General features: G+C 61.7%; 44 protein-coding genes and 1 pseudogene (1 of these 45 only partly in view). 22 read left to right on the forward strand and 23 right to left on the reverse strand.

The genetic code is table 11. The annotated features are described in order from the left end of the window. Together nosP and nahK are read left to right on the forward strand one after the other, a co-directional pair. Positions 1-510 carry the final stretch of a nitric oxide-sensing protein NosP gene (nosP, locus tag H621_RS0120545; protein ID WP_028945176.1) on the forward strand. Its footprint begins 654 nt before the window's first position, so the window shows 510 of its 1,164 coding nt (coding positions 655-1,164); its start codon lies off the left edge, out of view; the stop codon is at positions 508-510. Beyond that, complete coding sequence (nahK, locus tag H621_RS0120550) at positions 440-3,010, forward strand: hybrid sensor histidine kinase/response regulator NahK/ErcS' (RefSeq protein ID WP_084168010.1); 2,571 nt, start codon at positions 440-442, stop codon at positions 3,008-3,010. Before nosP ends, nahK begins: the two co-directional genes overlap by 71 nt. Here nahK and H621_RS0120555 read toward each other — a convergent pair. Beyond that, a complete protein-coding gene (locus H621_RS0120555) occupies positions 2,988-3,995 on the reverse strand; it encodes an aldo/keto reductase (protein ID WP_028945178.1) in 1,008 nt (335 codons plus the stop codon). The genes nahK and H621_RS0120555 overlap by 23 nt on opposite strands. 200 nt (positions 3,996-4,195) lie before the next feature. Next, positions 4,196-5,527 (reverse strand): MFS transporter, encoded by a 1,332-nt coding sequence (locus tag H621_RS0120560; protein WP_028945179.1) that lies wholly within the window; start codon positions 5,525-5,527, stop codon positions 4,196-4,198. Positions 5,528-5,686: 159 nt separating this feature from the next. Here H621_RS0120560 and H621_RS0120565 point away from each other — a divergent pair, with 159 nt between their 5' ends. Further along, positions 5,687-6,787: a sugar diacid recognition domain-containing protein gene (locus H621_RS0120565; RefSeq protein ID WP_028945180.1), complete on the forward strand. Its 1,101-nt coding sequence runs from the start codon at positions 5,687-5,689 to the stop codon at positions 6,785-6,787. 104 nt (positions 6,788-6,891) lie between these two features. After that, entirely contained in the window at positions 6,892-8,037 is a 1,146-nt protein-coding gene (locus H621_RS0120570; RefSeq protein ID WP_028945181.1) for a glycerate kinase, read from the forward strand. Here H621_RS0120570 and H621_RS0120575 read toward each other — a convergent pair. The 4 genes from H621_RS0120575 to H621_RS0120590 form a co-directional block, all read right to left on the reverse strand. Next, positions 8,028-8,522 (reverse strand): copper chaperone PCu(A)C, encoded by a 495-nt coding sequence (locus H621_RS0120575; protein WP_036990191.1) that lies wholly within the window; start codon positions 8,520-8,522, stop codon positions 8,028-8,030. The two genes, H621_RS0120570 and H621_RS0120575, sit on opposite strands and share 10 nt — an antisense overlap. Positions 8,523-8,558: 36 nt before the next feature. After that, positions 8,559-9,542 carry an SCO family protein gene (locus H621_RS0120580; protein WP_028945183.1) on the reverse strand — a complete coding sequence of 328 codons (984 nt, stop codon included), beginning with the start codon at positions 9,540-9,542 and terminating at the stop codon, positions 8,559-8,561. A gap of 54 nt (positions 9,543-9,596) precedes the next feature. Continuing rightward, positions 9,597-12,905 (reverse strand): Ig-like domain-containing protein, encoded by a 3,309-nt coding sequence (locus H621_RS0120585; RefSeq protein ID WP_245219115.1) that lies wholly within the window; start codon positions 12,903-12,905, stop codon positions 9,597-9,599. A 359-nt stretch (positions 12,906-13,264) separates the two neighbouring features. Beyond that, positions 13,265-14,227 carry a site-specific integrase gene (locus H621_RS0120590; RefSeq protein WP_028945185.1) on the reverse strand — a complete coding sequence of 321 codons (963 nt, stop codon included), beginning with the start codon at positions 14,225-14,227 and terminating at the stop codon, positions 13,265-13,267. A 336-nt stretch (positions 14,228-14,563) separates the two neighbouring features. On the opposite strand from H621_RS0120590, the gene H621_RS0120595 reads away from it, so the two are divergent. Beyond that, the gene (locus H621_RS0120595; RefSeq protein ID WP_028945186.1) at positions 14,564-15,538 is read left to right on the forward strand and encodes a DNA-binding protein; all 975 of its coding nucleotides are present in this window, start codon (positions 14,564-14,566) and stop codon (positions 15,536-15,538) included. On the opposite strand, the gene H621_RS0120600 is transcribed toward H621_RS0120595, so the two are convergent. Further along, complete coding sequence (locus H621_RS0120600; protein WP_036990193.1) at positions 15,523-16,044, reverse strand: GNAT family N-acetyltransferase; 522 nt, start codon at positions 16,042-16,044, stop codon at positions 15,523-15,525. The two genes, H621_RS0120595 and H621_RS0120600, sit on opposite strands and share 16 nt — an antisense overlap. 273 nt (positions 16,045-16,317) lie before the next feature. Here H621_RS0120600 and H621_RS0120605 point away from each other — a divergent pair, with 273 nt between their 5' ends. The 8 genes from H621_RS0120605 (at position 16,318) to H621_RS0120640 (ending at position 25,394) form a co-directional block, all read left to right on the forward strand. After that, on the forward strand, positions 16,318-17,637 hold the full coding sequence (locus H621_RS0120605) for a flavin-containing monooxygenase (RefSeq protein ID WP_028945188.1): 1,320 nt from the start codon (positions 16,318-16,320) through the stop codon (positions 17,635-17,637). Continuing rightward, positions 17,637-18,047, forward strand: a complete 411-nt coding sequence (locus tag H621_RS0120610) for a RidA family protein (RefSeq protein WP_003201555.1) — start codon at positions 17,637-17,639, stop codon at positions 18,045-18,047. The genes H621_RS0120605 and H621_RS0120610 overlap by 1 nt, the downstream gene beginning before the upstream one ends. Before the next feature lie 10 nt (positions 18,048-18,057). Continuing rightward, positions 18,058-18,732 (forward strand): DUF1028 domain-containing protein, encoded by a 675-nt coding sequence (locus H621_RS0120615; protein ID WP_028945189.1) that lies wholly within the window; start codon positions 18,058-18,060, stop codon positions 18,730-18,732. Next, positions 18,725-19,885 (forward strand): acetylornithine deacetylase, encoded by a 1,161-nt coding sequence (gene argE, locus H621_RS0120620; RefSeq protein ID WP_028945190.1) that lies wholly within the window; start codon positions 18,725-18,727, stop codon positions 19,883-19,885. Before H621_RS0120615 ends, argE begins: the two co-directional genes overlap by 8 nt. Positions 19,886-19,919: 34 nt before the next feature. Continuing rightward, the gene (locus tag H621_RS0120625) at positions 19,920-21,413 is read left to right on the forward strand and encodes an aldehyde dehydrogenase (protein ID WP_028945191.1); all 1,494 of its coding nucleotides are present in this window, start codon (positions 19,920-19,922) and stop codon (positions 21,411-21,413) included. A gap of 69 nt (positions 21,414-21,482) precedes the next feature. Continuing rightward, the gene (locus H621_RS0120630; RefSeq protein ID WP_028945192.1) at positions 21,483-22,922 is read left to right on the forward strand and encodes an APC family permease; all 1,440 of its coding nucleotides are present in this window, start codon (positions 21,483-21,485) and stop codon (positions 22,920-22,922) included. Then, a complete protein-coding gene (locus H621_RS0120635) occupies positions 22,919-24,301 on the forward strand; it encodes an aspartate aminotransferase family protein (protein ID WP_028945193.1) in 1,383 nt (460 codons plus the stop codon). The genes H621_RS0120630 and H621_RS0120635 overlap by 4 nt, the downstream gene beginning before the upstream one ends. 52 nt (positions 24,302-24,353) lie before the next feature. Continuing rightward, the gene (locus tag H621_RS0120640; RefSeq protein WP_028945194.1) at positions 24,354-25,394 is read left to right on the forward strand and encodes an ABC transporter substrate-binding protein; all 1,041 of its coding nucleotides are present in this window, start codon (positions 24,354-24,356) and stop codon (positions 25,392-25,394) included. A 48-nt stretch (positions 25,395-25,442) separates the two neighbouring features. Here the strand turns inward: H621_RS0120640 and H621_RS0120645 are convergent, their stop codons facing one another. From H621_RS0120645 to H621_RS27405, 11 genes are all read right to left on the reverse strand, one after another. Next, complete coding sequence (locus tag H621_RS0120645) at positions 25,443-26,216, reverse strand: DUF3313 domain-containing protein (RefSeq protein WP_028945195.1); 774 nt, start codon at positions 26,214-26,216, stop codon at positions 25,443-25,445. A gap of 82 nt (positions 26,217-26,298) precedes the next feature. Continuing rightward, complete coding sequence (locus H621_RS27385; protein ID WP_036990198.1) at positions 26,299-28,668, reverse strand: efflux RND transporter permease subunit; 2,370 nt, start codon at positions 28,666-28,668, stop codon at positions 26,299-26,301. After that, complete coding sequence (locus H621_RS27390; RefSeq protein WP_036990200.1) at positions 28,665-29,795, reverse strand: WD40/YVTN/BNR-like repeat-containing protein; 1,131 nt, start codon at positions 29,793-29,795, stop codon at positions 28,665-28,667. The genes H621_RS27385 and H621_RS27390 overlap by 4 nt, the downstream gene beginning before the upstream one ends. A gap of 74 nt (positions 29,796-29,869) precedes the next feature. Continuing rightward, on the reverse strand, positions 29,870-31,222 hold the full coding sequence (locus tag H621_RS0120660; protein WP_028945196.1) for a DUF1329 domain-containing protein: 1,353 nt from the start codon (positions 31,220-31,222) through the stop codon (positions 29,870-29,872). A 16-nt stretch (positions 31,223-31,238) separates the two neighbouring features. Next, positions 31,239-33,110: a DUF1302 domain-containing protein gene (locus H621_RS0120665; RefSeq protein WP_028945197.1), complete on the reverse strand. Its 1,872-nt coding sequence runs from the start codon at positions 33,108-33,110 to the stop codon at positions 31,239-31,241. A 199-nt stretch (positions 33,111-33,309) separates the two neighbouring features. After that, entirely contained in the window at positions 33,310-34,314 is a 1,005-nt protein-coding gene (locus tag H621_RS27395) for an AraC family transcriptional regulator (RefSeq protein ID WP_036990202.1), read from the reverse strand. 95 nt (positions 34,315-34,409) lie between these two features. Next, positions 34,410-35,891, reverse strand: coding sequence for a DUF1254 domain-containing protein (locus H621_RS0120675; RefSeq protein WP_028945198.1), 1,482 nt, complete (start codon positions 35,889-35,891; stop codon positions 34,410-34,412). Continuing rightward, a complete protein-coding gene (locus H621_RS0120680) occupies positions 35,884-37,320 on the reverse strand; it encodes a DUF1254 domain-containing protein (RefSeq protein ID WP_209420957.1) in 1,437 nt (478 codons plus the stop codon). Before H621_RS0120680 ends, H621_RS0120675 begins: the two co-directional genes overlap by 8 nt. Before the next feature lie 81 nt (positions 37,321-37,401). Beyond that, positions 37,402-38,934 carry an arylsulfatase gene (locus H621_RS0120685; protein ID WP_051270648.1) on the reverse strand — a complete coding sequence of 511 codons (1,533 nt, stop codon included), beginning with the start codon at positions 38,932-38,934 and terminating at the stop codon, positions 37,402-37,404. A gap of 31 nt (positions 38,935-38,965) precedes the next feature. Then, a complete protein-coding gene (locus tag H621_RS27400; protein ID WP_051270650.1) occupies positions 38,966-40,066 on the reverse strand; it encodes an MBL fold metallo-hydrolase in 1,101 nt (366 codons plus the stop codon). Next, a complete protein-coding gene (locus H621_RS27405; RefSeq protein ID WP_084168013.1) occupies positions 40,063-40,899 on the reverse strand; it encodes an SDR family NAD(P)-dependent oxidoreductase in 837 nt (278 codons plus the stop codon). The genes H621_RS27400 and H621_RS27405 overlap by 4 nt, the downstream gene beginning before the upstream one ends. A gap of 121 nt (positions 40,900-41,020) precedes the next feature. Between H621_RS27405 and H621_RS0120700 the strand changes: the two genes are divergently transcribed. The 6 genes from H621_RS0120700 (at position 41,021) to H621_RS0120725 (ending at position 48,493) form a co-directional block, all read left to right on the forward strand. Further along, entirely contained in the window at positions 41,021-42,031 is a 1,011-nt protein-coding gene (locus tag H621_RS0120700; protein ID WP_028945201.1) for a helix-turn-helix transcriptional regulator, read from the forward strand. 55 nt (positions 42,032-42,086) lie between these two features. After that, positions 42,087-43,778 carry an aspartate-alanine antiporter gene (aspT, locus tag H621_RS0120705; protein ID WP_028945202.1) on the forward strand — a complete coding sequence of 564 codons (1,692 nt, stop codon included), beginning with the start codon at positions 42,087-42,089 and terminating at the stop codon, positions 43,776-43,778. A gap of 275 nt (positions 43,779-44,053) precedes the next feature. Beyond that, positions 44,054-45,136 carry a KamA family radical SAM protein gene (locus H621_RS0120710; RefSeq protein WP_245219107.1) on the forward strand — a complete coding sequence of 361 codons (1,083 nt, stop codon included), beginning with the start codon at positions 44,054-44,056 and terminating at the stop codon, positions 45,134-45,136. 30 nt (positions 45,137-45,166) lie between these two features. Beyond that, positions 45,167-46,534: an ATP-grasp domain-containing protein gene (locus tag H621_RS0120715; RefSeq protein ID WP_028945204.1), complete on the forward strand. Its 1,368-nt coding sequence runs from the start codon at positions 45,167-45,169 to the stop codon at positions 46,532-46,534. 4 nt (positions 46,535-46,538) lie between these two features. Further along, positions 46,539-47,264 carry a 2OG-Fe dioxygenase family protein gene (locus H621_RS0120720; protein ID WP_028945205.1) on the forward strand — a complete coding sequence of 242 codons (726 nt, stop codon included), beginning with the start codon at positions 46,539-46,541 and terminating at the stop codon, positions 47,262-47,264. After that, a complete protein-coding gene (locus tag H621_RS0120725) occupies positions 47,261-48,493 on the forward strand; it encodes an MFS transporter (RefSeq protein WP_028945206.1) in 1,233 nt (410 codons plus the stop codon). Before H621_RS0120720 ends, H621_RS0120725 begins: the two co-directional genes overlap by 4 nt. Positions 48,494-48,610: 117 nt before the next feature. Here H621_RS0120725 and H621_RS0120730 read toward each other — a convergent pair whose 3' ends face one another. The 5 genes from H621_RS0120730 to H621_RS0120750 all read right to left on the reverse strand — a co-directional run bounded on the left by H621_RS0120730 (position 48,611) and on the right by H621_RS0120750 (position 53,925). Next, complete coding sequence (locus tag H621_RS0120730) at positions 48,611-49,873, reverse strand: OprD family porin (protein ID WP_028945207.1); 1,263 nt, start codon at positions 49,871-49,873, stop codon at positions 48,611-48,613. Beyond that, entirely contained in the window at positions 49,873-50,622 is a 750-nt protein-coding gene (locus H621_RS0120735) for a nitroreductase (RefSeq protein ID WP_028945208.1), read from the reverse strand. Before H621_RS0120735 ends, H621_RS0120730 begins: the two co-directional genes overlap by 1 nt. A gap of 30 nt (positions 50,623-50,652) precedes the next feature. Next, positions 50,653-51,996, reverse strand: a complete 1,344-nt coding sequence (locus tag H621_RS0120740) for an MFS transporter (protein ID WP_028945209.1) — start codon at positions 51,994-51,996, stop codon at positions 50,653-50,655. Between the two features lie 223 nt (positions 51,997-52,219). Beyond that, positions 52,220-53,245 carry an AraC family transcriptional regulator gene (locus tag H621_RS27410; protein WP_036990204.1) on the reverse strand — a complete coding sequence of 342 codons (1,026 nt, stop codon included), beginning with the start codon at positions 53,243-53,245 and terminating at the stop codon, positions 52,220-52,222. Between the two features lie 122 nt (positions 53,246-53,367). Continuing rightward, a complete protein-coding gene (locus H621_RS0120750; protein WP_028945210.1) occupies positions 53,368-53,925 on the reverse strand; it encodes a hypothetical protein in 558 nt (185 codons plus the stop codon). Positions 53,926-54,498: 573 nt separating this feature from the next. Between H621_RS0120750 and H621_RS27415 the strand changes: the two genes are divergently transcribed. The 3 genes and pseudogenes from H621_RS27415 to H621_RS29025 all read left to right on the forward strand — a co-directional run bounded on the left by H621_RS27415 (position 54,499) and on the right by H621_RS29025 (position 57,601). Continuing rightward, positions 54,499-54,855 (forward strand): hypothetical protein, encoded by a 357-nt coding sequence (locus tag H621_RS27415; protein ID WP_245219108.1) that lies wholly within the window; start codon positions 54,499-54,501, stop codon positions 54,853-54,855. Between the two features lie 1,075 nt (positions 54,856-55,930). Next, a complete protein-coding gene (locus tag H621_RS0120760) occupies positions 55,931-57,211 on the forward strand; it encodes a tyrosine-type recombinase/integrase (protein WP_028945211.1) in 1,281 nt (426 codons plus the stop codon). Positions 57,212-57,285: 74 nt separating this feature from the next. Beyond that, a pseudogene (locus tag H621_RS29025) lies at positions 57,286-57,601 on the forward strand (hypothetical protein). Positions 57,602-57,671 lie beyond the last annotated feature (70 nt).

Consider the following 57,671-nt stretch of genomic DNA (forward strand, 5'->3'; position numbering starts at 1 on the left):
ACCCGCGCCGATCGCCAGTTGCGCCGCGTGCATGAACTCAACGCCGAGCCTGCGGCCGAGGAGTACGCCCGGCTGATCGGCATACCGGTGAGTGAGCTGGATCACCGGATCTTCGCCGCTCACCCCTTGGCAGTGCGGCTCAACCAGCGTTACTACGTGCGGGCGATCCAGCAGGTGCATGACGATCTCAGCTTGAGTTTCTACTGCGCCGTGGAGAACGGCATCGTGCTCACTGCCATGCGTCCAGGGCCGATGCTGGCGAACTTGCACAACCTTTTCGACGGCCTGCAGCAACGCCTGGGGCCTTTGCTGGTGACCATCGGTTGCGACTGCTTTCTGCGTCGCCTGGAGCTTGACGGCAGCGACAACCTGGCCGCCGTCGGTACCTATTTGCGCAGCCAGCAGGTGCTGGGTTTCAACTCCTATGGGGAACAGTTCAATGGCACGCACATCAACCAGACCTTCACCGGCGTTGCCATCGGACGGCCCCGCCAGCGTCTCGAACCTTGAGCTCGAAGCGCTGCGCCACGCCAATCAAAAGCTTGAACGCATCAACGCGGCTCTGATCGAACGCCTGGAGTCCGGGGCGCGTCCCGATGATGCCTATGCCGCGTTCCAGCATTCGGTGGTGCTGGCCGAACAGGTCCGCGAGCGCACCGATGCGCTTAACCAGACCCTGGTCGAGCTCAAGGCCAGCAACCACTTGCTCAGCGACGCCCGCTTGCGCGCCGAGACCGCGCACCAGCACCTGGTCGATGCTATCGAGAGCATCTCCGATGCCTTTGTATTGTTCGACCCGGGCTTGCGCATTGTGCTGTTCAACAGCCGTTTCAAGGCATTCTGGGCCAACAGCCGGATTCGCATCATCAGCGGCATGCGCCTGGCCGAGGTCAAGCGCCTGATGCAAAGCACCGGGCTGTTCAATGAAGAGCAACGCGGCGCCAGTGACGATCACTGGGTCTACCGCTTGCACAACGGTCGCTGGTTGCAGGTCAGCGAACGGCCGACCCGTGACGGCGGGCGGGTCATGCTGTTCACCGACATCACCGAACTCAAGCACAGCGAAACCCGCCGCCGCGAGCAGGCGGTGGCGCAAAAGTCGCACTTGTTGCAACGGGCCGTCGACAACCTGTCCCAGGGCGTGGCCATGGTCAATGCCGAGGGCGTGCTGGAGTTGTGGAACCGGCGGTTTCTCGAACTCAGCGGCCTGGCGCCGATTGCGGCACACCGACCCTTCGCCGAAGTGATTGCCGACAGCGAACTGGCCTTGTTGACGCCCGAGAGTCGCGATGACAACGGTCGCGCTATCCACGAGCGGGAGCAGCGCCTGTATGACGGGCGGATGCTGGAGATTCGCACGCATCCGCTGCCCACCGGCGGCTTCGTCAACACCTTCACCGACATCACCGAGCGCTACCTGCATGCCGAGGCACTGAGCGAGAGCGAGCGCTGGATACGCCTGATCACCGACCATGTGCCGGCGCTGATCGCCTACCTCAATGCCGAACTGGTCTACGAGTTCACCAACCAGGTGTACGAGCAATGGTACTGCTGGCCGCGCGGGGTGATGCTGGGGCAGAACCTGCGCGAGGTACACAGCCCCGCGCATTACCTGCGCCTGGAAGGCTACATTGCCAGGGCGCTGGGCGGGGAAAGCGTGACATTCGAGTGCGCCGAGACCCACGTCAACGGCCAGGAGCGCTATATGCTGCGCTCCTATGTACCCAACCGTGCCGCCAGCGGCGAAGTCGTGGGGATCTTCGTGCTCATCCGCGACATCACCGAGCGCCGGCGCACCGCCGAAGCCCTGCACCAGGCCTACCAGAACCTTGAGGTGCGGGTGCGTGAACGTACCGCCGAACTGACTCGCGCCAAGCAGGAGGCCGAGCAGGCCAACCTGTCCAAGACCAAGTTTCTCGCCGCCGTCAGCCATGACCTGCTGCAACCGCTGAATGCTGCGCGGTTGTTCACCAGTGCCTTGCTCGAACAGCAGAGTGCCAATCCTGCCCTGGTGCGTAGTGTCAGCCACTCCCTGGACGATGTGGAAAGCCTGCTCGGTACCTTGGTCGATATCTCCAAACTGGATGCGGGGGTGATCAAGGCGGACCTGGCCACCTTCGCACTGGGCGACTTGCTCGACAATCTGGCCACCGAATTTGCCCACGCCGCCAGCAATGAGGGGCTGCGCCTGGCCTATCGCCCCTGCAGCCTGTTTGTGCGCAGCGATGTCCAGTTGCTGGCGCGGATCTTGCGCAACCTGTTGAGCAATGCCATCCGCTATACCCCGAGCGGCCGCGTGTTGCTCGGATGCCGGCGTCGCAGGGGGAGCGTATGGATAGAGGTCTGGGACACTGGCATTGGCATTGCCGAAGACAAACGTGAAGAGATCTTCCAGGAGTTCAAGCGTGGTGATGTGCAGCGGCCGGATCAGGACCGCGGCCTGGGGCTGGGGCTGGCCATTGTCGAGAAAATTGCCGGCATTCTCAGCCACCGCCTGCAATTGCGCTCGGTGCCGGGCAAAGGCTCGGTGTTTGCCCTGGAGGTGCCGTGCAGTCGCCAGGTAAGCCGTTCAATTCACACGGCGCCACGGGTAGAGCCGCTGGGTGAGCGACTGGTGGGGGCGCGGATCTGGGTGCTGGATAACGACAAGGCCATCTGCACGGCCATGGCCACGCTGCTGGAGCAATGGGGCTGTGAAGTGGTCGTCGCCCTGAGCGAGCAGGACCTGGCCCGGCAAGTGGCGATCAATACGGCCGTGGCCGATGTGCTGATTGCCGACTACCACCTGGACGGCGGGCGCACGGGTATCGATGCGGTGGCGGCGATCAATGCCCAGCGTCGAACGCCGCTGCCGGCATTGATGATCACAGCCAACTACAGCAACGAACTCAAGCAGCAGGTGCGCGAGCGGGGCCACACGTTGCTGCACAAACCTGTGCGTCCAATGAAGCTCAAGGCGGCCATCAGCCACCTGATCGGCGGTGAAGTCAACGTGGCAGGCGCCCGCTGACAAAGTGGGCGACATCGTTGTAGCCGTGGGTGGAAGCGTGGCCGGGGGGCACTAGCGCGTCGACGAAGGCTTCGTCTTCGGCGCTGATCTTCACCTGCAGTGCACCGCTGTAGGTGTCCCACTGGGCCTGGGTGCGCGGGCCGACGATAGCCGAGCTGACCAGTTGGTTGTTGAGGACCCAGGCAATCGCGAACTCGACCATGCCCACACCTTTTTCCTGGGTGTAGGCGTGGATCTTCTGGGCGATGGCCAGCGACTCGGGGCGCCATTCGGTTTCCAGGATGCGTTTGTCCTGGCGCCCGGCGCGGCTGTTGGCGTCAGGGGCTGCGTCGGGTGCGTACTTGCCGCTGAGGACACCGCGGGCCAGGGGGCTGAAGGGCACGACGCCCAGGCCGTGATACGCCGCGGCCTGCAACTGCTCGGTTTCGGCCTGACGGTTGACGATGTTGTACAGCGGCTGGCTGACCACGGGCTTGGCGACGCCCAGGTGCTCGGCCACATTGCAGATCTCGGCAATGCGCCAGCCGCGGAAATTGGACACGCCCCAGTGGCGAATCTTGCCCTGGCGCAGCAGCTCACCCATGGCGGTGACGGTAACCTCGAGCGGCGTGCCGTGGTCTTCGCGGTGCAGGTAGTAGATATCCAGGTAGTCGGCGCCCAGACGGGTCAGGCTGGCCTCGATGGCATTGAAGATATGCTTGCGGTTCAGGCCGCTGCGGTTGGGGATGCCCTCGGCGGCGCCGAAGCCGACCTTGCTGGCCAGCACCCAGTCGTGGCGGTTGCGAGCGATGGCCTCACCGACGATTTCCTCGCTGCGCCCGGCGTTGTAGACGTCGGCGGTGTCGATGAAGTTGATGCCCTGATCCCAGGCCTTGGCGATGATGCGCAGCGAATCTTCAGGGCGGGTCTGTTCGCCGAACATCATGCTGCCCAGGGTCAGGGCAGACACCTGCAGGCCGCTGCGGCCCAGTGGACGGTAGATCATGATCGTGTATCCCGTGGCGGTTTGGATCCGGTCTGTTCTACACAGGATTGAGGGGGTTATCCATCCCGGCGTTTCGCTCCCACCTGGCGACTGCAGTGCAGTCGATCGCAGCTTCGTTCGTCGGCAGCGGCAACAGGTTGCCCGTGTAGCCGCTGGCGACAGCCTGCGATCGACCGCGCAGCGGTCGTGGTTCAAGGCAGTTACCGTTGCTCGGCCAGGGCTGGGGAGGTGCGTGTGCGCGACACGCGCAGCGCCACCAGGCTACCCACCACGATCAACCCCGCCAGCGAGTACAACGCTGCATCGGTCGAGCCCGTCTGGTCCTTGATGAAGCCCACCAGGTAAGGACTCAGGAACCCCGCCATCTGCCCCACCGAGTTGATGATGGCCAGGCCTGCCACCGCTGTACCGGCGCTGAGCAGGGCGGTCGGCATCGGCCAGAACATCGGCAGGCCGGTGAGGGCGCCCATGGTGGCGATGCTCAAGCCGAGGATGGCGATCACCGGACTATGAGCGAAGTTGACGGCAATCAGCAAACCCAGGGCGCCCATCAGCATGGGGACCACCAAGTGCCAGCGGCGCTCGTTGCGCAGGTCTGCCGAACGGCCCACCAGCAGCATGAACACGCCGGCCAGCAGGTACGGAATGGCGCTCAACCAGCCGATCAGCAGGGCATCGCTGAAGCCCAGGCTCTTGATGATCGAGGGTAGCCAGAAGTTGATCGCATACACGCCGCTCTGGATGCAGAAGTACACGAAGCCGAAGGTCCAGATCATCGGATTGGTGAACACCGACAGCAGGGTGTCGCTGGTGGTCACGGGCTTGCTGGCCGCATCGATCGCCAGGTCGTGCTTGATGATCTCGCGCTCGGCCGGGCTCAGCCATTTGGCTGTGGCGTAGCCGTCGCTGAGCAGGAATACCGCCATGAAACCCAGCAGCACGGTCGGCAGGCCCTGGATCAGGAACATCCACTGCCAGCCGGCCAGGCCATGTTGGCCGGCGGCGAAGTGGTTGAGGATCCAGCCGGAGAACGGTCCGCCCAACAGGCCCGAAACCGGGATCGCCGACATGAACAGCGCCATGATCCGCCCGCGACGGGTAGCCGGGAACCAGCGCGAGAGGTACAGCACGATGCCGGGGAAGAAGCCCGCTTCGGCCGCACCGGTAAACAGGCGCAGCACGTAGAACTCCATGGGCGTGGTGACGAACAGCAGGCAGGTCGACAACGTCCCCCAGGCGATCATCATCAACGCAATCCAGCGCCGCGGGCCGAAGCGGTTGAGCGCCAGGTTGCTGGGCAGGCCACAGAGGACGTAGCCGATGAAGAAGATCCCGGCGCCGAGGCCGTAGATGGTTTCACTGAACTTCAGTGCGTCGAGCATCTGCAACTTGGCAAAGCCAACGTTGACCCGGTCCAGGTAGTTGAACAGGTAGCAGATGAAGATGAAGGGGATCAGCCGCAAGGTGATGCGCCGATACAGCGCGTTGCGGGTGTCGTCTTGGCCTTGGTCAGGGGCAGGGCTGTATGACATGATTTGCTCTCTGTTGTTATGTTTATCACAGCAACCTTCGTCGAGGCGGCTTGCGATGAGTCTCGGTGAGCGGACCGTGGCTGTCTTTGTGCTTTTGCACAGCATTTTCAGCGGCCTGCTGTGCCGCGGACCAATCATTGCGACAACAAGGATCCTCCCATGTTCGAGCTGGACCATGACCTGGCGCAAGATATCGTCGATCGGGCGATGGCCATTCTGCCCTGCAACGTCAACGTCATGGACAGCCAGGGCCTGATCCTGGGCAGTGGCGAACCGGAGCGTATCAATACCCGCCACGAAGGGGCGCAGCTGGTATTGGCCAATGGTCGGATTGTCGAGCTCGATGCCGAGGCCGCCAAGTGCCTCAAGGGCGTACAGCCGGGCGTCAACCTGCCGCTGCTGCTCGACGGCCGATTGATCGGCGTGCTGGGCCTGACCGGCGACCCCCAGCAACTGCGCACCTATGCCGAACTGGTGCGCATGACTGCAGAAATGCTCCTCGCCCAACGTTATCTGCAAGTCGAGCAGCAGTGGCGGCGGCAACGCTGCGATGACCTGCTGGCCTTGCTCCTGGGCGGTACCGGCGATTCGCCACGGCTGGTGGATGAAGCCCGGCAACTGGGGCTCAAGCCACAGTTGCCGCGCATTCCCTGCCTGTTCGAGCTGGCTGCCGGTCCGGGCGCCGAGACCTTGGCCAGTTGGTTGATGAGCCGTTACCCAGACAGCTGGTGCGTCAGCCCCGCCCGACAGTCGTTGCTCTGGTGTCGGCCCGCCAGCGTGGCCCTGGATGAGGCGCGGTTGCTGGAAAAGCTGCAGCGTCACGGCTGGGAGGTGCAGCGCCTGGCCTGCGGCGGTGCTGCACAAAGCCCGGAACAGCTGCGCCGAGGCTATCGACGGGTGCGCGACCTGCAAGCTTATGGGCGCGAGGTATTGCCCACCGAACGCATTCTCACGCTTTCGCGTTATCGCCTGCCGGCGCTGTTGTGGCGCCATCGCAACGACGACACCCTGGATGAATTGCTCGAGCCGCTGCAGCGCATTCGCGCCAAGGACAGCAGCGGCCAGTTGCTGGCAACCCTGCGCGCCTGGTGCAACCACGACGGCCAGAGCCAGGCGTGTGCCGATGCCCTGGGTATTCACCGTAACAGTTTGCGCTATCGCCTGGAGCGCATTGCCGAATTGAGCGAGGTCGATCCGCTGCGTCTCGAAGGGCTGCTCAGTCTGTACCTGGGCCTGCAATTGCTGCCCGCCGACAGCTGATTGGGCAAAGTGACCAAAGCCCGGGCACTGCCTTTGTGCATCCGACCGAGGCTCTCGCGTTACCCAGCTGTCAGCATGCAGCGATCTGGAGCAGGAGAATCACAATGAAAATCGTCATCGCCCCCGACTCGTTCAAGGACAGCCTCAGCGCCGAAGGGGTGGCCGATGCCATTGCCCTGGGCCTGGCGCAGGTTTGGCCCGATGCGCACTTGGTGAAATGCCCGATGGCCGACGGGGGTGAAGGCACGATGGAGGCGATCGTGGCGGCATGCGCCGGCGAGTTGCGCAGCCTGCAGGTACGGGGGCCGTTGGCCGAGCCTGTGCATGCTGGTTGGGGCTGGTTGGCGGACTCTCGCACTGCAATTATCGAGATGGCCCAGGCCAGCGGCCTGCAGTTATTGGGCCTGGCGCAGCGCGATGCCTGCCGCAGCAGCACTTACGGCACCGGTCAGTTGATTGGCGCCGCCCTCGACGCCGGCGCCCGGCGCATCATCCTGGCCATCGGCGGCAGTGCCACCAACGATGCGGGCAGCGGCATGCTGCGTGCGCTTGGGGTACGAATGTTCGATGCCCAGGGAGCGGAGCTCGTCGAGGGCGGCCTGGCGCTGGCCCGCCTGGCCCGCCTGGATGCCAGCGGTCTTGATCCGCGCCTGGCGCAGGTGCAGCTGGAAGTGGCGGCAGACGTCGACAATCCCTTGTGTGGCGCCAATGGTGCCTCGGCGATTTTCGGGCCACAGAAAGGTGCCAGTGCCGGGCAAGTACAAGCCCTTGACCATGCCCTGGGGCATTTTGCCGACCACTGCGCGCAGTGCCTGGGGCAGGACGTGCGTGACTTTCCGGGTTGCGGCGCCGCCGGCGGCATGGGCTTTGCGGCCAAGGCCTTTATGCAGGCGGCATTCCGCCCCGGTATCGAGGTGGTTGCAGAACTCGCCGGGCTGGAGCAGGCAGTGCAGGGCGCCGACCTGGTGATCACCGGCGAGGGGCGTTTCGATGCGCAGACCCTGCGCGGCAAAACACCGTTCGGCGTTGCCCGTGTCGCCCGGCGTCACGCGGTGCCGGTGGTGGTGATTGCCGGAACCCTGGGTGAAGGCTATGAGCAGCTCTATGCCCACGGCATCGATGCTGCCTTTGCCCTGACCAATGGGCCGATGAGCCTTGAGCAGGCCTGCGCCCAGGCAGCGCCGCTACTGCAGGCGCGGGCGCAAGACATCGCCCGCCTGTGGCGCTGCGCGGGCACCCCTCAGGGTTGAGCCAGGCCGCCGCGGTGACCGCTGTGGTCACCGTGGCTGGCCTGGGTGTCGGCAGGCTGGACCTTCACCAGCACCTCGACCTTGCCGGCATTCTTGAACTCCAGCGTCAGGGGGAACTGCTCACCGGCCTTCAATGGCTGTTCCATGCCCGACAACATCACATGGTTGGCACCAGGCTGGAAAGTCACCTCGCCATGGGCGGGAATCGCCAGGGCGGGAGCGTGGTGCATTGGCATCAGGCCGTCGCTGGAAGACTGCACATGGATCATCGACTTCTGCGCACGCGGGCTGCTGGCGCCGACCAGTTCATCGGCCTGGCTGCCGGTGTTGTGCACGGTGAAATAGGCCGCGCCACCGAGTAGCCCGGCGGGCAGCTCCCGCGACCAGGGTTGCTCGATCAGCAGTGCGCCGGCTTTGTATTCCTGGGCAAGGGCCGGTACAGCACACACCATCAGCGCGGTCAGCGCAAACACTCGAATGTTCATGGCCAGCTCCTTGTCGTCAGCGGCGTAAAAAGGGGGCTATTGGACGCTTGCCTGCTGAACCGGCTGCAAACGGTCGGTCTCTTCCTGCAGATAGCCCAGCACGGCGGCAATCTCCAGCTCGCCCAGGCGCAGGTTGGGCATCGCCAGGCGGTTGTACTGCTCATACAAGGTCATGGCCAACGGGTCTTTCTCGGCCAGCATCACATCCGGCTCCTTGAGCCAGCGCTTGAGCCAGGCCGGGTCGCGCTGGCGGTTCACCCCCAGCAGGTCCGGGCCGATGCTGCGCCTGCCGGCATGCTGGGTGTCGCCCAGGGTGTGGCAGGAGGAGCAGCGGGTGCGGTAGATCTGCTCGCCCGCGCTGGGTGGACGAATGGTGGTCGCCTGGGCCTGGTTGTTGGTCTGGGTGCTGGCCAGCTTCCAGTTGTGCAGGCTTTTGCCCAGGCGGTCGGCGAGCACGTAGGGGTTCTCGAAGGGCGAGGCTTTCATCCAGCGGCCAGTGCCCTGGTTGCCGATAATCAGGCTCAGGTTGTGGTCCTTGGTGTTGCCGTCGTCCACGCCCTTGATGAACAGGCCCAGCGATTGGCGCAATTGACTGATGTCGTCCTTGCGCCCAGAGAGGAACTGCCAGCCAGGACCCACCTGGAATTTGCCGGCGTACTGCTTGAGGGTTTCCGGTGTATCGGTCTCCGGGTCGATGCTGATCGAGTAGAAGAACACATCGCGCCCGACCCGCTCGCCCAGCAGCTTCTGGACCTGGCGCAGGCGTGCGGTTTCCAGTGGGCAGGAGTCGGTGCAGGAAGTGAAGATAAAGTTGATCGCCACCACCTTGTCCTTGATCAGGTCGTCGAAGAAGCGCACCGACTGCCCGTCCTGGTTGATCAGCACGGTATTGGGAAAGTAGTTCTCGCCCCACTGTTGCGCCGGGTCGCTGTCGGGCACTGCCGCCGATGCCCACTGGGCACTGCACAACGTCAACAGCAGCAAGCAGCAGCGCAGTGTCGCAGAGGTTTGCCTGCCCATGCCTCTATCTCCTAAAGGCCCCCGTCCAGCCTGCCGGACGGGGGCGGGGTGGTTTCAACGTACGGTGACAGGCACCGTGACGGCCTTGCCGTTGACCGGCTTGATCGTCACGGTCGGCGGCTGCGCGGGTGCGCTGCCGGTGGTAGTGGCCGACAGGCGCCAGGTGCCGCCCACCAGTACCGAGGCGGTGCCCAGGCTCAACGGGCCGTCGACCATCGCAGCGGTGATCGCCAGGGTGTCGCCGATTTTCAGCGCGCTGGTGCCCATCAGGTCCCAGGTGTAGCGGTTGCCGCTGCGTACCGTGGCCTTGGCGCTGGTGACCTTGATGTTCTGGTCTACCTCCACGGGCGCTGGTGCAACCGCGACGCTGACCTGGCCGGCCAGCTTGGAGATGGCCCCCCGGGCGTCCTTGACCTTGTAGTCGAAGGTCGTGGTGTAGGCGTCGGTGACCGTCGCAGGCGGGGTGAACGTCACCCGGGTACCGTCGGTGCTGACACTGCCGGTGCCCGAGTCGGGCTGCTCCAGGCTGACCACCGCCAACGGCAGGTCGCCATCCGGGTCGCTGTCGTTGGCCAGCACATTGAGGGTGATCGGGCTGCCAGCCTTGGTGGCGCCGCTGTCATTGGTCGCCACCGGCAACTGATTGGGCTTGTCGTCATCGGGGTCCTCGGGGCCACCGTCGTCATCGTCCTTGTCACGGAACGACGGCAGCGCGGCAGAGGCGATGAACTCGACCCCGTCCCAGGTGGGCATGGGCGAAGGCATCAACTGCAATTGCCCCGGGTGCTCCAGGTCGAATCGCAGCAGCATGGAGTTGTCTTCGTGCTGGGTGTTGTGACAGTGCTCCATGAAGGTCCCGGCGAACTCGCGAAAGCGGATGGCCATCTGCACCTCTTCGGAGCTGTCCACCTCGGGGCCGACGCGGTAGAGGTCCTTGCGTGCCCATTTTTCCCATTCCGGCGGCTTCTTGCCGTCGCGATTGAGGATCACCCCTTCTTCGAAGTGCACATGCACTGGGTGGCTCCAGCCATTGCCGCCGTTCTTGATCGTCCACACCTCGAGGGTGCCGTCGCCGCCATAGCCGGCATCGGTCGGGCCGTTGGCCAGCTGCGGCGCGGCGGTAATGCGCCGGGGGTCCATGGAGTAGCCAAAGCCGCCGTCGGTCTTGATCGTCCAGGGGGCCGTATCGGTGCCGTCGGAGCGGCCGAACTCGAAGCTGCGATGCCGGGCCAGCTTGAGCTTGGCCTGCATGGTCGCATCGTCACGGTTGATGGTCAGCGGGATCATGGTCTTGCCAGCCGGCTTACCCGGTTTGGCCGGCTCGTACGCGACCGGGTCCATGCTGGGGTCCTGGCCGCTGTAAGCCTTGACGTTCAGTTGCAGGAACTTGCCCACCACCGGGTCGCCATCGCGCCAGCGTGGGCCTTTGCTGGTCTGGTCGATCACCGCCTTGTACTTCTCCGACAGCACATCGGCCAGCGACACCGCCTCCTTGCTGGGGCCTTTGCCGGTGTCGTGTTCCATCAGGTTGACGAAGAAGATCTTGTCACCGGCTTTGATGCCGTTCTTGCTGAAGTTGATGATGATGTCGTAGCGCTCGGCGATGGCCATGGTCGGCAGGATGCCGTTGTCATCCTTGAGGTCGCCATTGCCGTTGAGGTCCATGCTGCCGTCGAACGGGATGGCGTGTTCCATGAGGTTGCCGTCGTTGGCGATCATGTGGAACGGTACCCGTACATACGAAACACCGGAGCCCTGCGGCCCACGGAACTCGCCACTGGTGCCCTGGACTTCGCGCACCACGGCGATCTTCATGTAGCGCGACACAGAACCATTGAGGATGCGGAAGCGATAGCTGCGTGCGCGCACATCGAAGTAGGGCTTGTACAACCAGTTGACCATCATCTGGTCGCCGATGAAGCCGTCGATGTTGAAGGGGTTGAACCACAACTGGCCGGTCTGGTCCCAGGCCTTGTCGGCAAAGGTCAGGTTGACGTCATAGTCGCGGTTGCCCCAGGGCAGTGCCGAGCCGCTGGGCAGGCGCAGGTTGACGCCGTCCTCGAAGGTCTCGTTGCCGCGGTCGATGGCACTGTAGTAGTTCATCATCGCCGCGTTGCCCTTGTAGACGTTGTGGGCGGTGAAATCGAGCATGTGGTCGTGGAACCAGTGGGTGCTCATGGTCTCGCGCCAGTCACCGCGAATCTTGATGCTGCCGTTCTCGCAGCTTTTCAGCCCCGGGCTCGCGTCGTTGACCCAGAGTGTTTCGCCAGGCGCGCAAGGGAAGGCTGCGCGGGGGTCCTTGGCGTCGGTGTTGATGGTGTCGTAGCCGGCCAGTTGTACGGGCCAGCGGTAGTCGTAGTACTGGCCGGGAAAGAAAAACGCGTTGGCATAGCCATCGCTTTCGGCCGGGGAGTGGCCGTTGTGCTCGTGGGTGCTGAGGGTGTGCAGGCCGAAGCCGCCGTTGGCCGCCGGGTCGATGGGCAGGCCGTTGTAGTGGCGCATCAGCACCGGCTGGCCATAGCGCACCATGAGCAGCTTGGGCGGCAGGGTGCCGTCGAAGGTCCACAGGTTCTTGTGGTCCTGGATCGGCATGGTGGGGTGAAAACGGATCTCGATGCCCTTGGTCGAACCCTTGGTGGCCGTGACACCGGCGGTATTGTTGTAGAGCCCGTCGGGGCCGAACTCGCCCTTGCTGTAGCCGTGCATCTGCCTGCTGTCACGCAGCCCCTTGTTCACCCGTGCACCCACTTGCGCGGTCTTTACCGAAGCTTGCGGGTAGAACTCGTTCCAGCGCTGGTGCGACCAGCCCTTTCCGGGTGGCCGTCCTTCCGCGGGCGAACCGACCGGCTGGCGGTTGAGGAAGGTTTCGATCTGCGCTTTCCAGGGGTTGCGATCCAGCACGTTGGCGTACTGGGTCGGGAAGGGGTACAGCCCGGGCTGACGCAAAAAGGCTTCAAGCGCGGGACTGGCAGGGCCGCTGCGGGCGACGCTGTTGGGGTCTTGTTCGGGGGCAGCCCCCACAGTGGGGACCGGGAAAGGCAACGTGCCGGCCTCGACGGTGGGGTCGAGTTTCTCGGTACCGAATTCTTCGTACAGCAGCATTTGCTGGGTAAAGGGCTGGGCCCCGAACAGCGGGCTGGCTTTGCCGTTGGTGGGGTAATTGAACGAGGTTTGCTGGGACGGCGGCAGGGTATTTTCCGTGCGCGGGGTGTTGCGGTCGCCCCATGTGCCGTTGGGCAGGGCCAAGGAACCGTGGTTGCCTTCGGGCAAAAGCTTGAGTTCATCCAGGGCGGCCTGCACGTCAGTGCGTGGCTGGGTGTAGGCCGAAGGGTCGGTGGGTGAGGGCGGGCTTACGTCGTCCATAGGGGCCGCAGTGGCGGTGACGGCACTGAATGTGCCCAGCAATACCGGCAGTACGCCCGGCTGCCTGAGAAAGAAGAGCGATGAACGACGCTTGGAGAACTGATGCATAGCGCTTACCCCGATCCGTACCGTGGGCTGCTTCAGGCCAGCCCGAAGAAATAGCCATTGGCCACTTACGTTGGGCTTATCGCAAAAGTTGAGCCAACCGGCAAACGCGCCGCCGCCTGTAATAAAAATGTCTTTTATTCAGTGACTTGGGTACAGAGTTGAGGCAATCGATAGTGCAGTAATTATTAGGGTGGGTGTATTTCCCCTAAAGTGGGATCCAACTTTCCCCGTTTGAGCCGATGGTTGGGGAATCAGAGCGGGTCGGCCGGCCCGAGGAGGGAGGGGGTGGCGCCTTCAAGCACGGCCAGTTCGCCGAACGACGCCGAGGCATCGATATAGCGCAACGCCGACTTGGCGTCTTTCCAGCCCACGTGATTCATCAGCGCCTTGAGCTCCCAGCCATTGCTGGTCGCCCAGGTGGCAAAGCCCCGGCGCAAGGAGTGGCCGGTATATAAGGAAGCCGGCACGCCCCCACGTTCAAGGATGCGCCGCAGCAGGGCGATAAGGCTATTGCTGTTGAGCGCCTGATCGCCGAGGTTGCCCCAGCGGTCGAGCTTGCGAAACACCGGGCCATGGGCGATGCCTGCCACTTCGATCCATTGCAGGTAGGCCTGAACCGGACACAGCACTTTCAAGGCCGGAGCCTGGTGCCGTACACCCAGTGCCTGACGGTCGCCCTTGCTGCGCGGGAGGTAGATCGACATGCCACGGCCGGCCTGCGCCTGAATATGTTCCACCTGCAAACGCGCCAGTTCATCGCCGCGAAACCCGCGCCAGAAGCCGATCAGCAGCAGAGCCACATCACGGCGCGCGCGCAGTAGCGCGGGGAGGTCGTGCTGCTGCCGGGCCTGGCCGGCCTCGGTCTCCAGCACGGCGACGGCCTGTTGCAGGTGCTGGATCTGCAACGCTGCGGCCTGGCGGGGTTCGGCGGGGTGCAAGGTGCGGATGCCCTTGAGCACCTGGCGCACCATCGGTGCCTTGGTGGGGTCCGGGAAACCCTGGCTCACATGCCATTGTCCCAGCGCTGCCAGGCGTTGCTTGAGGGTGTTGATCGAATGGCTCGCGGCGTGATCGACCAGGTAGCGGGCAATGCTGTCGGCGGTGGCGGGCAGGAACCCGCCCCAACTCACCTCGAAGTGCTCGACGGCGGCCTGATAGCTGCGCCGGGTGTTGTCCCGGGTGGCGGCCTGCAGGTAGCGCTCGATGGTATTCATTGCCGGCCTTTTGAACGTGGTGTGCAAGGTGCGCATTGTAACGCAGCTGTGTTGCGCCGCACGCCGCACGCCGCTTCCGCCTTCGGGATTGGGAGCCGCACGACATCGACGAATCCGAAGATGCTTGCAGCGGCGCCATGTCTTCCGGGTGATAAAGCCCCCGAGCACCTGGCTTCGACCTCCCTTCAGCGACTGTTTAGCGCCAATTTTGCCCTTCAAATGCGATAAGCCGCGATTATTCAATCTTAAGGGATGCTTTTTCAGGCATCATTTTTTTCGTTGAGATACCATGTAAAAACATAGTACGTACCACAATACGAAATCGTAGGAGCAACCATGGCACGTGGCGGTATCAACAAGGCAATCGTGCAGAAGGCACGCCAAACGCTGCTGGCACGTGGCGTACACCCGAGCATCGACGCGGTACGTATCGAACTGGGCAATACGGGCTCGAAAACCACCATTCACCGCTACCTCAAAGAGCTCGACAGCCAGCACCCGGCAGCTGCGCCGATGAGTGCGCCGAGCCTGAGCGGTGCACTGGCGACGCTGGTCGAGCAGTTGTCCGAACAATTGCGCGAAGAGGGGGAGGCGCGCATCGAAGAGGCGCACGGTGCGTTCCAGGCCGAGCGCGAGACGCTCCTGGCCCAGGTGAAGATCAGCCAGCAAGCGCTGGCGGCGCTGCAGCAGCAACATGAAATCCAGACCGCCGCGCTGGCCGCACAGTCAGAAGAGCTCGCTACCACCCGCAGCAGCCTGCAGACCGAACACACCCGCAACGCCACGCTCAATCAGGCCGTCGGCGAGCTCAATGTGCGCCTGGCCGACAAGGACGAGCAGATCGCCTCGCTCGAAGAAAAACACCAGCATGCCCGTGACGCCCTGGAGCATTACCGCAGTGCCAGCCGTGAACAGCGCGAGCAGGAGCAGCGACGGCATGAAGGGCAGGTACAGCAACTTCAGGTCGAGCTGCGTCAGTTGCAGCAGACGCTGATCGTCAAGCAAGACGAGTTGACCCGCCTGAACCGCGACAACGAAGGCCTGCTGGTACAGATCCGCACGCTCAAGGACGCCCAGCGCACGCTCAAGACCCAGAACGACCGGCGCCAGGCGCAGATCCAGGGGCTGGAGGTGAACCTGGCGCAGCTCGATGGCTCGCGCAACGAGCTGGAGAAACAGAATCAGAACCTGGCGCTGAGCCTTGCGGAGCGGGTGACCGAGTTGCGTCAGCAACTGCAATTGATCGGCAAGCTGGAGGCGCAGCTGCGCCAGGCCGAAAAGGCGGTGCTAGCGGTTCAGGAGACGCCCTGAAGGTCCAGGCGCATGGCGCAGCGATTGCGCAGGCCGTGGGTGTGTTCCGCCGCCAGCTGGCGCTGCAGAAAGTTGCTGCAGCGTTCGGCGGTTAACCGCTCGAACCCCAGGCGCGCATAGAACGGTGCATTCCACGGCACTTGGGCGAAAGTGGTCAGGGTCAGTGCAGCAAACCCATTCGCCCTAGCCCAGTCGGCAGCCGTGCCGATCAACTGGCGCCCCAGCCCTCGGCCTTGTGCGGCCTGATCCACCGACAGTTCGACGATGTGCCAGTCGTCGCCGCAATCCTGGCCACACAGAAAACCCAGCGGACGGTCCCGGGCATCGACGGCCACCCATTCGCGTTGGGTGAGCAAGAAGGCCATGTGCTGGTCGGCAGCGATCACTGGGCTGCTGGCAAGGTATTCCAGCCCGGGGACAGCCGCGAAGGATTGCGCCGCCGCACGTTCGACGGCAGGCAGCAAGGAGGCGTCAGCAGGGAGGGCGAGGCGAATGGTGATCGTCATGGCGTACGAGTTTGAACAATGGGCAATTCACAGGTCAAGCCTGCCCACCGCAGAGCACAAAACCTGTAGGGGCTGGCTTGCTGGCAATGAGACCGCTGCAGTTTTCCCGTGAAGTCCCCATAAGGCCCGCGATAGTGCTCTGAATCCATACCCAAGTTTTTTACTGTGCAGCAACCACAAAAATCATAATTTCGCTATTTCCCACCGCTACCCAGAATGCGACCTACACCCACCCACGGCCATCCGCGTGGGGAACCTCAGTAGGGCGCAGAGATGACAAACAATAAAACCGTAGTAGACACGCTCGTGGTTGGCGCAGGTCAAGCCGGCATCGCCATGAGCGAACACCTGAGCCGACTCGGCGTGCCGCACCTGGTGCTGGAGCGCAATCGCATCGCCGAAGCCTGGCGTACCGGGCGCTGGGATTCGCTGGTCGCCAATGGCCCGGCCTGGCACGACCGCTTCCCGGGCTTGGAGTTCGAGGGGCTCGACCCGGATGCCTTTGCCCCCAAGGAGCAGGTGGCCGACTACTTTGAAGCCTACGCGAAGAAATTCAACGCCCCGGTACGTACCGGGGTCGAAGTCACCCAGGTACAGCGCAATGTCGGCCGCCCAGGCTTCACCGTTGAAACCTCCGATGGGGTGATCGAAGCCACCAATGTGGTGGTTGCCACTGGCCCGTTCCAACGCCCGGTGATCCCGGCCATCGCACCGGTCGATGGTCGCGTCAATCAGATTCATTCTGCTGAGTACCGTAATCCACAGCAACTGGCCGAAGGCGCCGTGCTGGTAGTGGGCGCAGGCTCGTCCGGCGTGCAGATCGCCGATGAGCTGCAGCGCGCCGGCAAGCAGGTCTACCTCTCGGTAGGCGCCCACGACCGCCCGCCGCGCGCCTATCGCAACCGCGATTTCTGCTGGTGGCTGGGTGTACTCGGCCTGTGGGACGCCGAGGGCGTGCAGCCTGGCAAGGAGCACGTGACCATCGCCGTGAGTGGTGCCCGTGGTGGCCACACCGTGGACTTCCGTCGCCTGGCCCAACAGGGCATGACCCTGGTCGGGCTGACCAAAGCGTTCAGCGATGGCGTGGTGAGTTTCGAGTCGAACCTGGCCGAAAACATTGCCCGTGGCGATGAAAACTACCTGGCCCTGCTCGATGCCGCCGATGCCTATATAGAAGCCAACGGTCTGGACCTGCCGCAGGAACCCGAAGCGCGGATCATGCTGCCGGACCCGGAGTGCATCACTCACCCGATCCTGGCGTTGGACCTGGCCAAGGCCGGCATCACCACCGTGATCTGGGCCACAGGTTATTCGGTCGATTACGACTGGCTGAAGGTCGATGCTTTCAAGGCCGACGGCAAGCCACAGCACCAGCGCGGCGTCTCCAGCGAACCCGGTATCTATTTTGTCGGCCTGCCATGGCTCGCTCGTCGCGGCTCGGCCTTTATCTGGGGGGTATGGCACGACGCCCGGCACATCGGCGAACACATCATCAAGCAGCGTGCCTATTTCGATTACCGGGATGCCTCGCAACGCCAGGCCCAGACCCCCGACACCCACCTCAAAGCCGCCAGCCTCATGGGAGCCCGTTGATGCCTACTCACACCCGTATCCGCATGTTCAACACCAAAGACACCTACCCCAACCAGACCCTGGACAACGACCTGTGCCAGGCGGTGCGTGCCGGTAACACCGTGTATGTGCGTGGCCAGGTGGGCACCGACTTCAACGGCCAGTTGGTCGGGTTGGGTGACCCGCGTGCCCAGGCCGAGCAGGCCATGCGCAACGTCAAGCAACTGCTGGAAGAAGCCGGCAGCGACCTGAGCCATATCGTCAAGACCACCACTTACCTGATCGACCCACGTTATCGGGAGCCGGTGTACCAGGAAGTCGGCAAGTGGCTCAAAGGCGTGTTCCCGATTTCCACCGGGCTGGTGGTCAGTGCCCTGGGCCAGCCGCAGTGGCTGATGGAAATCGACGTGATCGCGGTCATCCCCGAATAAGGAGCCTGCCATGACCTTTTCAATCGTCGGCCGCTGCGCCGAAACCGGCCAGCTAGGCATCGCAATCAGCTCGTCGAGCATCGCCGTCGGTGCGCGTTGTCCCTGGCTGCGTAGCGGTGTGGGGGCTGTATCGAGCCAGAACATCACCCTGCCAGCCCTGGGCCCGCAGGTACTCGATGCGCTTGATGAAGGCCTGGCGCCGCATCAGGCACTGGATCACGCCCTGACCCGCAACGGCTACAGCCAGTACCGCCAGGTGGCGGTGGTCGATGCCCAGGGTCGCACCGCAGTGTTCAGCGGTACCCAGACCCTGGGCACGCACAATGCCCTGGCCGGTGATCAATGCGTGGCGGCCGGCAACCTGCTGGCCAACACCGCCGTGATCGAACGCATGGTTCAGGCCTTCGAAAGCAGCGAAGGCTGCCTGGCCGCACGCCTGCTGACGGCGTTGCAGGCCGGACAGGATGCAGGTGGCGAAGCGGGTGCGGTGCATTCGGCGGCAGTGTCGGTGGTCGATGAGCTGGTCTGGCCGATTGTCGACCTGCGGGTGGACTGGGCCGATGAAAACCCCATTGGTGAACTGCACAAACTGTGGAGCGCCTACGCGCCACAGTTGCAGGATTACCTGACCCGCGCACTCAACCCGACCCTGGCGCCAAGCTACGGAGTACCGGGCGATGAGTGAGCTGCGCAGCCGCGCCGTGCTGGCCAGGCTGATCGGCTTTGCCACGGTGAGCCGCGACTCCAATTTGGCCTTGATCGAGTTCGTGCGCGACTACCTGCAGCACCTGGGCGTTGGCTGCGAGCTGATCTACAACGCCGAACGCAGCAAGGCCAACCTGCTGGCCAGTATCGGCCCGGCGGTGGAGGGCGGTGTGGTGTTGTCGGGGCACACCGACGTGGTGCCGGTGGACGGTCAGGCCTGGACGGTCGAGCCTTTCAACCTGACCGAACGTGACGGCAAGCTGTACGGACGCGGCGCCGCCGACATGAAGGGCTACCTGGCCTCGGTGCTGGCCGCCGTGCCGGTGTTCCTGGCCAGCAACCTGCGCCGCCCGGTGTACCTGGCGTTCTCCTATGACGAGGAGGTCGGTTGCCTGGGCGTGCGCAGCCTGCTTGAGGTGCTGCCACAGCGGATCGCCAAGCCTGCGTTGTGCCTGATCGGCGAGCCCACCGAACTCAAGCCGGTGCTCGGCCACAAAGGCAAGTTGGCCATGCGTTGCCATGTGCAGGGTGCTCCGTGCCATTCGGCCTACGCGCCCTATGGCGTCAATGCCATCGAGCAGGCGGCGCGGCTGATCGGCCGCCTGGGCGAGATCGGCCAGCGTCTGGCAGCCCCCGAACATCATGACCCGCGCTTTGATCCGGCGTTCTCGACAGTGCAGGTGGGCGTAATCAACGGTGGTACAGCCCTGAACATCGTGCCGGCCGACTGCCGTTTTGACTTCGAGGTGCGTACCTTGCCGGCCTTCGAGCCGCAAGCGGTCGTCGACGAACTGCAAACCTACGCCCAACTGCAACTGTTGCCCGCCATGCAGGCGGTCAAGGCCGATACGTCGATTCGCTTTGAACCGATTTCAGCCTACCCCGGCTTGGCGACCGCACCTGAAAGCGCTGCCGCCCAGCTTGTTGCACACCTGTGTGGCAGCGACGACTTCACCACCGTGGCGTTCGGCACCGAAGGCGGCCTGTTCGATCAGGCCGGCATCCCGTCGGTGGTGTGCGGCCCCGGCAGCATGGCGCAGGGCCACAAACCCGACGAATTTGTCAGCGTCGAACAGATGGCGGCCTGTGACCGCCTGATGGACCGGCTGGCCGCTTACCTATCTACCCCCTGATTCTCCAACAGCGGATAACAACAAGGAGTCTGCGGTGAACGATTTCAATGACTGGACAACCCTGGCAGCAGGACTACGGCTGATCGACAGTGCCTTTATCGAAGGCGAACCCTACGAGGCGCAGAATGGTGCGCGCCTCGAGGTGATCAACCCGGCCAACAACCGCGTGCTGGCCAAGGTGGTTGCCTGCGCTGAAACCGACATCGACCATGCCGTGCGCAGCGCCCGCCGTGCATTCGACCAAGGCCCCTGGGCGCGCATGGCAGCGGGTCAGCGCAAGGCGATTTTGTTGCGTCTGTCGCAACTGATGCTTGAGCACCGCGATGAACTGGCATTGCTCGACTCCCTGAGCATGGGCAAACCGGTGATGGACGCCTGGAATATCGACGTACCGGGCGCCGCCCATGTATTCGCCTGGTACGGCGAAAGCCTGGACAAGCTCTACGACCAGGTCGCGCCGACCGCCAGCAACGCCCTGGCCACCATCACCCGCGTGCCGCTGGGGGTGATTGGCGCGGTGGTGCCGTGGAACTTCCCGCTGGACATGGCCGCCTGGAAACTGGCCCCGGCCCTGGCTGCGGGCAACAGCGTGGTGCTCAAGCCTGCCGAACAATCGCCGTTCTCGGCCCTGCGCCTGGCCGAGCTCGCGCTTGAAGCCGGCATCCCGGCCGGCGTGCTCAACGTGGTACCGGGCCGGGGCGAAGTTGCCGGACGCGCCCTCGGCCTGCACATGGACGTGGATTCGCTGGTGTTCACCGGCTCTACCGAGGTGGGCAGGTACTTCATGCAGTACGCCGCGCAGTCGAACCTCAAGCAGGTGTGGCTCGAATGCGGCGGCAAGAGCCCGAACCTGGTCTTCGCCGACTGCCAGGACCTGGACCTGGCCGCTGAAAAAGCCGCCTTCGGCATTTTCTTCAACCAGGGCGAGGTCTGTTCGGCCAATTCGCGCCTGCTGGTGCAGCGTTCGATTCACGACGCGTTCGTCGAACGCCTGATCGACAAGGCGCGCCAGTGGGCACCCGGCAACCCGCTGAACCCGGCGAGCAGGGCCGGGGCGATAGTCGACTCACGCCAGGCGCAGCGAGTCATGCAGTACATCGAACAGGCCCGGAGCGAGGGGGCGCAACTGGTCTGTGGCGGCCGGCAGCTGAGCTTCGATGGCTCGGACAATTTCATCGAACCGAGCATTTTTACCGGCGTTACCGCCGACATGACCCTGGCGCGTGAAGAAGTCTTCGGCCCCGTATTGGCCGTGACGGCGTTCGACGATGAGGACGAGGCAGTGGCCATTGCCAACAACCACATCTATGGCCTGGCCGCCTCGGTATGGACCGACGACCTCAACCGTGCCCACCGCGTGGCGCGCCGGCTAAACGCCGGCACGGTGTCGGTGAACACCGTCGACGCACTGGATGTGACCGTGCCGTTCGGCGGTGGCAAGCAATCGGGCTTTGGCCGCGACCTGTCGCTGCATTCGTTCGACAAATACACGCAGTTGAAGACCACCTGGATTCAGTTGCGCGAGTGATCGCGGGGGAGGAGCGGGCTTGTCCCGCGATGGTTCCAGTTCCAACTAAAACAAAAAATGGAGCAACCAATGAACAGCAATGCAAGCGTGTCCACCGGCGCCCTGGCGCCGCCTGCAACCCGCAAGAAACTGGGCCTGACCGCCTTGTTGGCCGTGGCCATCGGCCTGGTGGTGTCCCAGGGTGTGATGGTGCTGATGCTGCAAGGAGTCGGTATCGCCGGCCCCGGCTTTATCGTGCCGCTGGCCCTGGCCTGGCTGTTGGCCCTGAGCTATGCCTGCTCGTTCTCCGAGCTTGCGCTGATGATTCCCCGGGCCGGTAGCCTGAGCAGCTACACGGAAGTGGCGATCGGTCAGTTTCCGGCGATCCTCGCGACCTTTTCCGGCTACGTGGTGGTGGCGATGTTCGCGCTGTCGGCGGAGTTGCTGCTGATGGAGTTCATCATCGACAAGGTCTACCCGCATTCCATGCCGCCACTGACCGTGGCCCTGGGCGTGCTGGTGCTGTTCACCGTGCTCAACCTGTTCAACATCGACATCTTCGCCAGGCTGCAGACCGTGCTGGCGGTGGTCATGGTGGTGGTGCTGCTGGTAATGGGCCTCAGCGCGATGAACAGCGACATCGTCTCGCCCAACCCGAGCCTGTTCGCGGGCAGCAATTGGAACCCGCTGGGCCTGGGGGTGATAGCCCTGACGGCCATGGCGGTATGGGGCTTTGTCGGTGCCGAGTTCGTCTGCCCGCTGGTAGAGGAAACCCGCCGCCCGCAGCGCAACATTCCGGCCTCGATGATGATCGGCCTAACGGTAATTTTCGTCATCATCGCGCTGTACTGCCTGGGTGCCTTGCTCACCGTGCCCCAGGCAGAACTTGCCAGCAATGTGTTGCCGCACTACCTGTTCGCCACCACCGTGTTCGGCGAGGCCGGCAAGGTGTTTCTGGTCACTGCGGCGATCACCGCCACCTGCAGCACCTTGAACAGTTCCCTGGCTGCCATCCCGCGCATGCTCCTGGGCATGGCCCGCAACGGCCAGGCGTTCGGAGTGCTCAAGCGCGAGAGCAAGCGTACCGGCGCACCCTGGGTAGCGGTGCTGTTCGTCTCGGCGATCACCGGTTTGCCATTGTTGCTGATGCACGACCATCCCGATGCCATCAACCAACTGCTGCTGGCCGCGGCACTGGCCTGGCTGCTGGCCTACATCATCACCCACGTCAACGTGATTGCCCTGCGCCGTCGCTACCCGCAGGTTGCCCGGCCGTTTCGCACGCCGTTCTACCCGCTGCCGCAAGTGTTCGGCATCGCCGGCATGCTCTTTGCGATCTGGCATGTCTCGCCGAGCCCGGAAATGACCTTCTCGATTTTTGCCTACGCAGGCCTGGTACTGCTGGTGGTGTCGATCATCGCCGTGCTGTGGATCAAGTGCGTGATGGGCAAGCCGCTGTTCAAGCCTGAACCCCTGGAATGTGCATTGAGCACCGCCAACGATAAAAACCTGCAAGGAGACTCGCAATGACCGCTCAAGTGAAACCCGACCGTAGCACCGGCGACTACCAGGCCGCGGATGCCGCGCACCACATTCACGCGTTTCTCGACCAGAAGGCCCTGAACGAGGAAGGCCCGCGGGTGATCGTGCGCGGTGAAGGCCTGGCCCTGTGGGACAACGACGGCAAGCGCTACCTGGACGGCATGTCGGGCCTGTGGTGTACCAACCTCGGCTACGGTCGCAAGGACCTGGCGGCCGCCGCCAGCAAACAGCTGGAGCAGTTGCCGTACTACAACATGTTCTTCCACACCACCCATCCGGCGGTGGTGGAGCTGTCGGAGCTGCTGTTCAGCCTGCTGCCCAGCCACTACAGCCACGCGATCTACACCAACTCCGGCTCCGAGGCCAATGAGGTGCTGATCCGCACCGTGCGCCGCTACTGGCAGATCGTCGGCAAGCCGCAGAAAAAGATCATGATCGGTCGCTGGAATGGCTACCACGGCTCCACCCTGGGCGCCACGGCCCTGGGCGGCATGAAGTTCATGCACGACATGGGCGGGGTGATCCCGGACGTCGCGCACATCGACGAACCCTACTGGTTCGCCCACGAAGGCAACCTGACTCCGGCCGAATTCGGTCTGCGTGCGGCGCGCCAGCTGGAGGAAAAAATCCTCGAACTGGGCGCCGACAACGTCGCCGCCTTTGTTGCCGAGCCGTTCCAGGGGGCGGGCGGCATGATCTTCCCGCCTGAAAGCTACTGGCCGGAAATCCAGCGCATCTGCCGCCAATACGATGTCCTGCTGTGTGCCGACGAGGTCATCGGTGGCTTTGGCCGCACCGGCGAGTGGTTTGCCCACCAGCACTTCGGTTTCGAGCCCGACACCCTGTCGATCGCCAAGGGCCTGACCAGCGGCTACATCCCCATGGGCGGGCTGATCCTGTCCAAGCGCATGGCCCAGGCACTGGTGGAGCAGGGCGGGGTGTTTGCCCACGGCCTGACCTACTCCGGGCACCCGGTGGCCGCAGCGGTGGCCATCGCCAACCTCAAGGCACTGCGCGACGAAGGCATCGTCAACCAGGTGAAGCAGGAGACCGGCCCTTACCTGCAGCGCTGCCTGCGCGAAGTGTTCGGCAATCACCCGTTGATTGGCGAAGTACAGGGCACCGGCCTGGTAGCGGCGCTGCAGTTCGCCGAAGACAAGGGCAGCCGCAAGCGCTTTGCCAATGAGAACGACATGGCCTGGCGTTGCCGCACCATCGGTTTTGAAGAGGGCCTGATCATTCGCTCGACCCTGGGACGGATGATCATGGCGCCGGCCTTGGTGGCAAGCCACGCCGACATCGACGAACTGGTCGACAAGACCCGCATTGCAGTAGATCGCACCGCCCGCGAATACGGTCGCCTTTAAGCCCCTGTGGCCGGCGCACGCGGGTGTGCCGGCCGTTTCGAGGAACCACTTCATGTCCAGATCCTTGCGTTGCAGTGTTCCGTTCGCCCTGGCGCTGATCAGTACCGCCACGCTGGCGACGCCCCAGAGCCTCACCGTCATTTCATTTGGCGGTGCCACCAAGCAGGCCCAGGACAAGGCCTACTTCCAACCCTTCAACGCCAGCGGCGCAGGACGCATCGTTGCTGGCGAATACAACGGGGAGCTGTCAAAGATCAAGGCCATGGTCGATGTCGGCCATACCAGCTGGGACGTGGTCGAAGTCGAAAGCCCGGAACTGCTGCGTGGCTGTGACGAAGGCCTGTTCGAGCGCCTCGACCCGGCACGCTTTGGCGACCCGGCGCAGTTCGTACCGGGCACCCTGAGTGAGTGCGGCGTGGCTACTTACGTCTGGTCGATGGTCATGGCCTACGACCATGCCAAGCTCGCCAAGGCCCCCAGCTCCTGGGCCGACTTCTGGAACGTGGCCGAGTTTCCCGGCAAGCGCGGCTTGCGCAAGGGCGCCAAGTACACCCTCGAGATCGCCTTGCTGGCAGACGGCGTCAAGCCCGCCGAGCTGTACCAGGTGCTGTCCACCCCCGAAGGCGTGAGCCGCGCATTCGCCAAGCTGGACCAGATCAAGGGCAATATCCAGTGGTGGGAAGCCGGCGCGCAACCGGCGCAGTGGCTGATTGCCGGCGACGTGGTGATGAGCGCCGCGTACAACGGGCGGATTGCCGCGGCGCAAAAAGAAGGCATGAAACTGAGCATCGTCTGGCCGCAAAGCCTCTACGACCCCGAGTACTGGGCCGTGGTCAAAGGCACGCCGAACAAGGCGCTGGCGGAAGACTTCATTGCTTTTGCCAGCCAGCCGCATACTCAGAAAGTGTTCTCGCAAGAAATCCCCTACGGGCCTGTGCATCGAGAGGCCCTGGCACTGTTGCCGACCGCCGTCCAGCAACAACTGCCAACGGCCGAGGCCAACCTTGCCGGGGCGAGGGCAGTGGATGCCGCGTTCTGGGTGGACCATGGCGAGGAGCTGGAACAACGTTTCAACGCCTGGGCGGCGCGCTGAGGCCGGGGCAACGGGACCGTCCATTGCGCCCGGGAGGCTGGTCGGTGGTTACTCGCTCGCCTTCTGGCAGTCGGTTGCCCCACGACGCATGCACAGCCGATAACGCAGCAGCTCGGCCCAGTAGCGCTCGGCCTCGGTGACGTCGCTCCAGGAGTCGTAGGTGCTGCTTTCAAACAAGCCGATGATCGGTTTGCGAGCGCCTACGCGTCGGTCGATTTCGGCGGCAATGATCTCGCCGGTCTGGGCATCGGCCATCTTGCCCTCGATGGTCACCTGGCCTGCGAAGGGCGGTTTGCCAGTGGTGTGCGAAGCCGCCTGCATGGCCGCCGCCTTGGCACCCGGCACCCCCAGCGGAATGGGGATGTACGACGCAGCCTTGAGCGAAGCGTCGGCTTCCTGGGCATCGACCACCGCCACCGAAATCTGCAAAGTCCCTGGCCCGGCCTTGTCGACCATCTGGTAGTCCTTGCTCAATTGCTCATGCAACTGGTTGTAGAAACCCTGGGCGATGGCGTTGCTTTGCGCCTGGGGCGCGTCATTCAACTTGGAACTGGAGCCTGCGTACAGTTTGACCGGGTCGAGCAGCACCTTGGTGTAAGGCACAAAGGTTGCCGACGAGGCGAACTTGGGGTTGCGGTACAGGCGCAGGGCTTCGCCGTCGCTGCCTTCTTTCATTTGCGGGTATATATCAGCCAGGAAACCGGAGCCCTTGAGGTTGTCCTCGCCAAGGCTGGTGCTGTGTCCCGGCTGGGACGTCGAGGAACAGGCGGACAGGGCAATCATTGCGGCAGTGAGCGTCAACCGACTGAACATGGGTTTCATGCGGTGCATCCTTGAAGGTTTCAGGGTTTGGCAAGGCAGGGCGGTGTTTCAAGGCCAAAGCGTAGTCCATCTTTTGTCTGCCTCAGCGCGTGTTCTTGTTGAATATCAAGAGCGATGCCAGGGCGGGCATCAACAGCAGCGCACCGACCATGTTCCACACGAACAACAGCACCAGCAGCAGGCCCATGTCGGCCTGGAACTTCAAGACCGACAGCGACCAGGTCGCCACGCCAAGCGCCAGAGTAATGCCGGTGAAAGCCACTGACGTGCCCGTGGTTTTCAAGGCCTCGAAGAACGCAGCCCTGAACCTCAGGCCCTGGTGCAGAAACGCCTCGATACGACTGTAAAGGTAGATGCCGTAGTCCACACCGATCCCCACGCCCAGGGCGATCACTGGCAGGGTCGCAACCTTGACCCCCAGGCCCATTTGGGCCATGACTGCCTCACACAGCACCGTCGAGAGGTACAAAGGCGCCATCAGCGCAAAGGTGACCTTGAGCGAGCGGAACTCACACCACACCACCAGGCTGATGATGACGAACACCAGGATCAGCATGGTTTTTTCCGAGTGGCCGATGGTGATATTGGTGGCCGCCTCGATGCCGGCGTTACCGGCCGCCTGCAGGATCTGGAAGTCGCCGGTGTCGTAGCGCTGGCTGAAGGTTTGTACCGCCTCGACCACCTGGGTCAGGGTCTGGGCCTTGTGGTCGGCCAGGTACAGGCTGATGGGCGCCACGCTGCAGTTGGGGTCGACGAACTCGGCGGGCACGTTCGAGCGGGCATTGTTCATCACGAACGGGTCGCGGGAGAACTCGGCCCATTTAGGGTTGCCTTCATTGCGAGCCAGGATGTTGAAGCGCATGACGTTGTACAGCGACTGCACCGACTCCACCCCCGGCACCTGGCGCAGGTGCTGTTCAAGCTGGTTGGCCAGGTCCGCGGCGGCAAAGCGCGAGCATTGCTCCGGGGGCGTGGTGAACATCACCACGTAGACGTCGGTGCTGGTGGTGTAGTGATCGAGCAGGTAGGCGTTATCGAGGTTGTAACGCGATTGTGGACGAAACTCCGGGGCGCCCTTGTCCAGGTCGCCGATCTTCAGGTCCTGACGGGCCTGATAGCCCACCCCCAGCAGCACCAGGCTGATGGCAACCAGCGCCGCGGCCCGGCGTGGCTCGACGATACTTGCCACCCGACGAAACAACGGCCACGACGAACTGCTGCGCTTGTGCTGTTGGCGCAAGCCCCGGGGGCTGACGCCGACATAGGACATCAACACCGGTAGCAGGAACATCTTGGTGAAGATGGCCACGAACACACCGATGCTGGCGGTGATCGCCAACTGCTGGATGACGCCGATGTCGATCACCAGCAGGGTGATGAAACCGACCGCATCTGCCAACAGCGCCGTAGTGCCGGGAATGAACAAGGCCCGGAAGGTCCTGCGCGAAGCCTCGATGGGTAACGCGCCCTGGCTCATTTCGCTCATCATCAGGTTGATGTTCTGCACCGCATGACTGATACCGATGGCGAAAATCAGGAACGGCACCAGAATCGAATATGGGTCCAGTCCGTAGCCCAGCAGGCTCAACAGGCCCAGTTGGCACACCACCGTCAGCAGGCAGGTCAGCACGGTTACCGCCGTGCTGCGCCAGCACCGGCAGTAACCGTACAGCAGCGCGGTGATCAGCCCGACAGTCAGGGCAAAGAACAGCGCAATGTCGCTTGCTGCTGCCAGCAGGTCACCGATGATCTGGGCAAAGCCGATAATGCGGATCGTCACGCCCTGGGCAGCAAAGTGTTCGCGCACCTGGGTGTCCAGTGCCTGAGTCAGTGCGCCGTAGTCCAGCGGCTGGCCCGTTTGCGGATCCCGCTCAAGCAAGGGAACTCGGATGACAGCCGAGCGAAAGTCGTTGGCCACGAAGCTGCCGATCATGTTCGCGCGCTGGATATTGCGCCGCACCTGCTCAAGGGACGCGGCACTGCCATCGTAGCCGTCGGGGATCACCCGGCCGGCACGCAAGCCTTCGGTGGTCACTTCTGCCCACAGGGCATTGGGCGTCCATAGCGACTTGAGGTTGCTGCGGTCTACACCGGGAATATAGAAAACCTTGTCGTTGACCTCGCGCAGGGTTTCCAGGAAGTCCTTGGTAACGATGTCACCCTTGGGGTTTTCAACCACGATCCGCAAGACGTTGCTTTGCGGGCGCAACACGTCCTCGAACTTCAGGTAGTTGGCGATGAACGGGTGACCGGTAGGAATCATGCGGCTAAAGCTGGCATCGGGGCGCAGTGACAGCGCGGCGATACCAAGCACCAGCGATGCAAGGATAAAAAAGACCAGTACCAGCAGCCGGTTACCAAATAACAGGCGCTCGGTGAAGTCAACGGCCCGTTGCAGGGCGCTGGGTGTGAGGGGCGCGCGGTGATCGACCGGGTGCAGGGGAGCATTCATTGGGCGTGTACCTTAAAGGGAATCGTCGGCAGCACCTGCAGGCCGGCGGCGCCGACCAGCAGCAGCTCACCTGTGCGGGCCAGGCTGGTGTTGAGCAGTGCCGCCTTGCCGGGCGCTTGCCACGCCTCGAACCGCTGTCCGTCGGGGCTGAACAGCAACGTGCCGCCCTGGCCGGCCAGCACCACACCGCCGTCTGCCAGTGGCCGAATGCCGTACAGGCTGACGTTTACGGGCAAGCGGCGCGCCATCCAGCGTTCGCCCTGGTCGTTGCTGACCAACAGCGTGCCGCCGAACCCCGCGGCCAGCACCTCACCGTTGGGCAGCTGTGCCAGCGCATACAGAGACGCTTCGGTGGGAGATTGGACGCTGCTCCAGTGCGCACCGCCGTCCCCCGAGCGGTACAAGCGGCCACCTTCACCGGCCACCAGCAGACTGCCATCGGTAAGTCCGAGCACGCTGTTCAGGTGCAGCCGGTCCGGGTTTTCGAGACCATTGAGCGGTTGCCACGTCACACCGCCGTCGTCGGTCTTCAAGATCATGCCGTAGGCACCCACTACCCAGCCTTCACGGGCATTGCGAAACCATACCCCCAGTAATGGCCGCGAAGGGCCTGCAGCGCTCGCAGCCTGGGCGTCGTCAAGGGCAAACATGGCATTGTCCAGGGCGCTGGCCAGTGCTGGGTCGTCAGGTGCGGCGACTAGCGCCTGTTCCAACCGGGCAACGTCGTCCTCTGCTGCCTTGAGCAGCAGCGGGTTGATGGCGTGGCCATCGAGTTGTTTGCGCCAGCTCAAGCCGCCATCGTTGCTGTGCACAATCACGCCGTCGTGCCCCACCGCCCAGCCGTGCTTTGCATCGACGAACTGCACCGCCGTGAGCAGCAGGTCGACCGGCACTCGGGCTTGTTGCACCTGGCCACTGGCATTGCGCAGGAGGATGTGCCCGGCGGTGCCGACCATCACCTGGCTATCGCCTACCGGCTGAATGTCGGTGAGTGCCTCCCGCTCGGCCAGCGGCGATAGATGGGCGGGGCGCTCCAGCCGGTCGTTCAGCGGCAGGGCCTGGGCGGTGGCGCCGGCAACCAGCAACAGCAAGGCCAGCGCGGGGCGAAGAGCAATCGTGTGTGTCATGAAACACCCTGGTGTGCGAATGGGGGCGAGAGGGCGGGCGGCCAGCGTGGCGGGCCGCCCGGTTGCGCGCAGCGTTAGCGGCCGCTGCGACGCAGGGCGGCGGTGCTGAAGTCCTTCAGGCTCGCCTGGATGCCGAATTGGGCGCGTTTCTCCTCGTTCTCCAGGCCCGAGACGATGTAGCGGCGGGCTTGCAGGTCGTAGGCGACGTCGCTGATGTGAATTGCAGAGAGCACGTCGTAGCGCTGCAGGCTGTGCGCCTCTTGCACACGCCAGAGCTCGCCGCGACCGTCGTAGAGGTCGGCCACGAGGATCGCCCACGAGTCTTCATCGATGTAGAACACGCGCTTGGCGTACAGGTGGCGCTGTCCCGGCTTCAACGTGGCTTCAACCACCCAGACCCGGTGCGGCTCATAGCGGATCAGGTCCTGGTTGAGGTGGTCGGGCTGGATGATGTCGCTGTATTTGAGGCTGTGGGACGCCAGCGTGTAAGTGTTGTAGGCCACCAGCATTTCTTTTTTGCCCACCAGCTTCCAGTCGTAGCGGTCAGGGGCACCGTTGAACATGTCGATCATGTCGTTGGTTCGCAGCCCCTCGGAGGTGACCACGGGCGAGTCATAGGAGATTTCCGGTGCGCGCAGTACCCGCCGCTGGCCAGGGTTGTAGGTCCAGGCCAGGCGCGTTTCACTGCTTTGGTCTATCGGCTCATGTACCAGGTTCTGGCTGCCGGCGACACTTTCGGGCGAGGTGACCTTGCCCAGGTAGTAGTACAGGCGGTTGGGCTCGGGGTTGCCCATTGCCGAGGCCATGGCGACCGTCACGTCGCGGCGAACCGGGGTGAATTTTCCGTTGGCCTGGACCACCATCTCCGTGGGGTAGTAGTGATAGCCGCCGGCGCGGTAGCGCACGACATGGTTGAAGATCGCTTCCAGCCCGCTCTTGGGGATAGGGAAGGGCACCGAGCTGCGCTGGTAATCGAGCATACCGTTGCCCGTGCCTGCCAGCGAAACCAAGGCTGCTTCCTTGCGGATTTCGTCGTATTCGCCTTGTGGCAGGGCCGCGGTGCGGTGGCTTGGATAGACCTGCATCTTGAACGTCGGGTACTTCTGCAACATGGCCTGGTAGCCAGGTGTCAGCTCGCTTTTGTAGTGCGCCATGTTGGCGGCGGTAATGGTGTACAGCGGCTTTTCACTGGCATAAGGGTCGACATAGTCCTGGGCCGGTTTGAAACCTGCTGGCGCCTGGGTCAAGCCACCAGTCCAGGCCGGGATGCTGCCACTGGCGCTGCCGGCTTTTTCCGCGCCAACCGGCGTCAGGTCGCTACCCAGACGGGCGATTTCCTTGGCGTCCAGTGCGGCCAGCGCCGGTACGCTGGCGGCACTGACCAGGGCACCGAGAAGGGAGAGGCTGAGTATCTTTTTAGTATTCATGGTGATGTCTCTTGTACTAGAAGCCCATACGCAGGCTGAGGGAAATGAAGTCCTTGTCGGTGGGCGCGAACGGGGTGTTGCCACTGCCCGACCAGGACAGCTCCGCCGAGTAGTCCTGCAGGTAGTCGGCGCGCAGTCCGAGCGACCCGAGCAACCGGTCTTCAGCGAAGTTGCCGTCGTAGGACCAGCCCTTGACGTCCTGGCCGAAGGCCATGAACGGCGCCAAATTGACCCCGGCAAACACGCCGGGATAGTTCAACTGGGCGCGCAGACGATAGCCCCAGGAAAATTGGCTGGTGTAGCCGTCACGACTGCAGGCGTATTTCTGGTAGGCCTGCACACTCGCCCCGGCCACGCAGCCGGCGGCGCTGTCCGAGGCGAGGTTGCTGCCGTAGATTTCGGTCTTGTTGTAACGGCGCTCGGATTGGTCTGGCAGGTCATGCATGTACTTCATTGCCGCTTCGCCCATCAGGTTCAGGCTGTCGGCCCCTAGTACACGCGGGATTGACTTGATGAAGCCGAGGGAGAACTGGGAAATTTCCAGGCGGTCGTAGCCGTTGTAGACCGACCCGGGTTCGGCGTTGATGGCATCGTTGCCCAGGGTCAGCGGCTGGCCGATGACGGCGCCGGTCAGTGCCGCGTTGCCGGCAAAGGCCGGGATCAGGTCGCCGGTGGCCAGTTGCACGGGCTGGTTGGGGCGATAACTGTATTCGCCGAAGACCGCGGTGCCCCAGACGTTGGTGGAAAAGCTCAGGCCGAAAATTCGGATGTCTTCGGGAAAGTCGGCAAAGTAGCTGGCATTGCGTGCTGCGTTCCCGGGCGCCAGGTTCGGGTCGCGCCAACCGGCACCTGCCGGGCCGTACCGGTCGGTGGTAATGCTGGCGTAGGGGGTGCGTGAATGCAGGTTCATGGCATAGGCCCCGAACTCGGTATCGATGCGGTCGGCGAAATACCTTAGCGATGCACCGAACTGGCCGCTGTCGCCGGGTTCGTTGTCCGGTCCACGGGCGATGTACTGGCCGGCGGCATAGGATGCCGGGTCATTTGCGCCTGCGCGTGGCACGCCGTAGCAACCGTCGGTGATGTAGTCGTTGCTGGAAAAGAATGTGCCGCAACCTTCCAGGATCGAGGCACGCCACTGCAGTTGATAGAAGGCTTCCAGGCTCAGGTTGTCGCTCAGTCCCAGGTTGGCATACAGCATGGGCACCGGCACCAGGGCTTCCTTGAGCTGCGAGCCGGCGCGGCGCAGGGCCGTGGTGTCCACCGGGTTGATGGCGTTGATGCCGTTCTGGAAGAACAACCCTTCGCCCCAGTTCACCACCTGATTGCCCAGCCGTGCATTGAGCGGGTGGTCGCCAAGGTCGAAGTCGCCGTACACGTAGGCATCGAGCAACTCGATGCCCTGGAACTTGGCCAGGTCGTCAAAGTGGCTGTCATTGAGGGTATCGTTGCCCTGGTAACCGTTGGCAGAGTGCCCGAAGTCGACGTTGTGGTGGTTGAGGGTGTAGTCGTACCAGGCCTTGCCGCGGACAAAGGCGCCGTAGTTGCGCCAGTTCATCTCGACTTCGCCCAGCACGGTCACTGGCGTTGACACCAGGTCATCCTTGCCCCAATTGAGTCGGCTGTCGTCGACATTGCGCGCACTGTTGAGGTTGAACTTACCGGCATTGCCCAGGCCGATGCTGTCGGCGTTGCCCTGGTTGATGTAATGACCATCGGGGTTCTCGGCGCTCCACAGCGCACCCACGCTGATACTGCCGTTGGCACGGCCACTGATGTCGCCCCACTGGAACTCGCCCGCGTGTACCGACTGCATCACCGCCAGTGACAGCGGGGCCAGTAGTAGAACGGTGCGGGCCAACACGGCGCGATCACGGACTTGGGTCATGAAATGCCCTCCTGATTATTATTGTTGGAGGCTTGAAACAGGTGTGGTTGACCTGAGGCCTTGCGTCCTGCGCGTGGTGCGCAAGCGAGAGGTGAACAAGCGTTGGAGGGATGATGGATAGCCAGGGCGGTTAAATCCGCGCAATTCGCGCCAACGATTTACCAAATGCCGCCAGGGCTGCGTGCCAGGGAGGGGCGGTTCAACGTAACTGCTGTTGTTTGAGCCATTGGCGCGGGCTGGTGCCAAACCAGCGCTGGAACGCCCGGCTGAAGGCGCTCTGGTTGGCGTAGCCGAGCACCTCGGTCAGTTGCATCAGGCTGATGTCCGATTCTTCGAGATAACGCAGGGTCATGGCCTGGCGCGTGTCATCGAGCAGGGTCTGGAACGAGGTGCCCTGCTCGGCGAGTTGACGTTGCAGCGAGCGCGGGCTCAGGCGCATGAAATCGGCGATGCACTCGATCGTCACCCGGCCACTAGGCAGAAAACTGCGCAGCAGGCGCTGGACGTGACTGGGCAACCGCTGGTTGTGCTGCTCACTGATCGCTTCAAGGTGCTGGCGCATCAGCCGGTGCAGTGCAGGGTCCGCATCGCTCAAGGGCACGCTGAGCAATGGCGCTGGGAACAGCCAGGCATCGAAGGCTGCGTTGAACCGTGGCACAACTCCCAGCAAGCGCCGGTAACGCGCAGGATTGGCGACGGGGGCATGCTGGAACAGCGCGGCCGTCGGTTGCCAGCGGTTACCCAGCAGGGTGCGCATCAACTGATGGCCCACGCCGACCACCAGTTCACTGACATGCCGGCTGCCGGGCAGCAGGTCTGCGCTGGTGGCGTAATAGAGCCTGGCCTGACCATCGGCATGGTCGATGACCACATCGCCATAATTGTCGTGCACGTGGAAGTAGCGACCCAAATCGTCCAGCGCGTCATCCACCGTGCGGGCATTGCGCACCAGGTACAACAGCGACCCGAAGATCCCCACCCCCTGGTGCAAGCCGAACTCGAGGCCGAACAACGGATTGTCGCTGGCCTTGCTGGCCAGTTCCAGCACCAGGGCAAAGCGATGGAACGCGATCAGCGCATCGGGATCTTCCAGCGCGTCGCTGGGGAGTCCGGCAGCGCGCAGCAGCGCATCCGGGTTGAGCTGCTGCTGGCGCGCGAACGCATCGAAACCATGCAGGGAAGACGCACGGGTGAGGTAAGTCATGGGCGGGTTCTACCTTTGTTGCTGGATAACGCCAGTACTCAAAATGGCCGCAGGGCCGCTTGGATTGAGTACTGGTTCAGAGCAGGCGCCTTGATTCAGGGGTTGGAAGCTGGACTTGCGACCAGGGGCGGAGGCGTCCAATCGCCTTTAATCAGCGCATCGCAGGGCCCATAGGCACGCAGGGTCAGGGCGAATGCCTGTTCGGGAGCAGGCAGCCAGTTGCCGACCTTGTCTTCGGCCGGACGCTGGTGCTGGATATACAGGGTAAGAGAACCATCGGTGTTGTAGCGCAGCGCCGGGTTCTTGGTGCCGGTGGAGAAGCGATTGATCGGGTTGGCGGCAAAGAAGTGCACGCTGTCGTACAAGGTCAACGACCAGAAGCCCGAGACGGGCGGCGTTTGCCCGGCCGGGAAGGTCAAGGTGTAGTTGCGCTGGCCGGTAAGGCGTTGGCCGTTGCCGTCCTCTTCGCGAAACAGGTAGGTGGTTTCCTGCGCAGCGTTTTCGAAAATGTTGGATTTTGCAATCGCCAGGCGCGTGAGGTAGTCGGTGCCGAACGCTGCATTGTTGAAGGGACGGTTCCAGCCGTTGGCAATCCGCACGCCGTTGCGGCTCAGGTCGAACAACGGCTCGACCAGGGTCTTCTCGGCGTGCAGGGCGGCGTCCTGCAGCACCCTGGCAATCGCCGGGTTTGCCTCGCCGGCACTGATCAGCGCACGGAACTGTGCATACAGCGCCTCCTCGCCGGGCAATGGCGGCACCTGGGCCAATACCTGCTTGAGCTGGGCAAAGAAATGCTCCGGCACCACCCAGCGAGTTTCGCCCGGTGGCTGGGCGGCGGCGGACGCGGGTACGGGCAGCTTGGGCAAGTGCTGCCAGTCGATGGTTTTGACGGTGCCGTCGAAGGCCGACAGCGGGTACATGACGATCTGCTTGAGTAGCGGCTGTATCGCCTCGCGATCTTGCGGGGTGTCGGCCATGAACACCCGCGGGATGATCACCCCGGTGTTGGTCGGTGAGCGCAGCACTGCTTCTACACCGGTTGGCTTCTGACCTTGCCAATCCGGCCCGACCACCAGGTAGAAACCGGGCTTGGTGCCGTAGATCTTCGCCACCTGGGCAAAGCTGTCGGTGCGCTGGTCGGCCAGCTCGTACATCCAGAAGCGCTCGCCAAAATCAGGCACCTGGACGATCACCGGCGATTTATCCAGCGCCAATGCACCGAAACCGTAGACCACGTCCTGGTTGGGGTGGGCGACGATGCGGATGCCGGGGTCGATGTAGTCCGCCAACATTGCCAGTTGATTGACCGGCGCCACTGGCATCGGGCCGAGCATGCCGATGGCTGGCACGCGCTCGTAGAGCATGCGCCGGGTGTGCAGGTTGACCAGCGGCCAGCCCCAGGCGTAGGCAAACTGCGCCACCGCCCGGGCGTACCCTTCGGTCATTACGGTATTGGCCACCGGGCCCGCAGGCGCTTGGGGGGTGGCCGCAGTGGCGGGCAGGGTGGACAGCACACTGCCGATGGCCAGGGCCCCGAGTGCCCCGCGTAGTGCATGGGAGGGAGTGCGCTTATTCAACGACGTGTACCTGCGGCAGTTCATAGTGACCTTCGAGCACTTCATCCTTGGGCTGATACAGCCGCAAGATCATGTAAAAGGGGCCCTTGGGGGCGGGTAGCCAGTTGGCGGCGAACGGACCATCGGGCCTGACGACTTGCACCGGCACCTCGAACGAGCCATCGGCATTCACCTTTAAACCTCGGGTGTCGGAGCCGAGCTTGTAGCGAGCGATGGGGTTGTCCACCAGCATCTTGTCCCCGGCGTTGTAGACCGTCAGTGACCAGAAGGCATCCACCGGCGGCGCACTCTTGAAACGCAGTGCATAGCGTTTGGCCCCAGTCAGCTGCTGGCCTTTGTCGTCGAGCGAACGCAGTGGGTACATGGCTTCTTTTTCGCCCTGCCCCCCCAGGTAGGGGCCGCTGACCAGCGCGCGCAACGGGTAGTTGGCACCAAAGCGATCAAGCCCGGAGGCCCAGGCCCAGCCATTGCGCTGTTGTGCAGCGGACGCCAGTGCCGAGACGGCGACTTTCGGGCCATCGGCCAGGGCACGCAGCAAGCCGGCCTTTTGCGCCGGGGCAAGCCGCGAGGGATCGAAGCCTTCGGCGGTCAGGCCAAAACGGGCGAACTGGGCGAACAGCGCGTGGTCACGGGCGGGGACCGGGTTGTCCTTGATGGCTGCCGCCAGTTCCCGGAAGAAGTCCAGGCCGTCGTCGCTGGCCGTTGGCAACGGTGCCAGTGATTGGGCGCCGGCCCGATAGCCCGGGTTGTCGCGCTGCGACAGCGGGCGCAAGGTGAATTGCTGTTGCAGGGCGTGCAATGGCGCCAGGTCTTCGCCGTCATTGACCCGCAGACGGCCCCAGAGCCAGACCGTCCGGGTGCTGACATCCAGACGCTTGAGGCCCTCGGGCAGCGTGCCTTGCCAGCCCGGCGGCACCAGCACGTAGTCACCGGCCACCGTACCCGTGGCGCGTCGCCCCACGTAGTGTTCAAGTTCGTGCCACAGGTTGAATACATCGACCACGTAGTAGCGGTCGGCGGTATCGGGCACGTGCAGCACGTAGGGTTCGTTCAGTCGGACCACCGCGCTGAGGTACAGCGTGTCGTTGTTGGCGGTGGGCATATCCCTGGCGGCGGGCGTCGCCAGGGATTGCGCCCAGCCCAGTTGATTGAGCGGGGCACGGTAGCTGGTGGCAGGACGCGGGTGGGGCACCGAGGTGTATTCGCGGATCACCCGCTCCATGCGTACCAGCGGATAACCCCAGACATACGCGTTGATGCCATTGGCGTAGGCGTCGCCTTCCAGCCCGGCGACGATGCTTTCCTGGCTGGTGGGCAGGCTCAGCAGGGCGTCGGGACGCACCTGGGCGAGGACGGCAGTGCTTGGGCATCCGCCCCCGAGCAGTAGGGTGGCTAGGGCGCAACGCAGCCACATCATGTTTTTCGGCATGAAAATCTCCCATGGTCGCGCCGGACGCCCGCGTGGGCGCCCGGTCTGGCAGGTAAGGGTCATAAGGCGATAGAGGGGGCGTCAGTTGGCCATCGAGGCCATGCCGATGCCGCCCGCACCTTTTTGCGAGGGCGGGAAGTCGTTCATGCTCTTGGCGAAGGCCTGCATGTAGGGCGCAATGATCGGAATGATCCAGCTGCGCTGCTGCTGCCAGCGGAAGTGGTCGCCGGCTTCTGGTGAGCGCTCGTAGGGGTCGACCTTGATGTCGATGACCAGGCCGCCCGGTACTTCCTTGGCCGCCTCCATCCACTTGTCCTTGAGGGCGGTGTGGACCTTCCACTGATTGACCCGCACCGCGTTCAGGTGGGTCTCGGCGAAGAAAAAGAACTCATGGCGTTTCGATTTGCCACCGGGTTGGGTCAGCATGCCGAGCTGATTGTAGCCGTCCAGGTGGTTCTTGAAGGTTTTGCCATCGACTTGCAGGCCGGTCAGCAGCTTGTCTTTGACATCGGTCTGCCCCACGGCGGCCATGAGCGTGGGTAGCCAGTCTTCAGAGGTCATGAACTCACCGGTCCAGGTGTTGGGCTTGATGTTGCCTGGCCAACGCACCAGCATTGGTACGCGAAAGCCGCCGTCCCAGGTCAGGCCCTTTTCACCGCGGAACGAAGCAGCGCCCGAGTCTGGCCAGTGCGACAGGTTCACGCCGTTGTCGGAGGTGAACAGCACGATGGTGTTGTCGGTCAGGCCCTGGTCATCGAGGGTCTTGAGCAGTTTGCCGACCAGCGAGTCGAGCTGCAGGATCGCATCGGTGTATTCGGTATGCCCGCTCTTGCCCAGCCACTCATCGCTGACATGGATCTTCTGGTGCATGCGCGAGGGGTTGTACCAGAGAAAGAATGGCTTGCCGGCGGATTTCTGCTGCTTGATCCAGTCAATCGACAGGTCGGTGAACTGATCATCGACCGACTTCATGCGCTCGATGGTCAGCGGCCCCTCGTCGGTGATCTTCTGCTTGCCCACACGACCCCAGCGCGGATCGACCGTGGCATCATCGGTGCTGGTGGCCACCGCGTGGATCATGTTGCGCGGGATACCGGGGAAGTCCGGGTCTTTGGGAAAGTTGGTCATTTCAGCGATTTCCATCACATTGAGGTGATAGAGAAAGCCATAGAACTCATCGAACCCATGCACAGTGGGCAGGTACTCGTTGCGATCACCGATATGCGATTTGCCGAACATGCCGGTGGCGTAACCCTGGGCCTTGAGCAACTGGGCCAGGGTGACGTCGCTGTCCTGGATGCCGACTTTCGCCCCTGGTTGGCCCACCGCCGTCAAGCCGGTACGCACTGGGTACTGGCCAGTGATGAACGCGGCGCGACCGGCCGTGCAGCTCGGTTGGGCGTAATAGTCGGAGACCATCATGCCTTCCTGGGCGATGCGGTCGATGTTGGGCGTGGTGACGGCGCCCAGGCCGCGGTTGTAGGCGGAGACGTCCATGGGCGCCATGTCGTCGACCATGATGACGACAATATTGGGTTTCTCTGCGGCCTGCGCTACGCCCAGCACCGCAAGGCCCAGCCCGAGACTCAGGATCAGGTGTCGTATGAGAAGCATGAGGATGTCCTGTACGGTGGAGAGTAACGCGTCAGAGCGAGTGTGGCTCAGGAACCGGGGTTGCGCTAAAGGACCGGGTGCAGCGTCGGTACAGGGCGCCATGTCGGGCGTGGCCGACATAGAACGCCGGCCGAGTACCGGGGAACAGCCAGAACGGGGTCATCTCTGACGACGGGAAGACATTCGGAAAGCGCAGGTCGCGCATCGACGGGCCGGCGACGGTGGCTTCCTGGACCATGGAGATGTACTGGTCCACTGCGCTCTCCAGGGTATTGCCGTTGATGATCACCTCGGTGCCGATCATCCGCGCATAGTCGGCCACACCACTGGCAGTGGACAGCAGTGGGGCATAGGCATCGACGCTGACGCCGTTTTCGCTGGTCACCCACAGGCCTTCGTCGGTATGCACCACGATCGAGTGGTTGCCTTCGGTGTGGCCTGGGGTATGCATCAGGGCCACGCCGTCACCGAGCATGATCGAGCCGTCGAAGCACATCACCTTGTCCTGGGGAATGCCGGTGACGCCGTTGGGGCAGTACCAGTCGGCCTGGTAGGGGTTCAGGTCGTTGGTCGAGGCCCACTCGCGCCAATGCACCAGCAGCTTGGCGTTGGGGAACAGGCCCGGCTCGCTGGCTGTACCCAGCCAGCGCCGTACGTCCTGGGTGTGCAGGTGGTCGTAGGTGATGTAGTCGATGTCTTCCGGGCGCAGGCCGAGGCGGGCGAGAATCTGCGGCACGGTGTTCTGGCGGTTGATGATCAGCTTGCTGATCCAGTTGGCCGTCCGGTCCTGCAGGCGCCGAAAGAACGGTGTTTCTCCGTTGCGTTCGTGATCGGAGGGCGAAACCAGCAATGTCTTTACGCCCTCGGGGGTGTCGAACTGCACCACGAACAGACGGTTCTGGATGTGCATGTATTCGACCAGGTGCTCCCGCGAGAACGCATTGCGCAGGCCGTAGCGCACTGGGTAGGGCACCTTGACCAGGTCGAACGATTCAAAATAGCGGGCCTTGGGGCCACGCAGCATGTCGTCCCGAAACCGCGCTGCGGCAATCCGGGTGTCTTCGACCCGGGCCTGCTGGCCAGCTGCGCTGCGGGCGTTATCGAAGTGACGAATCGGTTCAAATGCACTCATTTACGGGCATCCTTGAGGGAAGGGAGGGCGCTTCTGGCCAGATTACGATCGACAATCCAGCGTTGCAGTGAACTGAACTTGCGCCCCAGGGCGCGGATCAGCCGGGCCTTGAAACCTGGCGTGATCATGAACTGACGCCGCTGGATTCCGCGCATGATCCCGGCCACCGCTTGCTCGACGGTCAGCACGCCTGCCACGGCGTTGAGTTCGCGGGTTACCGGGCTGCCATGCTGGCGCTCATAGGTCAGCAGCGGCGTCTGGATTTCGCCTGGGCACACCACTGACACATCGATGCCACACAGCTTTTGTTCGGCGCGCAGCACTTCGGCCAGGCCTACCACACCGAACTTGGAGGCGGCGTAGGCCGACTGGGTATAGCTGCCGACAATCCCGGCAAGGGACGCCATGAGCACCAAGTGCCCCTGTGGCTTCAGGTACTTGAGCGCACTGGCAGCGAAGTTGCGGCTGCCGAACAGGTTGACCCTGATCACCTGCTCGAACGTTTCTACGGCAAGCTCGGTGAACACGGCGTTGCGCATCAGGCCGGCGCAGTTGAACGCAAGCTCAGGCGCACCCTGCAGGCTGTGCGCCAGGGCCATTGCATTGTCCACGGCTGCTGAGTCGGTGATGTCAACGGGGTACCAGCGCACGGTTTGCCCCGGCGCGGTGCACCTTTTGCGCAATTGTTCCAGGATGTCGTCTGCGAGCTGCAGGTCGAAAATCGCGACGCTTGCGCCTTGCGCCAGTAGCGCATGGGCAAAGCCCAGGCCAATGCCACTGCCGCCACCGGACAGATAGGCAACGCGAGGCAAGTGAAACTTCCAGTTCGTCATGGACAGACCTGTCGAGCCAAGGGGGAGTGGCGAAAATTTACCTTTACGCGCCGGCAACGACTTGACATTTACCGAACAAAAGTTGATTTATTACGAACTCATCACGGCGGGGCGATGCAACATGTTCCTGTTACGCAGCGGTGCCATCGACGGTTACAGCACACTGGTGTCCAAGCTTGGTCACAACCCGGTGAGCCTGTTGCAGGGCGCCGGCATGGTGGTGGCGCAACTGCGCCAGCCCAACAGCTATGTGTCGTATGAAAGCACCGCCGACCTGCTCGACCACACCGCAGCGCAATGCCAGGAACCCTTGTTCGGCTTGCGCCTGGCGGCCCGGCAAAACCTCTTGGCCATCGGTGACGTGGCGCTGTCGGGCAGCCGCCAGGCAACGGTCGGCGAAGCGCTGAACTTTGCCCGCCAGTACCTGTACCTGCACGCCAGCGGCCTGCACCTGGAGCAAGCCAGCAGGGGCGAACGGGCTGAAGTAAGGCTGCGTTTCGACTTCAGCAATGCCTTCGGCCTGCTGCAGTTGAGCCAGCTCAGCGCCGCGCAATTGTTCAACGCCGTCAAACTGCTGACTGGGGGCGATAGCCCGCAGATTCGCCTGCACCTGCAACAAGGCAGCGCCCGCAGTGCTCACTGGCAGGCCGCCGGCGACTACGGCAAAGTCCGCTTCAACAGCACCTTCGACGGCATCAGCTTCCCCATCGACTACCTCAAGCGCCCGCCGTTGGCCAACGAGGAACTGCTACGCGAGCACCTGCTGCATTGCGTGCAACTGCTCAAAGCCCAATACCCGGAAAACCTCAAGGCCCAGGTCTGCCACCTGATCGGAAGCCTGCTGCACACCGGCGAATGTGGCATCGAGGCAGTAAGCAACTCACTGGGCGTGCAGCCGCGTGTGCTGCAAAAGCGTCTCAGGGCCGAAGGCAGCAGCTTCAGCCAGTTGCTGCAGGAAACCCGCCTGGACATCGCCCGGCTCAACTTGTTGCGTGAAACCACCAGTATCACCGACCTGGCGCTCAACCTTGGCTACGCCGATGTCTCGGTGTTCAGTCGTCACTTCAAGCAATGGACTGGCCTGTCCCCCCGAAACTGGCGGGCGCAACAGCCACCCAACGTGGAAATCTGACAAGCACAACCCCTTGAACTAGGCTCCTGACAGCTGCTGACAGGAAGCCCGCGCCATGTTCGATTTTCTCTTGCACGCCTTGCGTTCTACACCGGAGATCGCGGTGTTCCTGGCCATTGCCCTGGGTGTGTTCATCGGGCGGATTCACCTGGGCAGCTTTCATCTGGGCTCGGTAGCTGGCGCGTTGTTGATGGGGCTGCTGATCGGCCAGATCGGCCTGGAGGTACCTACCGGGCTCAAGACGGTGTTCTTTGTACTGTTTATCTACGCCGTGGGCTTCAAGAGCGGCCCGGAGTTTTTCGGCAGCCTCAATCGCGGCACCCTCAAGCTGGTGTTGGTATCGGTCGTGCTCTGCGCAACGGCCCTGGGCTGCATTCTGCTGATGGCCACCTTCTACGACTTTGATGCAGGCTTTACCGCCGGGCTTGGCGCTGGCGCGCTGACCGACACGGCGATCATGGGCACCGCGACCAGTGCCATCAATCAATTGGCCATCGACAGCGCGGCGAAGGCCGAGCTCAACAGCCACATGGCTATTGCCTACGCCATCACCTACCTGTTCGGTACCATCGGCCTGATCGTGTTCGTCGGCACGGTGGCGCCGAAGCTGCTCGGGGTCGACCTCAAGGCCTCGGCGCGAGAACTGGAACTGTCGCTGGGTATCGCCAATGAAGAAGACGCAATCACGGTGCCCTATACCCGAATCGTGGTACGCGCCCACCAGGTGATCGCGCAGGGTGAAGCCGATGGCGTGCGCATTGTCGATATCGAAGCCCGGCATCCATCGCTGACAGTGGAACGGATAGTGCGGGCCGGCCAGGTCATCGCGCGCGACCCGCAACTGACTCTGCGCGCGGGGGATATCGTCGGTGTGTATGCCCTGCGCGAAGCGGTCGGCACGCTGGCGCTGTGGATGGGGCCAGAGATCGACCATCCCGAGTCATTGTCGTTTCCTACCCGCCAGGTCGACATCGTACTGACCGCAGCCGAATTCAACGGCAAGACCATTCACCAGGCCAAGGCACACCTGGGCAACGTCCAGGGGTTGGGCTGCTTTGTGAACACCGTGACCCGCCAAGGCTATGAACTGCCATTGCTGCCCAACACCGTACTGCGCCGCGGTGACGTGATCACCCTGACAGGACGCACCGCCAGTGTCGAAGCCCTGGCCGAGCGCTTGGGGCGGATCAGGGAGAGCAACTACAAGAGCGACATCGCCGTGCATGCCTTGGGCATGGTCATCGGTTCGTTGCTGGGGCTGTTGTCGACCCACATCGGCATGATCCCGGTGGAGCTGGGTATTGGTGGCGGGGTATTGGTCGCAGCGCTGGTCATTGGCTGGTACAACTCGCGCCATCCGGAAACCGGTGCCTTGCCGCCAGCGGCGCAATGGGCGTTCTCGGAGTTCGGGCTGACCGCCTTCGGTGCGGTAGTGGGCCTGCTGGCCGGCCCGGCCGCGATAGCGGCCATGAAGGAGCAGGGCGTGGCGCTGCTGGTATCAGGCGCAGTAGTCACCATCGTGCCGCCGCTGGTGGCGCTGTACTTTGGCCGCTACGTGCTACGCCTGCATCCGATGATTCTGTTCGGTGCCCTGGCCGGTGCACAGACCGAGGCGGCGTCGATGAACAAGATCATCGAGCAGTCGGGCAGTAATACGCCGGTCATCGGCTTCACCGTGTGCTATGCCATCTCTAACGTGCTGCTGGCGGTGTGCGGGCCAATCATTGTTTATGTAGTGACCGGGTAGGTAACACGGCATCAAGGCGCGCTGAACGTGCCAGCGGTTGTCGTCCACGCCACACGTAATGTTGAAGTTACATTGACCCCGAGGGTCATTTACCGTGTTGGTTTGTTCATGCGGCCAAGTAGCATTCAGAAATAGTTGCTCACCTGCATTGCCGCCCATCTTTACTAGCCTCAGTGTCTTTCGCACAAGGAGGCGCACGCTACATGTCTATCTATGAACGAACTATTCAGGGTGCCCGCCAATGGAATGACTGGCGCTGGCAGCAGAAGAATGCAGTGCGTGACGAACCGACACTTAACGCGGCCTGCGGTGGTTGGAGCAAAGAGGTATCGGCGCATATCGAACGCAACTTGCAAGACCGCAAGCTGCAAGTCACGCCGTATTATATTGAGCTCATCATGCGCTCGCTCGATAACGCGCCGGTGACCGAGCATCCCCTGTGGCAACAGGTGGTGCCCTACTGGAATGAAGAAATACCGGGCGACTACGATGGCACTTCCGAGAATTGGGAGTTGCACCATGAGATGAAGACGCCTATTTGCCAGCACAAGTACGATAATCGCGTCATCTTGCGGATGACCAATACCTGCAATGCCTATTGCCAGTTCTGTTTCGAGGCCTTGCGCACCCTGCAGGTCGACACTGAAAAAGCCAACGCCAACACCCACTCATTCCTGGCATCGGTGGAGTACGTACGCAACAACCCTGCCATCGAGGAGGTGATCCTCAGCGGTGGTGACCCCTTGATGCTGGCCGACCGCAGGCTGGAAGAGAACCTGGCGGCATTGCGCGCCGTCAGCGACAACCTGCTTATTCGCATTCATTCTCGGGCCTTGAGTTTCAACCCGTTTCGTGTCACCGATGAGTTGGTGGCCATGCTCGATAAATATAAAGTCAACGCCTTTGGCGTGCATGTCTGCCACCCCCTTGAACTGAGCGCAGACTTTACCGCCGCCGTTCAGCGCCTTCAGCGTGTCGTGCCTATTGTGTTTGCCAACATGCCATTGTTGCGGGGCGTGAATGACGATGAAGACACATTGCACACACTGTTTATTGACCTTTACCGCCTGGGTGTAAAACCCTATTACCTGTACCACTTCATGCCGTTCTCACCCGGTGCGTCGGCGTACAAGGCTTCGATCAGTCAGGCCATTGCGATCATGGGTCGGCTTAAACGCCGTGTGTCCAACATCGCCCTGCCCGAATATGTTCTACCGCACGCACAAGGCAAATTCACCGTGCCCTTGCTGGATGTTGAAAAGCCTCAAGACTTTCCACACTTTGAAGTTCGCGACGGACAACGGTATTACCGCTTCCGTAACTGGCAAGGCCACTGGTGCAGTTGGCAGGACGCGTAAACTCATCGACGAAATCAGGACGTAGTGATCATGAAGCAGGATGCCATTCTTTTTATTGATGTCGATGACAGTCGTCATGTTCGCTATCACTACCGGGAGCCTCACTTTGCAGCGGCCCGCGAACAAGGATTGCTTTGTCTGACGGCGGGTGTAGCAGGGCGCCATCACCTGCAACGACTTCGGGATGACAGTGATGCCGTGTTCTTGCTCGATTCGCTGAACGAGCACGCCATTCTGGACCTGGTTGCCCAACTGGAGGAGCAGTACGCCCTTCGTGCGATTTTCTGCCAGGCGGGGCATCCGTCTGCTCAAGGGGAGGTGGGGTGTATCGTTGCGCAGGTCTGCCAGCGGCTCGGCCTGGTCTACAGCTGCCCCGAGGGTATTGCCGCCTGCAACAACAAGTTCCTGATGCGCCGTGTACTGGATAAGCAGGGGCTTCGCTCCGTGCCGTTCGCACTGTGCAGCAACGAACAGGCCCTCAAGGCGGGGGCTGACCGAGTGGGCTATCCGCTGATCGCCAAGCCACCGTTTGGTGGTGCCTCTGCGTTCATCAAGAAGTGTTCCAACTGGGAAGCATTGCGCAGCCATTACGCGCAGTTCCGTCGCGAGCACGGCACTGCCAGCAACTCGGATTTCTACGGCTGCGCGCACACCCTGGCGGGCGAAGACGGGCAGCAGCACGCGCACATTCCAGGCTGCAGCATGCTGCTGGAGGGCTATATCTCGGGCATTGAAGGGAGTGTCGAGTGTGTGATCGTCGGTGAGCAGATCCATGCGCTGCTGATCAACGAAAAACTGGTGCTTACCGAGCGCAGCGGCACTGTGCTCGAAAACCTGCTGATTTCACCGCCGGCGTCCTTTACCGAGCAGCAGTGCAAACAGATCCGCCAATACGCTGTGGATTGCCTGCGCGCGGTCGGCCTGACCAACGCGGTGGTGCATTTCGAGTTTCGCATGACCGCCGAGGGCCCCGTGGCCATTGAAATCAACCCGCGCCTGGGGGGGCTCTACGTCAACGCGGCATTTCGTGACCTGGCCGCCATCGATCCTTACCAGTTGTATATCGCTGTGCTGCTGGGCAAACCGGGGGTAACCGCGCAACTCGATGGTGCCGCGCAAAAGGTCGCCGCTGCAGGACAACGCTACTCGATGCTGGCGGTGTACCCGGAACACAGCGGCCATTTCAAGGGCATTGAAGGCCTGCACTACCTGGATAACCAGGCGTGTGTACTGGAATATGCCCAGCAGAGCGCCGGCAGCTATATCGACGCGGATATCGAAGAGCACTACTTGCTCAAGTGCTGGGCCAAGGTCGACGATGCCGCACACGCCCATGCCCTGCATGATGCGGTCAGGCAAAACCTGCGTGTCATCCTCGATAACCCGGTTGCAGGGTAGCGCGATGGACGTCCTACAGATTTCGGCGCATTTGCGCGAGCATCACCATTGCCATGTCCGGGATTATCGGGATCTGATTCCGATTGAACCCGGTGAAGAGGACAGCTTTCGAGCGTACTGGTCAAATCTGGTGCCCGACGAGGCGTTCCAGGCGTACACCCACCGCGAACGCCGCATCCTGCGCTATCGATTGTCGCCTTCGCGGCAACTACAGCTCGACAGGAATACCGCGTTCAATTCGCCCGTCACCTATGCCATCGAGTATCGCCAGGGCGTCAATCACTTGAGCTACTGCGAGGAGGGCTTCATCTCGCATCCGCTCATGCACAAGCTTCTGGCCATGGACCTTGCGCTGATCGGCCCGCACCTCGGTGAGCAGGCGTACACGATTGATATCCACCCGTTCCGGGTCAAGGCAGATGCCCAGTCCAGCAGCCCGACCACGTCGGGGATTCACCAGGATGGCCTGGACTGGGTATTCGTGCATTTCATCGGCGAGCGTAATACGGTGCCAGTGGTCTCGGAGTTCTTCACCACTGAATCGACACACAGCCCGGTGTTGAACCTGGCGCTGGGGCAGTTCCTCGAAACCATCGTGTTCAATGATCGCGCACTGTACCATCGCGCCAGCGATGTTCGTCCGCTGGCCGATTCGGCCCCAGCCTGGCGCGATGTGTTGCTCGTCGGCCTGCGCAGTGAAAGGCCCGACGCAGAGGCGCAGGGTTCATGAGCCACGACTCGCGGTTGGCCCGCTCGACCCTGAACGCGCGCCTGATCATCTTTGCCAGAGGCATTTCGGATTTTGGCGCGTTCCTGAACATCGTGGCGCTCTCCACCTACGTCTACTGGCTCAGTGAAAGCGTGGTGTTCGTCAGTATCTTCCTGGCGTGCCGCGTCATCGGCGGGATTGTCGCCAGCCTGTTCGGCATTGCGTTTTTCCGGCGCTTTGCCGGGCGAGGCACACTGGCCGGCCTGGATCTGGCCAGGGCGCTGCTATTGACGCCGCTGCTGGTGCTGATACCAGCGCATCAGCTGAGCATCCTGCCGTTTATCGCCTTTGGGATCGGCTTGTGCAATTCGCTGTTTGCCATTGGTATCAACAGCCAGCTACCCACCTGGGTTGCACTGGAGCAGCGGGTGAGCACCAATGCTTGGATTACCTCTGCCGCGGCCACCGGTGCGGTCTTCGGCAGCTTGCTGTCCGGCTTGCTGATTGCAACTGCGGGGTTCGCAGCGGTGTTCACCGTCAACATTGCCACCTATGTGCTGGCCGCCAGCCTGATCTTGCCGTTGCGTGCGTTGTATTCAGTCGCGGTAGCTGCGCATCGAGGGCTTTCTGCCGAGTGGCACGAACTCAGAACAGGGCTGCGTGCAGCACCGGTGTTGGCAGCCATGCTGCTGATCAGCATGCTCGACACGCTTGGTAGCGCCGCTCATAACGTCGGTTGGCCCGTGTTGTCCCAGTACATTTCGCCAGACACGGCAAAAACGGTGATGGGTTATCTGCTGGCGGTCTGGGCCTGTGGCAAGTTCCTTGGCGCGCGCCTGGCCAGTGCAGTTCTGAAAGGCCGTGACACGCAGCGCATGGAGCGCCTGTTCATGATGGGCGTGGCGCTGATGTCCAGCGGTTTCGTGCTGACCTTTCAACAAACCGAGTTGTGGTTGGCACTGGTGTTGGTCGTGTGGGCCGGCCTGGGGGATGGACTGTCTGAGGTGGCCTTGATTTCCCGGGCACAAAGCGAGCCGGATAGCCTGCGCCTGCCACTGTTCAGTTTATTGACCCTGATTCAGATGGCCGGCTTCGGCGTAGGCATGCTGCTGGTCGGCCCGTTCTATGTAGCATGGACGCCGGCCCAGGTGATTGTTGTGTTCCATGGCTTGCCGTTGGTTGCGCTGGTGATCATGGGGCTGTGGATGAACAAGCGGCGGATCGACGTTGGCGCATGGAAGAAATCCTGAGGGCCCATAGCAGCACGACCGCAGGCTGACACCAGCGGCTACAAGTTGGGGTTGCAGTCTGTAGCCGCTGCCGAAGTACGAGGCTGCGATCGGCTGCGCAGCAGTCGTCATTCCGTTTCAGTAATTGAGTGTATAGCGCAGGATCAAACGGTTCTCGTTGGCGCTGTCGGCGTAGGTGGAGCGGTTGGTGGAGTTGCGCCATTGTACCGACAGCCCTTTGACCGGGCCGCTCTGGACCACGTAGGTGATATCGGTCATGCGTTCCCACTCCTGGCCGTCGTCACCCGATGCGCGTAGGCCGGCCGCCTGTGATGTATTGATCATGGTCGGATCGACGTCCTCACCCTTGGCGTACTTCACCCCCAGGGTCAGGCCGGGAATACCCAGGGTGACGAAGTCGAAGTCATAGCGCGCGAACCAGACGCGTTCATTGGCTGCGGTGAAGGTGCTCACCAGCGATTCACCGAACAGGTAGGTGTCAGTGCCATTGACGAACGCAAACGGGGTATCGCCCCAGGCTTTCTGGTAACCGCCGCCCAGAGTGTGGCCCTTGAGGCTGTAGGCCAGGTAACTGCTCAAGGTACGGTTATCGACTTCACCCAGGCTTTTGTCGCCGGTCTCGTTGGCGTCGAACAGGCGCACATCGGTAATAAGGGTGCCCACCGACAGTGGCTGGTTGAGTTTCAGGCCCACGTAGTTGTTGCGGTAAAGGTCTTCAAGCTCCGCGATGTGATAGCTCAAGGTCAGCGTCGGCAACGCTTTGTAATCGAAGGCCAGGTAGTTGTAATAGTCGGCTTCTACCGGCGCGTAGCCGGTGGCGGTGAGGGATTCGAAGTCGGTGGAGTTGCGCTGCTTCACCTTGTTGATTCGCAGCGCCGAAAAAGTCAGCCCGGACAGATCGTTGGACACCAGGCTGCCACCACGAAACACCTGGGGCAGCAAGCGGCTGTTGTTGCTTGCAAGCAACGGCATGACCGGGTTGATGCCGCCAATGCGCAGCTCGCTTTTGCCCAGGCGCGCCTTGGCGGTCACGGTCATCTTGCTGTATGCGTCTTCGACGTTGCGCTCGGAGTCGTAGGCCAGCAGGCCTGATCCGGTTCGGTCGGGACTGGAGTCGAGCTTAACCCCGAGCAGGCCAAGGGCGTCGACACCAAAGCCGACCGTTCCTTCGGTAAAACCCGATTGCAGGTTGAGGATGAAACCCTGGCCCCATTCATCGCGCTTGTTCTGGCGTGCATCGTCATTGCGAAAGTCGCGGTTGTAATAGAAGTTGCGCAGTTCAAGGCTTGCCTTTGCATCATTGACAAAGTCCGCCAGTGCCACAGGGGTTTGAGTGGCAACAGCCGTGGCGAGCAGCAGCTTCACAGGGTGTTTCGACATTACAGGCACCTTTTATTTTTGTTGTTGTGATCAAAGTGGAACGTTGCAAACGCACTGACCGTTTCCCGATCGGTCACCAGGGTGTTTTCGACACCGGCAGGGTCGGCGTAGCCGAGGCTCATGCCGCACACCAGCATCTGCTCGGGCGCAATGCCCAATTGCTGCGAGATGAGGGCGTGGTACTTGAGGAAGGAGGCCTGCGGGCAGGTATGCAGGCCTCGGCCACGCGCGGCGACCATCACGCTTTGCAAGAACATGCCGTAGTCGAGGAGGCTGCCCTCGCCGAGGCTACGGTCAATGGTGAACAGCAGCCCTACCGGGGCGTCGAAGAACCGGTAGTTGCGACCGTGCTGTTCATGCATGCGCTGCTTGTCGCCCTTGTCGATGCCCAGCAACCCGTAGAGCGCCCAGCCCACGGCCCGTCGGCGGTCGAGGTAGGGCGCTTTCCATTGGCGTGGGTAGTAGGCATATGGGTCCTGCAGATGGGCGCTGCGCACCGGATCGTCATCGAGTTCGGCGATGGCGCGCGACAGCCGCGCCTTCGCTTCGCCGGCAACCACGTGAACATGCCAGGGTTGCATGTTCACGCCGGTAGCGCTGAAGCGGGCGACATCGAGGATGGCCTCGATGTCGGCCTGCGCCACCTCGGTGGGAAGAAATGCCCGGATACTGCGTCGCGTGGTGATTGCCCTGTCAACGGCCTGGTGTAGAAGTTTCGCGTCGGCTGGCGGTGGCGATAGTCGGTTCATGTCTGATCCTGCAGGCAGCGTGCGATGTACTCAGCGCGACAACGCCAGGGCTTTTCTCTCTTGAGTCGATTGCGCCCTGGACTGGTTGATCAAGGTGACCGCCAGGGCACCGATCAGGCCGGCCAGGCTGATAGCCATGAAGTTCTGCTGCAGCGGCAGGGCCAACGACACCAGCCAGCCAATCAGCACAGGGGCAACAATCGCGCCGATGCGCCCCACGCCAGATGCGAAGCCGACACCGGTAGAGCGGATTTCCGAAGGATAGAAATCACCGGCGTAGGCATAGGCCAGCAACTGGGTGCCCAGGGTAGAGGCTCCTACCAGGAACACCACCGCGAACAACAATGTGGTATCGCGGGTGAAGCCCAGGAGGGTGAGGGCGATAGCACCGATGATGTAGAAGCACACCAGTACATACTTGATGTTGAACTTGTCGCTCAACCAGCCCCCGACCATGGCGCCGGCGATCGACCCCAGGTTGAAGACAATGACGAAGTTCAATGCAGAGCCCAGGCTGAAGCCCGCCATTGCCATCAACTTGGTCAGCCAGGAGTTGAGGGCATAGACCATGAATAGGCCAGTCATGAACGCGGTCCAGATCATCACGGTGCTAAAGCCGCGACCTTGCTTGAACAAGTCGCGTACCGGAGTTTCCTGGGTGCCCTGCACCGGTACGTTGCCAGTCACCACGGTATTGCTTGCCAGGTTAAAGCCCGGCTCGATCTTCTGCACGATCTCGCGCAGCTCATCCTGGCGACCGGTTCTGAGCAGGTAGCCGATCGACTGCGGCATGCTTTTGAGGATGAACGGAATCAGCAGTACTGGCAGGCCTGCAACGTAGAACACCCACTGCCAGCCATAAGTCTCGATCAGTTGCTTGGCGGTGAGTGCCACCAGGATCCCGCCTACCGAATAGCCCGCGAAAACCAGGGTAATCAGGCGAGTACGCAGCTTGAGGGGCGAGTATTCACCCATCTGCGCAGTACACACCGGCAGTACGCCACCGATGCCCAGGCCTGCAATGAAGCGCGCGATGCTGAAGCTGACCGGGTCGTCGGTCAGGCCCGCCACTGCGGTGAAGATGCTGAACAGCGCCACACAGATGGCGATCATGCGCGGCCGGCCGATGCGGTCGGCCAATGTACCGAGGAAAATCGCACCCAACATGGTGCCCAGCAGAGCCGAGCCCGCCATGATGCCGGCGCTGGTGGGGTCGACATTCATGTCTTGCATGATCGCTGGCAGTGCCGCGCCGACCACGGCAAGGTCATAGCCGTCGATGATCAGAATGAGCACACACCAGAACAGGATGCGCCCATGCAAACGATTGAACTTTGAATCTCCTGCCAACGCATAGACGTTCACTGATTGCATATCGTGTCTTCCTTCGCTTTTATTCTTGTTTGTGAAGTGCACAGTCGTAATGCCAGGGCCCAATGGGCTACCTGCTGCGAATCCTAGGGGGGTTTACCAATACGTCACATGCCCGTGGGCGTCGTTGTGATTGACCGAAATGGACACCGGCTGTGGCAGTGGGCTTGCACTGCGATGCGATACGACCGATAGATCGCAACCGCGGGGCAAGCCCGCACTTCCATCAGTAAGCGCTTTGCTCTTGTGCGCTGCTGCGGCGATAGGCGCCGGGGCTTACCCCGGTCCACTTCTTGAAAGCGCGGTGAAAGGCGCTGGTTTCCTGAAAGCCTGCCTGCGCGGCGACTTCGCAGACAGTCAAGTCCGATTGCCCGAGAAAGTTGATTGCCATGTCGCGCCTGAGACTGTCCTTGAGCCCTTGGTAACTCGCGCCTTCGGCCTGCAAGCGCCGTTGCAGGGTGGAGCTGGACATGCTCAATTGGTTGGCGATCTCATCCAGTGCCGGCCAGTCTTCCGGGCGGTGGTTACGTAGCCGTTGCCTGACCTGGGCACTGAGACTCGCGTCATTGCGGTACTTGACCAGCAGGCTGGCGGGCGACTCCCTGAGGAAGGTCGCCAGGCTCTCGTGGGACTGGGCGACCTTGAGTTTCAAGAAACTTGCGTCAAAACGTACGAGGGTTACCGGTGCGCCGAACTCGATGTGTTCGCAGAAACGCATCCGGTAGTCGCTGTCATCGTTCGGGCGCGGTGTTCGAAAACTCAACGCCTGCAGCGGAATTCGACGATTACCCAGCCAGCACAACAGGCCATGCACGAGGATCAACCAGGTGCCGTAGCTGAACAACCTGCGTTCGATGCCATGGTCGTGAATGATGATATGCGCCGAATCTCCCTCCACCTTCAACTCGCCGTACAGATCGTCCAGCCCCATGCGCAGGAACGCCAGTATTCGCCGAAGCGCTTGCTCCAGCGATTCACAGCCAATGGTTGCATGGCACATAAGGCGAAAGCTGCCACGTCGCAAGGGATGGCTGTCGATGGCGAAGAACTCATCGTCGAGCATGTCCGACAACGCCACCCATAGCCTTGAGAAAGCCGCAGCCGATACCCGCGCGTTTGGGGACAGGAGCAATTGCGGGTCGATGCGCGCTTGCTGCAAGGGAAGGGCAGTACACAACCCCCGTTGGGCTGCGCCAAAAAGGGCTTCACGCACAAGGCTGATGGAGGTGGTTCCCTTGTAGGCAGCGAGCATTGCGTGGTCTCCATCCGTTGATTCAAGCCGGAAAGAAACTTACCAGATGGCCGTAAACGGCGGGGCGCACATTTTTGCATATGCGCCAAGCGTTTAAGGGGTAGGGCAGTGGTGCAACCCGATCAAACATAATAGTGCGTCACGTTGTCCATCACGGCATCGCGACTCGTGTACTGGTCGGGTCTTTTTTGTATGCGCTGCCGCGCACGTTGGTAAACCGCCGAATGCACACCCGAGAAAGGGAAACTGTCCGCAGAGAATACCGGCACGACGACACTCACGCCGCGGCGGTATTCGTAATTGAATGTTTGTGCAATCAGCCCTGAATAGTGTTGGGTGTACTCAATATTTGTGAAGCCTGCAGCCTTCAGCGCCGCAATGACCTGCATGCCTATATAGGTGGACGGCGGTGTGCATCTCAAGCGTGACAGATGACCATCGCCGCCAAATATTTTAATACGGGTGTTGCCTGCACTCATACCGGCGTGATGGATGGCCGCCAGGATCTGACAGACATTGTGGTTTAACTGCTTTTCAGAATCGAAGTGAGCGCACACAAGCCTTCGAGCGGTTGCGTCTTCTCCATACAGGCCAATACACGTCTGTATGGCGGGCATGGAGAGCGACAAGTTTTCGGTAGGGAAGACCCCATAGCTTCCTTGCAGGATGACCGCGCGCATAACATTCTTGTCCTTTTTGAATGGTTTAATGACTGCATTGAATCCGCAACAGGGACTGTACGTGACAGGACCCCGGACAGAATTCGGAAACGTCCTATTTTCTGGCCTCCGGGTAGTTTTGTAGAAGGACGCGCAGCGGATTTGTATGCTGAGACAGTTCTCAAACGGAGGGAGTGCGATGAGGCTGGTCGTTTATGCGGAACGTTGCCAGGGAGCATCGGATCTAACTCAACTAAATGACTATTTAGTTGAGTTATAATTTTGCGTTATCAAAAAAGACGGGGAGTGAGGACGTTTTCGAGAAACCAGATATTGGTATCCTCCTAGGAAACCTCAAAAAGAGTGGAGAGCATATGCCCCAATTAAGCCAGGCTGAAGTCGAAGGGATTTACCTTGAAATCATCAAGCTGGTGAGTGATACGAAACACTTAACATTGAGGCAGGGAACATTACCCGCGAGATTTTCTGATATCCCATGGCTATTGTATTGCATTGGGAGTGATCGCCAGTGTTTCTACCGTAACCACACTGATGATCAAGTTGATCTGATCCCATTCCCAGGAGCAATCCCAGATGCAGCAGCACCTAATGCCATGGATGGTCGAAAGCGCGTACCGTTATTTGACGGCAGCAAAGCATCTTAAGCATTGCGACAACATGCTGCCAATTGCGCAGACCAATGCTGCACTTGGTATGGAAATCCTGCTTAAAAGCTTCGTTTCAAAACCCAATGGCAACCTTGGCCAGGTCTTTGAAACCTACGAACTCGACTACAACGCGATCAAGGCCGCTCACGAGCATTTGAAAGCAGCAGATAGAATTCCAGCTCACCGGAAGAACAAGTCTGCTGATAAGCACGATCTGATGCCGCGACGTTTTCACCAAGGCGCGGTATCCATACGAGAAAGATGCCAGGAGCGGTTCCGGTGACATTCTAATCGGGGTCCTGGACGAGCTGATTGACGACGTGGTGGACTGGTATCGCCAGCAGAAATGCCAAGATCTGTCCATCGTGTGCCACGGAATGACGCCGGCCGATTTTCAGCCCAAGCCAGGCAAGGAGCCTGAGCGGTCGTGAACCTGGCTTCAAATCTGTCCACCCAGGGCCCCCGAGTCTCCATAGGAAGCTTCGCATAATGTATATTATGTTAAACGAGGTGCTATGTTAAGAATGTTCATGAGCTTCTGTCCATTTCCACTAGCCTCCGGTTGAGGCTATCGCGAAATAAAGAGACTCTCACCAATCAGTGTCTAACCTGTTGATTCTGAAATGAAAAAATCCAATCGAGCAAATGTTTTTTCGAAAAAAAGAGACATTTTCCGGGGTTGGAGCCCTTAACTGGTGCTTCAGCGACACAATTTTCTAGGATGAGACTGATTTTTTGACGCCCGCGGGTTGTTGCTATATTGGGAGACTTTCCCCGGCAGTACGGTTTGCAGAGATTAAGAGACTTTCCTGCGTTCGTGATCGTATTAGCCAGCTAATCTGGCCAAGCGCCCCTGAGTGGCTCAAACTCAGATTGCTAAGCCTCTCGCGTCATTCCAAGGCGAGCGAAATTGAGGTGGAGGCTGGGCTTTGGGCTCGTTCGGCCTATTGCTAAATTTCGAGACTTTCCCGGCCAGTTGTGCTGATACCAGGAAAAATTCAGGAAAAAAAGTGCCTTACGACTTGCGAAAAGTAGGAGGCTTGCCGCATTCGTGGTGCTGAGTTTTGAGTTGCAACAAATTCTTAGAAAGCTTTGCCCTCTAGAAATCCGGGAATGTCTCCTAATTAAACAATAATCCAGTGTTCCATCCTGTCCTGCCAGAACTTTGGAGTTTTTAGGCTCGATACTATTGATGGCCCATGGCCTCATTTAACCTAGCCAGGTCCGCCAATGTTGCGTCAGGGAAATCTAGTCGCTACCATCGATAGATTGAGGCTTTATCTTCGGATTAGCTAACAACTTCCGATTACTGTCATAACTGGAAGTCTATTGTCTTCAAAAAATCTGGTTGGTATTGCATGGCGCGCGCACCCACACCCTTGTTCGAAACCTACGATAACTTCATCGAGCAAGACTTCAGTTTGCGCGGTTCCCCACTCGCCTGCGTCGGCTCCTACCTGGATGAGTTTGAAGCCTGTTTGGAAGCTGACCGGGGCTACGCTGCGGTGCGTGCATTCCTGCGCGCGTTTTCCGACAATGCACAGACATTCAACTCGTACCGCAGCCACACGGAGCGCTTGCTTCTGTGGGCACTGCTGGTCCAGGTCAAGCCGCTGAACCAACTCAAGCGCCAGGATGCGCAAGATTATCTGGATTTCTGTCGAAACCCGCCGGCTGACTGGGCGGGTCCGGTGACCCGCAGCCGCTTCCTGAATAACCCGGCAGCGGTGAATGCTCGCGATGGCTGGATGCCTAATCCTAAATGGCATCCCTTCAACATTAAGTCTCGCAAGGCGCGGGTCACAGAATCTCCTAGCACCCAGCATTATCAACCGGCGAATGGCACGTTAAACCAGGTGTATACTGTCTGCAGTCGGTTCTATGAATTCCTCATTGAAGACGGCTTCGCCCAAACGAACCCGTTTCGCCTACTTAAAAAAGGCAATCGATTTTCTACGCAAGAACTTGAAGTTGCTTCTTCGCGGGCACTCACGCCGCTGCAGTGGGACTTTGTCCTGGACACCGTTGAGGAGATGGCGAACGCCGAGCCGGAGCGGCATGAACGAACCTTGTTTATTGTTGCAACCTTGTTCGCCATGTACCTGCGGGTTTCAGACCTCGCCGGTCGAAAGAATTGGAAACCCACCATGGGTGACTTTCGTTTAGATGATGAAGGCAACTGGTGGTACTTCGCGGTGGGTAAAGGCAACAAGGCGGCCAAGATTGCCGTGCGGGATATCTACGTAGAGCGCTATTTAAAACGTTATCGCCGATTCCTAGGACTCTCTGAATTACCTCATCCCGGGGAAAGTACGCCGCTGATCAAAACGCTCAATGGTCGAGCAGGCTTGTCTGACCGACAGATCCGCGCCCTCCTCCAAGCTGTTTTTGATAAAGCCGTGGACAAGATGCGCAGCGAAGGTCGTGCTCACCATGAGATGGAAAGTTTGCGCTCTGCTTCTGCGCACTGGCTGCGTCACACCTCTGCTACCTTTGACGCTCCGCTGCGCAATCCTAAAGACCTGCAGGAAGACCTGCGGCACAGCAACCTCAGTACGACCCAGAACACCTATTATCACGCGCATGACCAAGAACGCGCGCACTCGGTGAAGCGCATCGGCATGCGAGACCGCGGTTAAACCTGGATTGCCCAGTCGTCGACCGCCAGCTCGCCGTCCCACATGGATCGAAGCCATTTATCTAGGAATTCACAGTGAAAATTACCGGGCTAGTCGAGGTTGAAGCCGTCACTGACGTTATCTGTGACGTCTGCGGTTGTTCTACGCGCAGGGCCGCGGGGGGGGGGGTACCAGTATGGAACTCTACAAGCCCACTGGGGGTATGGCAGTGACCACGACGGTCAGCGATTTGAGGTACATCTCTGTGAGCACTGCTTTTTTCAGACCTTGGCGTACATGAAGCAAGAGCGACGCGTTCAACAGCTGTTCAGTGATGAGCCGTCTGCTGTGACTGATGATTTGGGCCTGGTTGCCCAGGACGATTACTTCCAGGACACGGGCCGCCGTTGATGGGTCGATCATCGACATCGACCAGCTAGCGGCCTGGCCCTTATAAGCGGGCTTCCGGGAGTGGCGTTTA

The sequence above is a fragment of the Pseudomonas vranovensis DSM 16006 genome (assembly GCF_000425805.1).
Classification (GTDB): Bacteria; Pseudomonadota; Gammaproteobacteria; order Pseudomonadales; family Pseudomonadaceae; genus Aquipseudomonas; species Aquipseudomonas vranovensis.

Bases quoted from the DNA above. Each gene is read 5' to 3' on its own strand.
- nahK (WP_084168010.1), top strand. From the start codon at position 440: ATGGCACGCACATCAACCAGACCTTCACCGGCGTTGCCATCGGACGGC.
- H621_RS0120555 (WP_028945178.1), bottom strand. From the start codon at position 3,995: ATGATCTACCGTCCACTGGGCCGCAGCGGCCTGCAGGTGTCTGCCCTG.
- H621_RS0120560 (WP_028945179.1), bottom strand. From the start codon at position 5,527: ATGTCATACAGCCCTGCCCCTGACCAAGGCCAAGACGACACCCGCAAC.
- H621_RS0120565 (WP_028945180.1), top strand. From the start codon at position 5,687: ATGTTCGAGCTGGACCATGACCTGGCGCAAGATATCGTCGATCGGGCG.
- H621_RS0120570 (WP_028945181.1), top strand. From the start codon at position 6,892: ATGAAAATCGTCATCGCCCCCGACTCGTTCAAGGACAGCCTCAGCGCC.
- H621_RS0120575 (WP_036990191.1), bottom strand. From the start codon at position 8,522: ATGAACATTCGAGTGTTTGCGCTGACCGCGCTGATGGTGTGTGCTGTA.
- H621_RS0120580 (WP_028945183.1), bottom strand. From the start codon at position 9,542: ATGGGCAGGCAAACCTCTGCGACACTGCGCTGCTGCTTGCTGCTGTTG.
- H621_RS0120585 (WP_245219115.1), bottom strand. From the start codon at position 12,905: ATGGACGACGTAAGCCCGCCCTCACCCACCGACCCTTCGGCCTACACC.
- H621_RS0120590 (WP_028945185.1), bottom strand. From the start codon at position 14,227: ATGAATACCATCGAGCGCTACCTGCAGGCCGCCACCCGGGACAACACC.
- H621_RS0120595 (WP_028945186.1), top strand. From the start codon at position 14,564: ATGGCACGTGGCGGTATCAACAAGGCAATCGTGCAGAAGGCACGCCAA.
- H621_RS0120600 (WP_036990193.1), bottom strand. From the start codon at position 16,044: ATGACGATCACCATTCGCCTCGCCCTCCCTGCTGACGCCTCCTTGCTG.
- H621_RS0120605 (WP_028945188.1), top strand. From the start codon at position 16,318: ATGACAAACAATAAAACCGTAGTAGACACGCTCGTGGTTGGCGCAGGT.
- H621_RS0120610 (WP_003201555.1), top strand. From the start codon at position 17,637: ATGCCTACTCACACCCGTATCCGCATGTTCAACACCAAAGACACCTAC.
- H621_RS0120615 (WP_028945189.1), top strand. From the start codon at position 18,058: ATGACCTTTTCAATCGTCGGCCGCTGCGCCGAAACCGGCCAGCTAGGC.
- argE (WP_028945190.1), top strand. From the start codon at position 18,725: ATGAGTGAGCTGCGCAGCCGCGCCGTGCTGGCCAGGCTGATCGGCTTT.
- H621_RS0120630 (WP_028945192.1), top strand. From the start codon at position 21,483: ATGAACAGCAATGCAAGCGTGTCCACCGGCGCCCTGGCGCCGCCTGCA.
- H621_RS0120635 (WP_028945193.1), top strand. From the start codon at position 22,919: ATGACCGCTCAAGTGAAACCCGACCGTAGCACCGGCGACTACCAGGCC.
- H621_RS0120640 (WP_028945194.1), top strand. From the start codon at position 24,354: ATGTCCAGATCCTTGCGTTGCAGTGTTCCGTTCGCCCTGGCGCTGATC.
- H621_RS0120645 (WP_028945195.1), bottom strand. From the start codon at position 26,216: ATGAAACCCATGTTCAGTCGGTTGACGCTCACTGCCGCAATGATTGCC.
- H621_RS27385 (WP_036990198.1), bottom strand. From the start codon at position 28,668: ATGAATGCTCCCCTGCACCCGGTCGATCACCGCGCGCCCCTCACACCC.
- H621_RS27390 (WP_036990200.1), bottom strand. From the start codon at position 29,795: ATGACACACACGATTGCTCTTCGCCCCGCGCTGGCCTTGCTGTTGCTG.
- H621_RS0120660 (WP_028945196.1), bottom strand. From the start codon at position 31,222: ATGAATACTAAAAAGATACTCAGCCTCTCCCTTCTCGGTGCCCTGGTC.
- H621_RS0120665 (WP_028945197.1), bottom strand. From the start codon at position 33,110: ATGACCCAAGTCCGTGATCGCGCCGTGTTGGCCCGCACCGTTCTACTA.
- H621_RS27395 (WP_036990202.1), bottom strand. From the start codon at position 34,314: ATGACTTACCTCACCCGTGCGTCTTCCCTGCATGGTTTCGATGCGTTC.
- H621_RS0120680 (WP_209420957.1), bottom strand. From the start codon at position 37,320: ATGCCGAAAAACATGATGTGGCTGCGTTGCGCCCTAGCCACCCTACTG.
- H621_RS0120685 (WP_051270648.1), bottom strand. From the start codon at position 38,934: ATGCTTCTCATACGACACCTGATCCTGAGTCTCGGGCTGGGCCTTGCG.
- H621_RS27400 (WP_051270650.1), bottom strand. From the start codon at position 40,066: ATGAGTGCATTTGAACCGATTCGTCACTTCGATAACGCCCGCAGCGCA.
- H621_RS27405 (WP_084168013.1), bottom strand. From the start codon at position 40,899: ATGACGAACTGGAAGTTTCACTTGCCTCGCGTTGCCTATCTGTCCGGT.
- H621_RS0120700 (WP_028945201.1), top strand. From the start codon at position 41,021: ATGTTCCTGTTACGCAGCGGTGCCATCGACGGTTACAGCACACTGGTG.
- aspT (WP_028945202.1), top strand. From the start codon at position 42,087: ATGTTCGATTTTCTCTTGCACGCCTTGCGTTCTACACCGGAGATCGCG.
- H621_RS0120715 (WP_028945204.1), top strand. From the start codon at position 45,167: ATGAAGCAGGATGCCATTCTTTTTATTGATGTCGATGACAGTCGTCAT.
- H621_RS0120720 (WP_028945205.1), top strand. From the start codon at position 46,539: ATGGACGTCCTACAGATTTCGGCGCATTTGCGCGAGCATCACCATTGC.
- H621_RS0120725 (WP_028945206.1), top strand. From the start codon at position 47,261: ATGAGCCACGACTCGCGGTTGGCCCGCTCGACCCTGAACGCGCGCCTG.
- H621_RS0120730 (WP_028945207.1), bottom strand. From the start codon at position 49,873: ATGTCGAAACACCCTGTGAAGCTGCTGCTCGCCACGGCTGTTGCCACT.
- H621_RS0120735 (WP_028945208.1), bottom strand. From the start codon at position 50,622: ATGAACCGACTATCGCCACCGCCAGCCGACGCGAAACTTCTACACCAG.
- H621_RS0120740 (WP_028945209.1), bottom strand. From the start codon at position 51,996: ATGCAATCAGTGAACGTCTATGCGTTGGCAGGAGATTCAAAGTTCAAT.
- H621_RS27410 (WP_036990204.1), bottom strand. From the start codon at position 53,245: ATGCTCGCTGCCTACAAGGGAACCACCTCCATCAGCCTTGTGCGTGAA.
- H621_RS0120750 (WP_028945210.1), bottom strand. From the start codon at position 53,925: ATGCGCGCGGTCATCCTGCAAGGAAGCTATGGGGTCTTCCCTACCGAA.
- H621_RS27415 (WP_245219108.1), top strand. From the start codon at position 54,499: ATGCAGCAGCACCTAATGCCATGGATGGTCGAAAGCGCGTACCGTTAT.
- H621_RS0120760 (WP_028945211.1), top strand. From the start codon at position 55,931: ATGGCGCGCGCACCCACACCCTTGTTCGAAACCTACGATAACTTCATC.